The organism is Agrobacterium sp. YIC 4121 (assembly GCF_002008205.1).
GTDB lineage: Bacteria > Pseudomonadota > Alphaproteobacteria > Rhizobiales > Rhizobiaceae > Agrobacterium > Agrobacterium leguminum.
In genome coordinates this window covers 568,902-623,427 of the sequence record NZ_MRDI01000003.1, presented here as the reverse complement: position 1 = coordinate 623,427, position 54,526 = coordinate 568,902, and the positions used below count along the sequence as shown (strand labels likewise).

Sequence of the window (54,526 nt, the reverse complement as noted above, 5' to 3'; positions counted from 1 at the left end):
CCCTCGCAAAGGCGAAGCGGACATCGGCCCGACGAGCCCGTCCTCCCGACTGGCCGATCACTAAATAAGATATTTCTATCACAACTTCTTTACCTGCACCGGCATGATGGCTTAAGGACATTTCATCGCCGGGGGGAGACGGGCGACTGGAATCCGGCGCAGGCGCGCCATCCCAAGCCATATCTCGATCCGTCGCTTCCCTCGCGACCTCTCTATCCGTTTCAGGACCATCCCATGGAAATCTTCACAGCCGCCGGTTTCACGGCATTCTTACAGGTCATCGCAATCGACCTCGTGCTGGCGGGCGACAACGCCATCGTCATCGGCCTTGCCGCCGCCGGTCTGCCCGCCCACCTCCGCCGCAAGGCGATCCTGGTCGGCATCATCGCCGCCACGGTTCTGCGCATCGGCTTTGCCGCCGTCACCGTGCAGCTTCTCGCCATTGTCGGCCTGCAATTGTTCGGCGGCCTGCTGCTCGCCTGGGTGTGCTGGAAGATGTGGACGGAACTGCGTGAGGCCGCAGGCTCCATCGAAGACGAGGTGACGGACGAAGAGGCCGACCTGACGAAGGGTCACAAGACCTTCTTCCAGGCCGCGACCCAGATCGTCATCGCCGATGTTTCCATGTCGCTGGATAATGTCCTTGCCGTCGCCGGCGCCGCGCAGGAACATGTGACGGTGCTCATCATCGGCCTCGTCGTTTCGATTGCGCTCATGGGTCTTGCCGCCAACTTCGTCGCCAAGCTGCTGCACCGCTATCGCTGGATTTCCTATCTCGGCCTGATGGTCATCATCTACGTCGCCCTCAACATGCTGTATCACGGCACGCTCGAGGTTCTGCCCTATCTCCAGCCCTATCTGAGCTGAAACGACCAGCAGAAACGCTTCTCCACAAGGCCCGGAAACGCCAGTTTCCGGGCTTTTTTCATGGCCTGCGCCCATCAGGCCCCCTCACCCTCCTTGCCGTCGCAGGACAGGAAGAATCAATCGCCGCGCTTGCTGCAACATCGGGAGAAGACAGGGAAATCGTGAATTTTCGCCGATGGATTCTGGCAATTGAGGTCAGCCACGGGCAAGCCTACGGAGCTAATTAATAAGTCATAATAATAAAAAGAAAGGTAAAGCTGCCAATGGCTTATGACTGGAGCGGCGGTCGTACCCGCCGCCTTCGCAGGGTGAGGCTCGGTGTTGTCGCCAGCTCTCTTATCCTGCTGGCGCTTCTTGCGTCGCTCGTTCTTGGCTGAACGCGCCGCGCGCGCACTCCCACGCTGACCGGCGGCATGGCAAGGTTTTCAAAAACCGCCCTGCCGCCGCTCCTTTGCGGGAACGAGCAGATGCTCAGGATTTCCTGGCCTCGACGCAATGAACCGGCTTTTTCATCTCCGGATCCGCCATCAGATCGTAAAGATCCGCCTCCTCGCCCTTCGACCACCAGACATAAATGCCGCCCTGATATTTGGCGCCTGACCCGGCAATGACATTTGCGGCAACGGTGACGCCATCCTTCAGCCCAAGCCGCACGAGGCTGATCTCACCGGCATTGAAATAGACGGCCTCCACCTTGTCGGCGGCGCATTGGTAGACGGTCTCCACCTTTTCAACCGTCGTGTCATTCGGGAGCGGAATCACCAGCTCTTCAGCCATGGCGCCGGTAGCGACCGACATGGAGAAAGCTGCAAGGCACGTCGCGGCAACGGATTTTTTTCATGATGACCCTTTCCTGATCTCACCGAACCATAAGGTCACGCCAGCAAAACCGAAATGGGGCGGCCGCCTCTCACCATATCAAATTTTCGGGAATATCGGCCTCGCAGGCATGTGGCGGCTTAATCGCCGCACAGGCCCTGCGGCACTTTCATTCAGGCCGGCAAGCTGTGATAAAACCTATCGAAACAGCCAATAAACGACGCCGAGGATCACCGTCCACATCAGCAGCGATATGGCCAGCACGGTGAGATAGTTTCGAAATCGTCTGGTCATCCGCCCACATTGCCGGCGAGCCGTCGTCGGACAGCCGCAGCCGTTGAATTGCTGGATGCGGATCAAGCCGCAGGGTCAAGTCTTTCTATCAAGAGACTGAATCGCAAGCCATTCGCAGATTTTACCCGCCCGAAAACGGGGTTGCCCCATGCGACACGTTTCCACCCTCCAAGGAATGGACTCATCCGCGATCAGGTCCTGATCGCGGCCAGGAAGGGATATCCGCATCTGCTGGCGAATGACGGGAAGGAAAAAGGGGGGCGAGGAGAAACGATCGCGACCGAATCGACTCGCGCGTTATCCGAAACCCTGCCGGATAACGCGCTAACGCCAGAGGTAATCCGCCCCCGCCTGTCTCAGCTTTTCAGGGCCGTGTTGCACAGGCTCCAGTAGCCGCCGCCCTTCTGGATCCATTTCAGATCGCCGAGCGTGCCGTCATTCTTGTTCTTGTGATAGGAGTCGACACAGGTTTTCAGGCGCGCCTTTGCGGGCGTCTCGCTTGAGTATTTCTTATCGACAGCACTCGGGAAAGCGACGCCCTTCGGGGCCTTTGTCGTCGCTTTTTCGGGTTCTTTTTCGGTGGTGGCCGCGACCTGCTTGTCGTCGGCCGCATCCTCGGCTGCCGCCTCGCTGCCGCAGAACTTGGCGCGATAGTCGTTCCACTTGACGTCCTTGGCCGACCCATCGGCTTTCGCCGCCTGATATTTCACGCTGCACTCCTTCATGGTGAGTGCGGCTGCGGGGGAGACAAACGCCGCCGATGCCAGCAGCGCAAAGGATGAGAGAATGACAACCCTGTTAAACATTGAAGACTCCCGTTTGCATGATTGCCGGCCGACTATCTGACCGGATTTTCCGCTTGTCAACGAGCAGTGCGAAAGGACGGAGAAGCGAAGCAGGCGGGAATGGAACTTGCTCACCGGACACATCATTTTCCCGTTGAAGGCAGCATCGCACCGTCATCATGAAAGCCGCCGCAGGACCGAAAGCATCCCAATATTGCCGCTTCAACCGCCTCCCGCGCCCAGCCTGGAGAATCACGTGTTCGTGTGGCGTCAATCCTTCGCCGGAACGAATTTCCTAAGTTTTCGTTAGCATACCGAACGAATAACGAGGATTTATCGATGTTGAGGATGCCGAAGACCATCTCCGCGCTCGCTCTTGGCGTCGCGATATCTGCCGCTGCTGTCGTGCCCGCCCATGCGTTGAGCCTCATACAGCCGGCCTACGAAACACAGGCGCAGGCGCAGAATTCAAATCAGCGAGGCTACCCGGCGTCTGCCTTTGCGGCAGGCAAAGGCGAAGAAGCCGTGCCTAACGGCTACGCCCTGTCTCAAGCCGAGATCAACCATATAAAATGGTGTGCGGCGCGTTACACATCCTACCACCCCACCGACAACAGCTATATGGCGCCTGCCGGCACGCGGACGCAGTGCCGCTCACCCTATTGATTCGGTGAGGCCCGGGGGAACATCTCCAGCCCGGGCCGTTGCCGACAAGATAAAATTTACCTTAAATTCGACTGATCTGAACCTTTTGCCCGGCGAACCGTTTGAACGCGTGCCAACGGGGAAAACGCGATGTTCTGGAATCTGGAAAAGCTTGAGCAGGAGCGACTTGATCTGATCGAGGTCATCACGGCCCTGCGTCGCGTGGAGCGCCTGTCGAAAACGGATCGCACCTCGATCTTTGAGGAAATCACGGCGCATATGGGAAGGCTGAGTGAACTGGACGCGGAAAAACTGCGGATCCAGTCGGCGCTGGAGCCATCCTGAACACGCGTTCTGCATGGCCGCAGCTCCCAGACGCAGTCAGACCTCATAACAGGGCGCTCAGGAAGAACGCTTCCTACAGGTGGAAAATGCCAGAAGACGGCCGCATGTTTCCGCCGAGGCTAAAGGCACCAACCCGCTTGTGGCTGAGCTTGCGACAACCGACAGTCAGGTCAATCTCCTTGCGTCCTACGATGCGGAATCGGGCCGGATGCGTATCGTGCCGGTCGCAACCGGCAAGACGGACGAAAAATCGTTAGAATTGTGGCTCGTCATGGATGGTTCAAGACACTCTCGCTTGGCGTTTTCCAGCCGGGCACGAACGGCGACCTCGTCATTCCCGCCGACATGCGCGGCACCATAACGGATGGAACGACCTTCGCAATCAGCGTGGAGCCCTTTGGAGGCTCTCCGACCGGTCAGGCAACCGGCCCGTTCATCGCTATCGGCACGGCGCGGCATCTGTGAGTTGTCAAACCGGTTTAGCACCGCCTGAGAGAAGCTTCTGCGCCGCTCTCATTATTGGCAGTGGTAAAAGCAGAAAATCAATCCTGCCGCTTCTCATGCCATGTCATCGTAAAACGCGTTCCCTGCCTCAACTCGGGATGCGTATGGGTCTGCTCGACACGTGCACCGATATTCTGCGCCATCGCCATGATCAGCTTCGTACCGAGGCCTGTGCCACGCGGAGTCGAATTTGACGGCACGCCGACGCCGTCATCCTCCACCAGCAGAACAAACTGTCCATCATCTTCGGAGAGTTTGACGCGAACCGTACCGGTCTGGTCAGGATAAGCATATTTCAGCGCATTGGTCAGAAGCTCGGTTATGATGACACCAAGCGCCACGGCATGATCCGCCTTGAGATCGATTTCGCAAAGCGAAGTCTCGACCGTGACGGAAGAAGAGCCGGGCACCGCCTGGAACAGGTCGCCGATGATGGAGGTTAGATAGGAACTCAGGGAGACCAGCCCGACATTGGCGGTATTATAGAGGCTGCGGTGCACGCCGGCGATGGCCGAAATCCTGCTTTGCGTTTCCAGCAACGCGGTTTCCGCTTCCTGCGATTTCAGGGTGTTTATTTGCAAGCGGATCATGGCCGACACCAGCGATAGGCTGTTCGCGACACGATGGTTCATCTCCTTCACCATCATTTCCGCGTGTTCTTTGGCCTTTACCAGCAAACGATCGGCCTCTTCCTTGGTCTGGCGCAGGCGATGGTTTTCCAATGCCTGCTCGATTGCCGTGAGCAGAAGCGGAAAGAAGTCGTCCCCGACATTCTTGATGACGTAGTCGGCAGCACCCGCCTTGAGCGCGTCTATGGCGATCTGGGCCTCGTTGGACCCCGTCACATAGAGAACAGGAGCCCTTGCCGGTATCGTCTGGATCGCGGCAAGAAATTCCATGCCAGTTGCCGTCTGGAAATAGTGGTCGAGAACGACGACATCGAACTGCCCGTTTTGAAAAAGCTCGAGACCGGAAGCGACCGAGGTGGCGTGAACCACCTCCATACCGTGACGACCAAGAACGCGGCTCGAAAGCCGAGCCAAAGCCGGGTCGTCATCGACGTACAAAACGCGCAAAGCCATCATGCCTTCAAGGTATCTGAATTACGGAAAAGAACAGGCCGAGATTTTTGATGGCGTTGGCAAAGCCCTCATAGTCGACCGGCTTGGTTATATAAACATTCGCGCCAAGATCATAGCATTTCTGAATTTCAGTCTCATCGTCGGTCGTTGTCAAAACCACCACAGGCAAGCGGCGGGTATATTCATTGCTCTTGATCTGCTCGAGAATGTTAAGGCCCGACATATCCGGAAGATTGAGATCGAGCAGGACGAGAAGATAGCGGTCCTTGCTGACAAGCCCATCCCGACTTTCGCCTAATATGAAATCCAGCGCCTTGGCGCCAAGCGTAAAAGGCACGATCTCGTTGTTCACGCCGGCACGCCGCACATTCTTCTCGATCAGCCGGGCATGGCCTTCGTCATCTTCGATCATCACGATCGTTACTTCCTGACCGGTCGCTTTCATTTTTCGCCTTCCTTGGTGACTCGTCTGAGATCGCTCGGCATCAGCAGGATGAATGTACTGCCCTCACCGAGTTTAGACTCGACTTTAATGTCACCTCCTAAATTTCTGATTAGCGAACGAACATGCGCGAGACCAATGCCCTCTCCCGGCTGGTCCTGACTGCCCGCCCGGCGAAAGAGCTCGAAAATCCGTTCAAGATCCTGTTCGCCGATACCGCGCCCGTTGTCGGCGACCTCGATACAAATCGCCCCCCGCCCGGCTGGATAGGCTCGTGCCGTCAGCCTCAGCGGACGGCCAGGCATCTGGTATTTCACCGCATTGTCGAAAAGATTTCCAAGAATCTGATCAAGGGATATTCGATCGGTCACGATCGTCAGCTTCGGCGTATCGACCTCAATCTCACCGCCATTGGCGTTGATCTGGTGACGCACCGTCTCAGACAGCGACGAAAGCAACATTTCGATATCAACCTTTTCCGGCTGTAGCTTTCGCTGGCCGTCGCGGGATATTTTAAGGATGGCGTTGATCAGCTGATCCATTTTGCGGGTAGACGAGCGAATGAAGCCGATAGCCTCTGGAATATCCTCTTCAACAGCCAGCCGCGCCTCACGGATAACATCTTCCGGCAGCGACTCGCCATCTGCGAGAACATAACGGCTCACCGGCTTCAGCGATGTATCGAATTCGGAGAGGAAGCCCATGATATTGACGAGCGGCGCGCGCAGGTCATGCGTTACGATATAGGCGAAGCGCTGAATTTCCTGATTGGCTCGCCGGAGATCGCGCGTTCTTTCCTCTACACGTTCTTCAAGATGACGATTGAGTTCATCGACATCCTCCCGCGACCTTGTCAGGGCGCGGATATAGGTGAAGACAAGGAAGATCGAACCACCCACCACAATGAGGATGGCGAGCGCACCGCCGACCGTCACCCACCGCAGCGTATTGGCAGCCCCCAGCTGATCCGCAACGATGATGCGCAAGCGATCATCTGTGTCCGATTGCAGGTCAGACAGAATACTCCTGATCTCGTTCATGAAGCGTTTGCCGTCATTATTGCGGACGACCTCAACCGCCTCCGTTATTCGGCCCGCACGCTGCAGATCTATGGTCTCGCGGGTCTCGGCCAACTTCGCGTCGATTGCCTGCCTCAGGCCCGAAAGAGACTGCTTGTATTGCTCGTCTTCCGTCAGAAGATCGAAAAGTCTTGACTGGCGTTGAGGCAAGCCACGCAGGGCTTCTTCATAAGGCAGAAGATAATCGCGATTATTGGTCAGCAGATATCCCCTCTGGCCGGTTTCGATGTCCTGCATCGTCGTCAGCACATCCAAAACAGCGGCACGGAAACGTCGGAGTTCCGCTGTTTCCTGGGAATAGCGGTTATTCACCTGCACAAGCCACAACGACATGGAGACCATGCCAATCAAAATCGCAACACCCACGGCAAGCATCAAAAGGCTTCGTTGGGCAAACGGTGAAAAACCAGTCACAGAAACACATTCCCGGTAGGCACGAATTGAGTTTGCAAACTAGAGTACGACGACATCACAGGCGACTGTTTTCTTTTTATTTATGGAAGGAACCAGTTGGGGACTTAGGGGTTTTGCAATGTTGATTGGCGGTGCCAGACTGAGCCCAAATGACGAAAATGCGGTAACAATGAGCTATAGTTTCCAGGGAAAACAAATCCTCGTGTTGGAGGACGACGCGCTTCTGGCGATGGATATGGAGGATTTCCTTTCCGATCTGGGAGTCAATGTCGTCGGGCCGGTTTCGCACATCGGTGCCGCCCTAGAGAAAATAAACGACACCGATCTGGATGGCGCCGTCATCGATCTCAATTTGCGAGGCGAATTGTCCTTACCCGTCATTGAAGAGCTCAAGGCGGCAAACATCCCCTTCGTCATCTGCAGCGGATATGCGGAGATACCCGGGGTCCGCGCGCAGCTCGACGGGCTGACGGTCGTCTCCAAACCCTGCGATTTCGACAATCTGTCGCGTGTTCTGGCGAACGAGTTTTCACTGACCAACTAAGTGCGGGGCCAATCTCGGTCTGATGCCCCACTCGGCTTCTTTTCGTCTGGCGACTTAGTTCAGGGGAAAAATGACCTGATATCGCAAGCCGTCGCGATCATAGCGAATTTCGCTTTCCGCCTGCAATTCGTATTGCACACCCCTTGTTATCAGGGTTGTTCCAAATCCGGTATCCTGCGGCACGGAAACAGGCGGGCCGCCACTTTCCTGCCACCGCAGGTCGATGCAGTCATGGCCGTCTCCGTTCAGAATCTTTCTCCAGACAACCTCGACCTTTCCGTTTGCGCCGGAAAGAGAACCGTATTTCTGGGCATTTGTGGCTAGCTCGTGCAGGATCATCCCCAGCGCCAGCGCCGATTTCGGCGACACCTGTACGTCATCCGGACCGTCGAGCTCGATCCTGCTCGCAAAGGTGTTATGCGGCTCGATCGCCCGCGTCACGACATCCCTCAGATTCGTCTCACCCCAATTACTCTGAAAAAGCAGCGCATGGCTCTCCGCAAGGGCACTCACGCGGGCCACCAGCCGTTCTTGGTAATCCTTGATGGAGGTGCTGCCTTTGGCCGTTCTGCGAATGATTGAAACGACCATCGCCATCGTGTTCTTGACGCGATGGCTGAGCTCACGAACGAGCAGCTCCTTGTGCAGCTCCGCCCGCTTTCGCTCCTGTTTCTCCCGGGCTTCCGCCAGCGCGCGCTCGACAGCGGATGGCAGTCTCACAAGCCGCTGCTTGAGAACATAATCCGTCGCCCCGCGGCGGAATGCATCGATCGCCGCGTCCTCGCCTAAGACACCGGACACGAAAATGAACGGCGTATCGGGTCTTCTCGCCATAACGACATCGAGCGCCGACATGCCATCGAAGTCCGGCAAGGAGAAATCCGCGAGAATGATATCGAACTGCTGTTTTTCCAACGCCTCAATGAACGATGCCTTGCCGACGGCTCTCGTTACCGCAGGTGGCGGCGAAAGGCGTGAAAGCTGTTCTTCGATCAGTTCGGCATCCACAGAACTGTCTTCCAGGAGAAGAAGTCTGCTTGCCTCCATTCGCGACACCGCCTCATCCGCCATTGCGATGTGCACCCGGTGGCGGTTCGTTCAGAAGAGCCCAGAAGACGCCAAGATCCTGTATCGCCTTGAAGAACTGGTTGAATTCCACAGGCTTGACGACAAAAGCGTTCACGCCGAGTTCGTAGCTCCTGACGAGATCCTGTTCTTCTCGCGAAGACGTCAGCATGACGACCGGAATGTGCCGCAAGTGATCGCTGCCCTTGACCGTCTGCAACACCTCAAGCCCATCCACTTTCGGCAGTTTGAGGTCGAGAAGAACTACCGCCGGATCACCAGCCGAGCGGTTATGATAGCTACCGGTTACATTCAGATAGTCGAGTGCCTCGGTGCCATCGCGTGCCACCACCACCTCATTCGCCAATTGGCATTTTTCAAGAGCGGTCAGCGTTAGTTCCAGATCGCGTGGATTGTCTTCCACCAGCAGAATGGGTCTGAGTTCAGGCAATTTTTTCCTCTTCAACTTTCATAACCGGCAATGTGAAGAAGAACGTGGCTCCCTCACCGACAGTTCCCTCGGCACCGACCGAACCGTGATGGCGTTCGACAATTCGTCGCACCAGCGCCAGTCCAATGCCCGTTCCCTCGAAATCCTCTACCCGCTGCAACCTCTGGAACACACCAAAAAGCTTGCTGTAATAGGCCATATCGAAGCCAACACCATTGTCTTCGACCGAATAAGTGACGTCATCCTCGGTTTCAACCGCAGAAATGGTGATGATCGAGACCGGCTCCCGAGACGAATATTTGATGGCATTTTCGATGAGATTGTACCAGACCTGCCGCAGCAGGGTCGCATCCCCGAATATCACCGGTAACTCTCCGATGCGCCACTCTATCTGGCGATCCGCAACGGCGGGCGCCAGAGAGCGACGAACTTCGCTCACCACCTTCTGCATATCCACGGGTTTCAGGGTGAGTTGCGTGCGGCCAAGCTGTGAAAAATTCAGGAGATCATCCACCAGCCTGCCGGCACCCAGCGCCGCCTCTGATATCATCTGCAGATAATGCAGGGATTTCTCGTCCAGAACATTGCTGCGCTCCCGCAGTAACTGCGCAAACCCGACAATATGACGGAACGGGGCACGCAGGTCGTGCGAAACGGAATAGGAAAATGCCTCCAACTCTTTGTTGGTCCGCTGCAATTCCCGTGTCAGATCCGCCATCTCCTCGGCCTTGCGCAGGACAATGCCGATGATCGCGCTGCGAAGCTCCCTCGCCGCCGCAAGCTCGGCCTCCGACCATGGAGAAGACGTATTGCGCAATTGCTCCTTCCAGATTTCAAAGGACTTGCGCGGATGAATGCGCCCGCTCTCCTGCACCGTCTTGTGCGGATCACCGCCCCAGCGCACCGTTTTTATGACTTCCGGCCGAAACCAGATAAGCCAACTGCCGTGCAATTCCGAAACCCGCATCGCAATAATTCCGCTTGCGGCGGCAGCATAGGCCTCAGCGGCAGCGTAATCGCCGGCCAGATTGTCGGTTGCAAAAACATCCACAACGTCCTTCTCTGCGAACCATAAGACAAGCTCTTCAACTTGCTGCCGTGACGGCGTTCTGCCGACAAGCTCATAGTCGTCGCCAAGGACGAGTGCAGCGCCGTCCGCTCCCACCTGTTTCAGCAGGTCGTTTTTTTCGTCGTCACCCGCAAGCAGTCCATCAACCCATTTTTCGGCGGCGGCCATGCCTTTCAAGAGACGCGCCTGAATTTGGCCAAGCTCCACCCGGCGGAATGCATCCTGGGAACTCTGCTCGGCCGCGATCCGCATAGACAGGAGCTGTGCCGCAAAATCACAGGCTTCACGGACGGCAAAGGATGCCGAATGGGGTGTCGCATGGTGGCAGGCGATCAAGCCCCACAGAGTGCCATTAACGATGATAGACACGGACATCGAAGCGGCCGTGCCCATATTGCGCATATATTCGAGATGAACCGGCGACACGCTGCGAAGCTGCGAAAAGCTCATATCCAGCACCGCTCCCGTTTCCGCATTGACCGGCGGTCTGATCGGGACAGGCTTATAATCGACATCGGGAATCATTCGCAGGCGATTGATGGTGTAGAGCTGCCGCGCCTGCGGCGGGATATCGCCCGCCGGAAAGCGAAGTCCGAGATAAGACGGCAAAGTCCCGCTTCCGGCTTCCGCCACGACATGGCCGCTCCAGTCCAGTCCGAAATCATAAATCAAGGTACGATCATAACCGCTGATCGAGGACACCAATTGCGCGGTCCGCGAAAGAGCGTCCTCCAGCGATGGCGCGCTGTTCAGATATTGCGCCAGATTGGTAAGTTCGCCCATCAGCTTTTCAGCCGACTCGCCCTCTCTTGCCTTTTCCACCTCGAGAATAACCAAAGTCCCTGATCGATGCGCCGAAACATCGAGTTTCTTTTCGGCCCACGCATATCGGAAGTTGCTCTCTTCGGAGGAATACCAGACGGAGAGTGCGGAGATGAAAGGCAAGATTTTTTCGGTGACGACGACCCCGATTGGCAGGGCCACACCAATATAATCGGCAAGATTATCGCTCGCCTGCACCAGGGAAAATTCCCGCGCGGACAGAGCCAGAAGGGCCCCATGTTCCTGAATAGCACCGGGAATGTGGATGGGCTCGGCGCCGCAACTATCCAGTTTCGGCGTATTTGAACTCATAACTTTCTCCAGCCGCTCTCTTTGCAAGAACGTTCGACCTGCTCAAAAGATGCCGCCAACCTATTGATTATTGCGAAGATGTAAACGCTCGTTTTGGCAAGAGGTTGAAATGGCGCCCATATGACGTCAATGCGATTCATGGCTGGCAGAACCGTGACGGTGAAAAGCTCGCGTGCCGGACCATCCCACAGAAATAGGCGCTACACGCGCACGGCAAAGCGAAGGGAAGCCAGCAATTGAGGGAATTTATCGATTTTTTCAGGGCTAGCTGGAGCGGGTAGCGGGAATCGAACCCGCGTATTCAGCTTGGAAGGCTGCTGCTCTACCATTGAGCTATACCCGCGGTGGTGATTTCGATCCGTGCAGAATGGTGGAGGGAGTTGGATTTGAACCAACGTAGGCGTAGCCAACGGATTTACAGTCCGTCCCCTTTAACCACTCGGGCATCCCTCCAGCTTTCTGCTAGGATCGAGCGACCAAGCTCTTCAGATTTCGCTGCGGCGAAGCGCCGTTGCGTCGTCTGTGGCGCGTATATGACGGCCTCATTCGTTTCTGTCAACACGCCCTTTCACGAATTTTCGGGAAAAAATTCAAACCTCTTTACGGCCCTGTGGATTATCGCGGGGGCTGGTGCGCGCCTCCCGGCGGAGATATAAGGCGCCATGAGCAAAGACGATCCCAAGAACAAATCCACCCGCGACACGCACTATGCCAACCTGCGCCGCGCCGTGCGCGACGCCAAGCGCGAGCGCGGCGAAATTCCGACCCCGCAGCAGCCAAGGCGCAAGAACCGCGGCGCGGACGACTGGAAGCCGCCGCAGCTTGCGCCCGATCAGGTGCATCTTTACGGCCTGCATACCGTGCGTGCGGCACTCGCCAATCCCGAACGGCAGATCGTCAAGCTCTTCGTCACCCAGAACGCCTTTGCGCGTCTCGATATCGGCGAGGCCGATGCCCAGCCCTTCCCGGTCGAGATGGTTTCGCCTCAGGATATCGACCGTGTGCTCGGTCCCGAGGCCATCCACCAGGGCGTGATGCTGGAAACCCGGCCGCTGCCGGTCAAGCGTCTCGGCGCGCTGAAGGACAGCCCGCTCATTCTCGTGCTCGATCAGGTCACCGATCCGCACAATGTCGGCGCCATCATGCGCTCGGCGGTCGCCTTCAACGCCGGCGCCGTCATTACCACCATGCGCCACAGCCCGACCGAGTCGGGCGTGCTGGCGAAATCGGCTTCCGGTGCGCTGGAGCTCATTCCCTATATCCAGATCACCAATCTGGCCGATGCGCTCGGCGAGTTGCACAAGCTCGGCTTCTTCTCCGTCGGTCTGGATTCGGAAGGCCCCGCCCCCATCGAGCAGACCTTCAGCGGTGAAAAAATCGCTCTGGTGCTGGGCGCCGAAGGCAAGGGCCTGCGCCAAAAAACGCGCGAAACCGTCTCGGCGCTCGCCCGTCTCGATATGCCCGGCGAGATCAAATCGCTCAACGTTTCGAATGCGGCAGCCATCGCCCTTTATGCAACGCAGCAATTTCTGGGCAAAGCGTCGTCCTGACGCTTCGCCTTCCTTGCGAAATCGCAAAGCGCAACGCATGCTGCGCTTTTTCGCAAGGAGCAAATTTCAACATGACCGAGCAGACCATCAAACCGACCGGCGAGCTGACGCTCAGAACGCTTGCCATGCCGGCCGACGCCAATCCGGCCGGCGATATTTTCGGGGGCTGGGTCATGTCGCAGATGGACTTGGCGAGCGGTATCCGTGCAGCAGAGCGTTCCCGCTGTCGCGTCGTCACCGCGGCGGTCAAGGAAATGGCCTTCGAGTTGCCGGTGAAGATCGGCGACACGCTGTCCATCTATACCGACATCGCCCGCGTTGGCCGCACCTCCATCACGCTGACGGTGGAAGCCTGGGCGCAGCGGTCGCGTTATGACAAGCTGGAAAAAGTCACCGCCGGAACCTTCATCATGGTGGCGATGGACGAAAACGGACAACCCACGCCCATTCCGGCAGCGGAATAAGCGCGCTGCGGCGCTGGGCTCCAGCGCCGCTCTCCATTTAAGCGGCACGTATAACAATAAGCAGCATCGGCATCCCACGCCTTGCCGGGATCGTTATTGCCCCTCACTTCCCGTCATTGTGTCGCGGTGACATTTCGCCGCAAATATGACATTCCGATTGCATGGGATTTATTCGCAGGATCATGCAGGACAGAAGTTCGGCTGGCGCCATCGCCATGCTGGCGGTTCTGCTTTTCCTTTTGCAGGGCCTCGCCAACGGCCTGACAAGCGGCAACATGGCGATGGCCGCGCTGGCGGCGGATGAGATCATCTGTTCCAGCCATTTGCCGGAAGGCGGCTCCGGCAAACAGAACCCTGCCGGCAAGATCGCCGACGACTGTTGCGGCACGCTCTGCCGTCTGGCTTCGGCCACGGCCGCCGCTCTTCCGGTTATTCCCGTCGAGCGCGCGGACAATATTCTTCCTGCGGTCGAAGTCACCTTCCTGAACATCGAGGCGGCGTTGCCGCCATCGCCGCCCAATCTGGAATCGCGCCCACGCGCACCCCCCTCCGCTCCGCGACGCTAGAACACTGTCCGGCCTCCCGGAAAATCAATTCTCTTGCGGAGACATCCATGTCCGTTACGACCTCTTTCGAGGGCGAGCGCGCGCCTGCGCATTCCTCGTCCGCAAATCTTTACCGCGCCGTATGGCGCTGGCATTTCTACGCCGGTCTCTTTGTCCTGCCCTTCATGATATCGCTCGCCGTCACCGGTGCGCTGTATCTCTTCCGGGACGAGTTCGATAATCTCATCCATTCAGACCTGAAGCGGATCGAAGTGGTGCAAAATGCGCCGAAAGCGCTGCCTTCCGAGATCGTGAGTGCAGCACTTGCGGCCGTTCCCGGCGCAGCCGTCAAATATACCACCCCCGCCGATCCGGGCGCGTCGGCGGAAATCACCGTCAATACGGCGGATGGAAAGCGGGCCGTCTACGTCAATCCCTACACTGCTGAGGTTGCCGGCTCCCTGCCGGATCGCGGCACCGTCATGTGGACGATCCGCTATCTCCACAGCCTGAAATATTTCGGCACCTATGCCCGCTATCTGATCGAAATCGCTGCCGGCTGGTCCATCCTTCTTGTCGCCACCGGCATCTATCTCTGGTGGCCGCGAAAACAGACCGGCGGTGTCGTGACCGTGCGCGGCACGCCGAAAAAGCGGGTGTTCTGGCGCGATACCCATGCCGTCACCGGCATTTTCGTCGGCTTTTTCATCGTTTTCCTTGCGGTCACCGGCATGCCCTGGTCGGGCGTCTGGGGTGCGAAGATCAATGAATGGGCGAATGGCAGCAACTTCGGATATCCGGCGGGCATTCGCACCGATGTTCCGATGTCGGGCGAACATCTCGACCACGTGGCGAAGACAAGCTGGTCACTGGAGCAGGCGAAAATACCGGAATCCACCCATTCCGCCGAAGACCAGCCAATCGGGATCGACGAGGCGATAGCACATTTCGACGCGCTCGGTCTTGCCGCCGGTTACGCTGTCTCCCTTCCGGGAAAACCGACGGGCGTTTATAGCGGCTCCGTCTATCCCGACGATCTCGCGCAGCAACGGGTCGTCCATCTCGACCAATATAGCGGTAAACCGCTGATCGATATGAGCTACGCCGATTACGGCCCGCTCGGCAAGGCGCTGGAATGGGGCATCAACGTGCATCTGGGCCAGCAATATGGCCTCGCCAACCAGATCGTGCTTCTGGCGGCCTGTATCGGCATTGTGTTGCTTGCCGTATCCGCCGGCATCATGTGGTGGAAACGCCGCCCCAAGGGTTCGCTCGGCGTGCCGCCCCTGCCGCAGGAAAAACGCGTCCTGCACGGTCTACTCGCCATACTCGCCATCGGCGGCATCATTTTCCCGCTGGTGGGCGCGAGCCTGCTGGCCATGCTGGCGCTGGATCTGATCGTACAGTCGCGCCAGAAACGACGCGCGATCTGAAAATGAAAACAGCCGGGCGAAAATCCCGGCTGTTCCCCGTTATCGGCAATGCGACGGCAACGGCCTTCAGAACATCGTATTATTGTTCGCCGCCTTTTCCGGCACCTCCTGGATCACGTCCCAGTGCTCGGTAATCTTGCCATCGGTGACGCGGAAGATATCGACGATGGCCCTACCGCGATCGCCTTCATTTTCCGTTGAATGGATATGCAGATAGACCAGATCGCCATCCGTGGCGCTGCGCACGATCCGCGCTTTCGACTGCGGATTCTCCTTGAAGAAGCCGGTAAAATAATTGACGAACGGCGCCTTGCCGTCCGGCACCATCGGGTTGTGCTGCTTGTAGCCGTCGACGAGGACGGCGGCGCCCTTGTCAACCTCATGCTTGTTGAAGACCGTATCGTAAAACTCGATCACCAGTTTGCGGTTGGCTTCTTCCTGCGCGAAATCCCGCGTTGCGGTTTGCGCCAGAACGGGCGCCGCCATCAAGGCGGGCACGAGGGCGAAAGCGGCGATGGCAAGACGGCGTGTTACGAAATTCATGGGTGTTACCTCTCAATAACCGACGGTGAAACGCTGGCGGGAATGCTGCGGCTTCTCGATTTCATCGACAAGCGCGATGGCATAGTCTTCGAAGGAAATGCGGCTGCCCTCATCGTTGCTGAGGAGATTATCCTTGCCGATGCGGAATTTGCCCGTTCTTTCGCCCGGCACGAACTCGGCGGATGGCGACACGAAGGTCCAGTCGAGCTGCTTTTCCTGTTTCAGCCGGTCCAGGAACTCCGCGCCCTTGGTCGCTTCAGCCTTGTAGGCGGCCGGAAAATCCGGCAGGTCGACCACACGCTGGCCCGGCGCAATTTCAAGGCTGCCGGCGCCGCCGACGACGAGATAGCGCTGAACGCCGGAGGCGCGCACGGCCTCGATCAGCGTTGCCGGATCGCTGGTGGTGAAATGCACCGAACTGATCACGGCATCGTGACCCTTCAGCAGTTCCGAAAGCCCTGCCTGATCGAAAACATCGCCCTTCTTTGCCACCACATTCGGCAGGCTGGCGATCTTTTCGGGATTGCGGGCTATTGCCGTCACCTGATGTCCCCGGTCGGAAAGTTCCTTCAGAATACGGGACCCGGCATTGCCGGAAGCGCCGATGAGCGCGATTTTAGCCATGGCTTCTTTCCTCTTGTCACTATCGTTACCGGTCTAAATTATAGACCGCGAAGAAGAGCTATGGTATCGCAGCCATAGCCGCAAGAAGTCAGCGGCGGCTGATCTGGTCACATGGCGATGACCTGCAAGGGTAACAGGGCAAGGGGTAAGGACATGGCGGATACGCAGACGAAAGAGGTTTTTGCCTTCGACCAGCCCTGCCCCATCCGCGATGTGCTCGACCGTATCGGCGATCAATGGAGCCTTTTGGTTCTGGAAGCCCTGCAGGGCGGCGTGCTGCGCTTCAACGAGCTGAACCGCAGGATCGACGATATTTCCAAGCAGATGTTGTCCCGCACGCTGAAACGGCTGGAAGAAGATGGCTTCATCCGCCGCACGCTTTATGCCGAGGTGCCGCCGCGCGTGGAATATGAGCTGACCAATCTCGGCCGCTCGTTTCTGGTGCCGATGCAATTGCTGGTGCAATGGGCTGACGAGAACCACGTTCGCATCTGCAAGGCCCGCCTGCAATATTCCGAAAACGACAATCGCGGCTGATCCGGAAGCAGGCCGCGTCTAGCCCAGCCGGTAAACCTTGCAGACCAGCCCCGCCGGCTGGCGATAGGTCGTAAATCCCATGGCGTCGTAATAGCTTTGGCCGAGCATGTTGTCCGCACCGATGCTGGCATCGATATTTTTAAGGCCACGCGCCTCCGCCGCCCTGCGCGTTGCCGCGAAGAGGGCGGATCCCACACCTCTTCGTGCCGCCTGCGGGCTGACATGGGTGCCGATGATGCCCCAGCCTTCCGCCACGCCATAGGGATTGTCCGTGCGCGCATAACGCAGCGATTGGAAGCCCAGTATACGCCCGTCATCGTCCTCGGCGACCGAGCATTCGATACGGTCGGCGTGCTGGAGGTAATGCTCCAGCACCGCCGTAATGTCCGTCGGCGCTTTTCGGAGGCCGGCCGAGAATATCTCGTTCTGAACCGCCACCATTCCCGTTGCATCGTCAACTGTCGCAGGCCGTATTTTCATCGATACATCACCTCATATCCGTTGCGACTGGTTCCGGGCCGGCAAGCGCCGGGGTATTTGTTCCTTTTCAGGAGCGGAAAATGAAGGACGCACCGAAAGCGATCAGCGCGAAACCGATCACGTGGTTGATAGTGATGCTTTCCTTAAGCCAGAAGATCGAAAACAGCGCGAAAACCGCGAGCGTGATGACTTCCTGGATGGTCTTGAGCTGCGCGGTCGAATAGACCTCCGAACCGATGCGGTTGGCGGGAACGGCAAGCACATATTCGAAGAAGGCGATGCCCCAGCTGGCGACAATCGCCAGGAAGAGCGCGCTGCCCTTGTGCTTGAGATGGCCATACCAGGCGAAGGTCATGAAAACATTGGAGGCGATGAGCATCAGGACAGGCCAGATATGGGCAGGGCTGATTGAGAACGGCATGATGGGTCCTGGAAAAAAGGGAGGGATGTCATGAAATGCGGCAGGAGAAGGCAGTCAGAAGGAAACCCTCATTCCGCCGTATGGATTTGCTCTAGCGCATCCGCCCGAAAACCGAAATCGATTTCCGAAGGATTTGAACAAAGCTGTCTTCAGCCGCTACGCAACGCATCCGGCCGAATTTTGTTCCGCACGCTTCGTTTCCTTTTTGTACTCATTTTTTCACCGCATCCCCTTCCCTTTATGCGTGACTCCCTCCATATTTCGCCTATGGCCAGATCACCGAAAAACTCCACCTCCTCGCCCTCGGGCTTCGAGGAAGCTCCGCAATCGTCCTTCGAAGGCGCGCCGCTCAGCGGCAGCGTCGCCGATTGGGTGAAGCAGCTCGAGGCGGAAGCGGAGGCTTCCTCCGTGGAAACCCAGCGCGAAATCGCCTCGAAGGCGGGCAAGCACCGCAAGAAGATCGAGATCGAAGCGCGCAAGGAGGCCCAGAAAGCCCCCCCGAAGACGGCCAAGAACACCACGGCCTCCAAGACCGCACGCGGCGTTTCCATCGGCGCATCGAGCGATCCGAAAACCCGCGCCGCCGCCGGTCTCAATCCGGTCGCCGGCATGGACGTATCGCTGGAGGATGCCGCCAACCTCGCGCCCGGCGCCGTCACCGCCACGGTGGACGCGCTGTCGAAACTGATCGAGAGCGGTAATCCGCTGTTCAAAGACGGCAAGCTGTGGACGCCGCACCGGCCCGCCCGCCCGCCGAAATCGGAAGGCGGCGTCGCCATCCGCATGGCCTCGGACTACCAGCCTGCCGGCGACCAGCCGACGGCCATCAACGACCTCGTGGAAGGCATCAACTCCGGCGAACGCAGCCAGGTGCTGCTCGGCGTCACCGGCTCGGGCAAGACCTTCACCATGGCCAAGGTGATCGAGGCGACGCAGCGTCCGGCTGTCATCCTCGCTCCCAACAAGACGCTGGCCGCGCAGCTCTATTCGGAGTTCAAGAACTTCTTTCCCGACAATGCGGTGGAATATTTCGTCTCCTACTACGATTATTACCAGCCGGAAGCCTATGTGCCGCGCTCCGACACCTTCATCGAGAAGGAATCCTCGATCAACGAACAGATCGACCGGATGCGCCACTCCGCCACCCGCTCGCTGCTGGAACGCGACGACTGCATCATCGTCGCCTCGGTCTCCTGTATCTACGGTATCGGTTCGGTCGAGACCTATACGGCCATGACCTTCCAGATGCAGGTGGGTGACCGGTTGGACCAGCGCCAGCTTCTGGCCGACCTCGTGGCCCAGCAATACAAACGCCGCGACATGGATTTCCAGCGCGGCTCGTTCCGCGTGCGCGGCGATACCATCGAAATCTTCCCCGCCCACCTTGAGGATGCCGCCTGGCGCATATCGATGTTCGGCGACGAGATCGATTCCATCACCGAATTCGACCCCTTGACGGGCCAGAAGACCGGTGACCTGCAATCGGTGAAAATTTACGCCAATTCGCACTATGTGACCCCACGCCCGACGCTGAACGGCGCGATCAAGTCGATCAAGGAAGAATTGAAGGGCCGCCTCGCCGAACTGGAAAAGGCCGGGCGTCTGCTGGAAGCCCAGCGGCTGGAGCAGCGTACCCGCTACGATATCGAGATGCTGGAAGCGACCGGCTCCTGCGCCGGCATCGAGAACTATTCGCGTTATCTCACCGGCCGCAATCCCGGCGAGCCGCCGCCGACTTTGTTCGAATATATCCCTGATAATGCCCTGCTGTTCATCGACGAAAGCCACGTCTCCGTCAGCCAGATCGGCGGCATGTATCGCGGCGACTTCAGGCGCAAGGCGACGCTGGCCGAATATGGCTTCCGCCTGCCCTCCTGCATGGACAACCGGCCGCTGCGCTTCGAGGAATGGGACGCAATGCGCCCGCTCACCGTGGCGGTTTCGGCAACCCCCGGCGCATGGGAGATGGAACAGTCCGGCGGCGTCTTCGCCGAACAGGTCATCCGCCCGACCGGCCTCATCGATCCGCCGGTGGAAGTGCGCTCCGCCCGCAGCCAGGTTGACGATGTTCTCGGCGAAATCCGCGAAACCGCCGCCAAGGGTTACCGCACGCTCTGCACCGTGCTGACCAAACGCATGGCCGAAGACCTGACCGAATATCTGCATGAACAGGGCGTCCGCGTCCGTTACATGCACTCGGATATCGACACGCTGGAGCGCATCGAAATCATCCGCGACCTGCGCCTCGGCGCTTTCGACGTTCTCGTCGGTATCAACCTGCTGCGTGAAGGCCTCGACATTCCCGAATGCGGTTTCGTCGCCATCCTCGATGCCGACAAGGAAGGCTTCCTGCGCTCGGAAACCTCGCTGATCCAGACCATCGGCCGTGCCGCCCGTAACGTTGACGGCAAGGTCATCCTTTATGCCGACAACATCACGGGCTCGATGAAGCGGGCGATGGAGGAAACCTCCCGCCGCCGCGAAAAGCAGATGGCCTATAATGCCGAACACGGCATCACGCCGGAATCGGTTAAGGCGAAGATCTCCGACATTCTTGATTCTGTTTATGAGCGCGATCACGTAAGGGCCGATATTTCTGGCGTTTCCGGCAAGGGCTTCGCCGATGGCGGCCATCTCGTCGGCAACAATCTTCAGGCCCATCTCAACGCGCTGGAAAAATCCATGCGCGACGCCGCAGCCGATCTCGACTTCGAAAAGGCCGCCCGCCTGCGCGACGAAATCAAACGCCTCAAGGCCGCCGAACTGGCGACCATGGACGACCCGATGGCCAAGGAAGAGGCCCGCGCCATCGAAGGCGGCGGAAAAAACAACAGACGCAGCCACTTGTCGATCTCCCCACCGGAGGGCGAGACATCCGGCGGGACGGAGACGGGTGCCGCAGCGAACGAAAGCGGCAAATCCCTCTTCGCCAAACCCTCGCTGGATGAAATGGGCCCCGGCTCGGATGCGGGAAAACCGCTGTTCCGCAGGAACACACTGGACGAGATGACAGTGGGCAGGACCGAAAAACCCGTGCGCGGCGCGGTGCCCGACAAGCCCCAGACAGAACCCGGCAAACGGTTCTCACCGTTGCTGGAGGGCCAACCGGAGCGCGCCACGGACGATCCCCGACCGCTGGTTCGTGGCAAGATCGGCGCGGGTTCCTATGAGGACGCCGGCGAGCAGAAGCGCAAGAGCCGAACCAAGGGCAAGACGGGCCGGCCGGGGCGGTGATGCGCCCTAGGCGTTATTCAGCGCCATGCATGGGTATCGCGAAAATATGGCCGGGGCGCGCGCCGTAGTCTTCATTTTGCGCAGGTTTGATGTAAGTCGAGAAATAGGCCGGGCCGGTCGGGAGAACGCCTGGATATAGCCGCGCAATATCTCGATCTCCGTACTCCCCCTGATGCGCGGCCCCTCGGTACGGGAAAGGCGCACCTTCTCCTGCGATGCTGCAAGCCTTGAAACTTCCTCAGGCCTTATTCTCCACGCGCTTGTGGTGAACGCCAAAAGTGGCGACTCGCCAATTTCGAGCGACCTCGTTGAAGTAGCGTCTAAAAGCCAGATCCCCATAAATTATTTATTGCTTATATTCTAAGCAAATATAACCTTCACGAAGGGGAATCATTTGGAAAGAATCGATGTCACTTTTCGCTACCGAGTTTCCGATTAAAGATAGCATTACGGCTGGAGAATTTGTTTCCCAAGTTGTTGCATGGTTGAGAGGGAATAAATTTAGCACGGTCCTCGACAAAGCGAACAATCACGAACTTGATACAAGCTTCGCCCATCTCCGAGGAGAAAATGGAGAGGAGCTCTTACTGCGATCTTTAGAGAATATCGATAACTCTGTCGCACTAGGTTTTCGGCATGACATCAAAGATGACGAAGGCCGCCTTTGGCGAACTGAAGCTGTATTAAAACAAAACTTCCCTTCACCGACCGGAAATTTTATCAGATTTAAGACTCAATGCACAGCCATTGGTCCCACCGCGCGCATAGACACTCCTCGTAAGCCATACTTAATCAGAACGTTGATAAATGATAATTGGCCAACAAATGACGGGGTATTACAGATATCCGACAAGCCAATCTGGCTGACAGACGACGCCAATGGTTTAGACCTCGCAGCAAACACCACTCTCGGCCTGTCCACACATCACCTTCCCGTTATCTACATTTCAGCTAAAGGCACCAGTAAATGGGAGTTTAGTGCGGAAGAAATCGATAAACTTGCCTATGATCTGGGCGGCGTCGCCCACGTGGTGGCAGAACCTTCCCGCAATTTTGCGGTAAAACTGAAAAATATTGTAGACGGCAAAAATGCGTATGGCGGTAGCATCGGGGTAATCGCGCCAAAGCACGGCTTACTCAGAAAAATTTTTTCGTCATCAGAAAACTCGGAGAACGTAAATACACTTTCTGTAGTGCGGAAGATCGCAACTATAGTTAGATCGCAAACTCCAGCCCTGGGATAGGACTGGATTAATCTCCAAGAAGAAAGTTTATATATCCAGAGAATAAAAGAGCGAAACAGGCTAACAAACGCAGAAATAGAAGATTTATACCAGCATGAAATAATTGCAAAGAACGAGAGAATACAAGAACTTGAGAAACAGTTGTCCGAAAGACCATACGATGTTTCCCTAGGGAACATTGAAGAAAACTTATTGTCGCAAAATCTGGTTGAAAGAACTGGTCTGGAAATCTATGAAGGCGAATTTTCTGACCGAGTCAGAGCGGCGATCCGCTCCTGTTTGACGCATGCAGAAGCAGATGGATTGGACAAAAGAAGTATATTTGTTCTCGAATCAATCATAAAAAACACCTTTTTTTCCGACGATTTAGTTGATCTTAAGTCGGAAATAAAAAGAGCTGCTACGGACATGAAGCGCTCTTCCTCGGAGATGCGAGACATACTCCTCCGGCATGGTTACGTTGAGAAAGCAGATAAAAAACACATCCGGCTAGAAGCCAAGTCAGCTTTCATGGGTTTAGATCCTGTCACCCTGTCTAAAACGCCGAGCGACCATCGAGGACCACAAAACACTAAAAGCCAGATAGAAAAAACGCTCGGCATTACAAAACTGGTTGACTAGCTTCAGTCTAAATTATCCATCTGTCATCCTTTCTCACAGCGGAATCTGTCCAGCGCCATCACTTTAGCGGACACGTGCGACATTCAGGACTACCGCCGCCCTGATCAGCGCCGCCAGCGCCTCCTCATCCACGACATCCCCCTCGTGAAAATCAATCGCCCGCCGCATATTGCCCTCAAGGCTCGAATTGAACAGCCCCGCCGGGTCCTCCAGCGAAGCGCCCTTCGCAAATGTCATCTTCACCGCGCTCTTGTAGGTTTCGCCGGTGCAGATGATGCCCGCATGCGACCAGACCGGCACGCCGCGCCATTTCACCTCTTCCACCACCTCCGGATCGGCCTTCCTGATCACCGCGCGAATATGCGCGAGCGTCTCACCGCGCCAGTCGCCGAGCTCCGCGATCTTCCGGTCGATGAAGTCCGATGGTGCGGTCTCCTCTGCATCTTTCGCCACCGTGTTTTTCGCCATGACATCCTCCCGATTTCGACGCACGCCTGATCCTTTTTTTCAGCATAGACGAAATTTTCCTGTCCTCCCATGAGGAACCAAATCCGCCTCCCGCCGTTTCCTCCCCGAACGCAACGTTCAGCATACAAAGGGAAGAAACATCATGAAAATCAAGGTCATCGCTCTCGCTGCCGCAGCAGCGCTCTCCTCTTCCGTGGCTTTTGCCCAGACGGCCACTACTGCCCCTGCTGCCGGCGCGGACGCCACTTTGTCCGGCCCCGGCATTACCATGGGCACCAAGGCCAGCGGCCCGCTGAAGTTCGTCAATGTCCAGAAGACCGACCTCACCGCCTCCCAGCTCGATGGCATGGACATCTATAACGCCCAGGACGAAAACATCGGTGAAATCGAAGATGTCGTCATCGGTGACGGCAAGTCGGTGATCGGCCTGGTGGCCAGCGTCGGCGGCTTCCTCGGCATCGACAAGAGCTATGTGGTGCTCGACCCGGCTTCCGTTGCGGTCCACAACGAGAACGGCACCTGGAAGGCCTATGTCGACACCACCAAGGAAGCGCTTCAGAACGCTCCGAAGCTCGATTACGACAAGCTGGACGACTGATTACCCCTGCAGTCTCCAAGCTTGTCCCCCCGCGCCCTGTCGCGGGGGTTTTCATATGTGGCGACCTATCGGAAAACCCGGCACTCCCCGCCGGAAGGCCCTTGCCTGACGGCGCGGCTCTCGCCTATCTTCGGCGCGCAAATCACCAAGGATCGCTGCGTGCCCGCCAATAGCCTCTTTTCCTTTGCCATCAGCACCGCCATCACGCTCGGCACCCTGCCGCTGTCAGCGCAGGCGGCCGACTGGAAACCGGCCGAGCAGATAAAAACCTATGCCATCAGCGGCAATACGGGCGGTGCGCTTTATCAATCGATCGGCGAGCGCGGTCCGACCGCCGGCGTGCAGGCCATTGCCCACACCACCTTCAAGCTGACATGGCGGCGGGATTACCGTCCGCAGCCGGATGGCGCCTGCGTGCTGGCCACCGCAAGGCCCAATCTCACTATCATCTACACCTGGCCGAAAGCGCCCGCCAATCTGCCGCCCGCAGTCGCCGCCAGCTGGAGGACCTTCATTTCCGGCGTGGAAACCCACGAACGCGTCCATGGTGACCATATTCTCGACATGGTGAAAAAGATCGAGGCCTTCAGCATCGGGCTGAGGGCGGAAAACGATGCCAAATGTCAGAAGGTGCGCGCCGTTCTGCAACAGCGACTGGGTGAGCTTTCCAACGAGCAGCGCCAGCGCGGCCGCGATTTCGACCGGGACGAGCTTTCCCCCGGCGGGCGGGTGCATCAGCTCATCCTCGCCCTCGTCAACGGCCCCTGAACAGCCGCCTATTCCGCCGCCTCGCCTTTCAGCAAGGGCTCGGCCAGCGTCACGCTTTCCAGCTCGTAGGAATAACCTTCGAGCATCGTGTAGGCCTGTTCGATTGCCTCGATCTGGGCTTCGGCATTACGGATGGCTTCGGCGATGGATTGGCTGCGGGCGCGCAGCATCGAACTCAGCACATCGGTTTCCGGCTTGCGGCCAAGACGGTCCATATGTTTGCGAACCCGCGTGCGGTGCCGTTCCAGCTCGAGAATATGGAAACGGCTTTTCAGAATATCGTCGGTCAGCTTGCGGCGCATGGCGGCCACGGGGTCGAAACTGCCAGGTTCGCGTTCGTCCAGAATGAATTCATTCACCAGCGTTTCCAGCATCAGCAGGCCCTTGAGGTCCTTGGCGTCGGCAAGCTGCGGATCGTAACCGGTATCGTCGAATACCTTACGGCGCACCGGATCCTTCAGCAGCTCATAGGCCGTCTGCAGGCGCGCGAATTGCTCGGCATCGCCGCCGCTATCGGGATGCGCGGCCTTGGCCACCTTGCGGTAGGCCGACTTGATCGCCGCCTCGTCGGCATCGCGCTCCACGCCAAGCAAAACATAGGGATCAATCACAAAAACACCTTCAAACGCAAACTGTTACCCGCATGCCCAACACCGCTCCCGTCTGGCACGCGGGCGGATCATAGGCCAATTCCGCCCGGCGCGGCACCCCGCCCCGGCGGTTAAACCGGCAAAGCCCACACAAAGCCTCGCGGCGCGCCGCATCAAAACGGGCGGAAAAGCCCTTGATGCCGAAATTTGTCGGACCCAAGGCGACTATAATGACAGGCAGGACAAAATTGTGGAAAGCGGCGGCAAAACATGCCGCACGGTTTCGCACAGCGCCTGCCGCAGCCGGCGCAAAAACACCGCAGGAAGAAGCGTAACCGGCGCGTTTTCAGGGGGTTATGGTGAAAAGACGTCAACGGGTGTAAGCTTGGCCTTTGGATTAGAAGGGAGGATGATCCGATGCCGCAAACGATTACCCAGACCGTCACGGACTATGTCCATGCCATGGCCTATGCGGATGAGAGCCTGATGCGTGACGTTTTCGACCCGCGCGCCAGCATCGTCGGAACCTTCGAAGGCGAAATCGAATGGCTATCCCTGGAGGACTTTGTCGACCAGATGCGCAAGAGCGAACGCGGCCTTCCCGATCACGATCCCGCTTTTGAAATCATGGGCATCGACAAGGAAGGCGACAGCGCTTCGGTGAAGCTGACGACCCGTTTCGACGGTATGGATTTTTACGAATATCTGTCCCTGCTGGAACGCGACGGCAACTGGTCTATCGTGCACAAGCTCTATCACATAAAGCCGTAGGCGATCATCGAAACCGCCACCCCGCATTGTGCGCTTGCGCGTTCCACTCGCAGGCCCGTCTCGCGGTCCGGTTATTTTGCCGCTGAAGGAGCTAGAACAGGTCGCTGTAGATCGCCGTTATCCAGAGCGCGTTAAAGAAGAGCCAGATAACACCGAGCCACATGATTTTGCGGCTGCTATCGGTTCTCATCGCCACAATCGCGATAAGCAGACCGCCGACTATCCTTGCCAGATACCATGGCCCGAGCTGTTCGAAATGTTCCCTGCCCTTGATGTAGGTGTCCACCAGATCGAAGACGAACGAGGCGGCAAACAGGGCAAAGAACGCATGTCGCCTGCGCACGAAAAAACTTTCCCGCTCGGACAGTTCCTGAATGTGATCGGGATAAAGCAGCGTCGACATCAAAAAGAACAGCGACGTGTAGACCAGAACGAAAATGTAAATCCAGAAATTCCAGTTGTGGATCAGCCGCAGGGCAAATTCCCACCACCAGAAATGGACAGCTCCCAGAAGCAGGGCAATCGACCAGACGATCTGCGCATGCATACGGTCGGTTTTCTGCGGCTCCTGCAACCTTCTGGAAAGTCCGGACAACACCCTGGTAATGGCCAGGCCGAGGATGAGGCTTACCAATATCCGCAAATGACCATATGCATCCATTGAAAGCGCCCGCTGTTGCTCAACTTATCTGCCGAACAATATGCTTAAACCTTGGGGCTTTACAACTCTGGCGGATGCCCCGCCCTTCCCGATCTCGCCTTCTAGTGGGCTAAACCGGCTTCCCGATGCGAGAGTTTCCCGGGCTGGCAGGCCGAAGCCGGTCACTCCAGTTTCATCAGGGCTCAACCACCGGCAGCGGCAAACGCAAAGCGTCACCCGTCACACGGTTCATTCAACCAAATAGATTTCAGGATTAAGCGATTGATTTTACTGGTGCCCCCGGCAGGGTTCGAACCCGCGACCCCCTGATTACAAATCAGGTGCTCTACCAACTGAGCTACAAGGGCAAGCCAGTGCCTTGCCAACTATCAGATTCTGACTTGGTGTAAAGTAAAAACTAACGCCGTGGCATCGACAGACCGCTTTTCCACACCGTCGCCGGCCGGACTGTCCGCATGATCGCAATTGTAGCAGAAGGCCCGGAAAATAAGCGAAGTATTTACGCAGCACCACTAGAATGGCGATGAAACATAACCATTCCAGTGAGAACAACGCATCATATGCGCGCGAGCATACAGAAAATCCAGCTGACGGGCACGATCATCATCGCCGTAAGCTCCATCCTGCTGGCAACCCTTGCCGCGCTGCCCAGCGTCTATAATTATCTGCGCTATCGCACCAATGCCGCGCAGCTCAGCCGCTTTGAAACCGCTCTCCAGTCCGCATGGCTGGTGTCGGCCGAGCGAGGCCCCGCCAATAATCTGATGGGTGCATCCGTGCCGGATGCAAGGCTGACCGAAGGGCTTGCCGCCGCGCGCAAGGCAACGGACGACAAGCTGTCGGAGCTGGAGAAATCCTTCGCCAACGATATCAGAACACAGCCTGAACTGGCGAAGTCGCTTGCTGATACCCGCCAGAAGCTCGAGCAATCGCGAGAGCTGGTCGATCAGGTTGCCGCGCTCCCCCCTGACGCGCGTAACCACGGCGCGATGTCCAATGCGATTGCATCGATGTTCAAGGCGGCGGATAGCGTCAATCTGCTGCGCGGCAGGGCCGCACGCGCCATCATCAAGGTGACGCCCGACGTGGCGATCGACATCGCCATGACGGGCACGGCGGGCGTGATGCGCGACCGTATCGGTCGCCTCGGTTCCTATGTCATCATGAGTCTCAAGGCGAACAGGCAGGAAAAGCTCGGTTATCGCGCCAAGTTCGATACCGAGATGCAGAGCCTGCTGTCGCTGAAAGCGTCGCTGACCAATTATACCGCCGCCTATCTCTCGACGCCGCGACTGGACGGCGCATTGCGCGATCTTGAAACCCAATATTTCGGTCAGGCTTTACGTTACGCGCAGAACACGATCGTGATGGCGGTGCCATCCGCCCAGCCAAGCGCACTTGAGTTCTCCAGAAACTATATTGCCGGCATGCGGTCGTCCGACACCCTGCGCGACCTTATTCTGTCCGAAACGCGCGCGCGGATCGAAAAGAAAAAACAGGAGGCCCTGATCTATGGCGGCACCTCGCTCTTTCTCGCCGGCATCGCTGTGCTGGTGCTGTTGCGGCTGACATCGGTTTACAAAACCGCGCTGTTCCGTCCCATGCAATCCGTCCAGACGCAGATCGCCGCCATCGCCGGCGGTGATCTTTCCGAGGGCAATCATGAGGACAGGGTTGCGCCGGAAGTGAAGAAGATGTTCGAGGAACTGGATTTCCTGCGCGAACAGCTTCGCCAGAAGGGCGAAATGGAAAACCAGCAGCGTGCGCTGGCCGAGCAGCTGCGCACCCTTTCCGAAACCGATGCGCTGACGGGCGTCTTCAACCGCCGTGCACTCGAAAAGGCGGTTCGCTCCATATTGACGGGCGAGGAGCAATGTCAGTCGCTCGGCGTGATGATTGTCGATATCGACCATTTCAAATCGATCAACGACCGTTACGGCCATGCCATGGGTGACATCGCGCTTCAGAAGACCGCGGGCCTGTTGCGCAGCGCATTGCGCAAGCACGACATTCTCGCCCGATATGGCGGTGAGGAATTCGTCGTCGTGCTGCAGGATGTCAGCCATGCCACGGCGACGGCCACGGCCGACCGCCTTCGCCGCCTGATCGAAGCCCAGACCATCGATGAGCAAAGCGGCCTGTCGCTGACGGCAAGTTTCGGCGTGGTCTGGCAGGAAGCGCGTGCGATCAATAGCTGGGATGAGTTGATCGCCATCGCCGACGACCGGCTTTACGAAGCCAAGCGTGCGGGCCGCAACCGGGTCTGGGCAACCTATTTCCCAAAGGTCGCGAACGGCTAAGAACATCGCCGGCGGCGGGTTTTGCTTCGACTAGATCAAATCCAGCGTCATGACCACGGGGCAATGATCGGAAGCCTTCGGACGATCCCAGCCGGTGCGGGGATAACGTTCGACCTCCTGTCCCGGCGGGAATATCGTCCGGAAAGGTTGCCCATTGCGAATGATTTCGGGAACATGCGTGGCGTTCATCTCCGCCAGACGCGGGGACAGCCAGATATAGTCGAGCTGGCACAGATGCTGCTCCTGCGGCCCGCGTGAATGGTAGAGCGTCCAGCGATCCATGACATCACGGCGCATCATCGGATTGACCACGAAACCATCGGCCGAGAGGATATCGAGCGCGCTGCGCTCCTCCTCGACCGGCGTGAAGCTGTAGCCGCTGCGCCTGTCGCCGGAAATCGCGACACGCTCCTGATAATCGTTCAGATCGCCGCAGATCGCGAAATTCTTGTGGCGCGTATTGCCCACGCCCCAGCGATTTTCGATGATACGGCGCACGGCCATTGCCTCCGCCTCGCGGATCGGCATGGTGGCGATGCGGGCGTCGACGGCATCGCGGGCATTGGTCATGGATTTGAAATGCGTGACGTAAAGCGTCAGCGGCTTGCCGCCGATTCTCAGATCGATTTCCAGGCAATCCCGTTTGAAAATCTTGTCGTCGATCTGGTTTGTGGCGGCAAGCGCGGGATTGAAGAGATCGAGATTGCGATAGGTCAGCGCCGCATGGCTCTTGATGTCGACCACCTCGATCCTGTCGCCGTCCCGCGTCTCCTCGCGCATGACGACGGCGACATCGATGCCGCGGCTGTCATTGCCCTCGACCAGATATTTCTGCAGGTAGCCATTGCCGACCATGCGATAGAGATAGCCATATTCGAACGCCTGCAGCGCGGCCATGTTGTCCACTTCCTGCAGGCAGAGAATATCGGCATCCGCATCGGCGATGGCGAGTGCCGAAAGCTGGCGCGTGTCGTCGGTGGAAGAGACCATCCGCGCGCTTTCCAGCGCCTGATAGGTCGCCTCGTCGCGAATATCGAAAAGCTGGATCGCCCTGTCTCGCCGCGTCTGGTTGCGAAAGCCGGTGAAATCGAAACGGGTGAGGAGATTTTCGATATTGAAGGTGGCAAGCCGAAGCGACATGAATCAATCCTATTGCTACAGGGAAAGCTTAGCCGGTGTCGCTCCGCCTCGCCAGTAGCCAGGACCACGTCCTTCACCCGCCCTCATTCCTGTGCTTGTCACAGGAATCTGGCCAGCCCAAGTCATTGGGCTGAAAGGGCTCTTTTCACCGCGCAGACGCGCGTCGGCTGGATCCCTGTGACAAGCACAGGGATGAGGGAAGTAGAATTATCGCACTAAAGCCGCCACGCCGCGCGAATGACCACCGGCAGACGGTCTCCGACTGCAACCGCTTCGCGCGAATAGGCCCTGAGCGCCTGCCCATCCGGCAGGTCGAGACGTAGGGCATAACGCTCGCCCTCGTAGAGAACCGAGGTGACGGTGCAGGCGATGCCCTCTGCATCCCGCACCACATCCTGTGGCCGCACAAGAATATCCGCGTGCGGCGATTGCCCGCCGCTCTCCATCGCTGCCCTAAGCACCGACCAGTCGAGATCGCGCGAAGTCCCTTCGGGCGCCGGCAAGGTCACGATCGCCCCCTGCCCCACCAGCGAGCCGACCAGCCTGCCTTCGGGCCGCGCATAAAGCTCCGCCGGTGGCGCGACCTGCAACAGCCTGCCCTGCGACATCACGGCGACATCGGTTGCCAGCGCCATGGCTTCCGCCTGATCGTGGGTGACATAGATCATCGTCGCACCGGAGCGGATGTGGAACTCGCGGAATGTCTCCTCCATCTCCTGCCTGAGATGCCGGTCGAGATTGGCGAGCGGCTCATCGAGCAGCACCACGTCAGGCTCGGTAACGAGGCAGCGCGCGAGCGCCACGCGCTGCCGCTGGCCACCGGACAATTCGGCGGGACGGCGATCGGCGAAGCTCTCGAGGCGGACGGCGGCAAGCGCCTGACGCACCTTGTCGCGATATTTCTCACCTGAAATACCGCGCACCTTCAAGGGATAACCGGCATTGTCGGCAACCGACATATGCGGCCACAGCGCATAGGACTGGAACACCATCGCCATGTTGCGCCGCTCCGGCGGCACCATGCTGCCGGCATCGGCCAGCACCCGCTCGCCGAGCAGGATGGAACCGTCGGTCGGCTGTTCGAAACCGGCGATCATGCGAAGCACCGTCGTTTTGCCGCAGCCGGAAGGCCCGAGAAGAGCGAGAAAACCGCCGTCACGCACCGTCAGCGACACATCGTCCACGGCTGGTTTCGAACCGGCACCAAAACTCTTCGACAGGCGGTTGAGGATCAGTTTCGCCAAGGGACCACTCCTTTCGGCAGATGGCGCCCCAGAATTTCCAGCAGAGCCATGAGGAAAATCACCATGATGACGACAAGCACCGAAAGTGCCGAGGCAAGATCGAAGCTGCCGCTGTCATCGAGGTTGTAGATGAGCACGCCGAGCGTCTGGGTGCCGGCCGACCACAGCAGCGCCGAGACTGTCAGCTCGTTGCAGGCGATCAGGAAAACGAGGATGACCGATGCCCCCGCCGCAGGCCCGACCAGCGGCAGGATGATATCCTTCAGCCGCCGCCAGAAACCGGCGCCGGAGAGCCTTGCTGCCTCTTCCAGCGACGGATCGAATTGCAGGAAGGCGCTGACCATGGGTTTCAGGCTGACGGCGAAGAAGGAGGAGAAATAGGCGAGCAGAATGATCCAGATCGTGCCGTAAAGCGTGATGCCGACAAGCGGGATGGGGGCCGCGAAAAGCAGCACGAAGGAGACGGAAATCACCACCCCCGGCAACGCATAGGGAATATCCACCAGCGCCGAAAGCAGGAACATGAAACGGCTCTTGCCGCGCACCAGAAAATAGGCCGTCAGCACCGTCACCGCCAGCAAGCAAAGCGAGGTGGCGGTCGCCAGAAACAACGAGTTGCGGAAGGCGGTACGCGTCACGCTCTGGCGGTAAAGCAATTCCTCATAGGCATGCAGCGTCGCTGTCTTGAGGCTGAGCGGCACGCCATAGGCAGGCGCAAGCGAGCTTGCCACCAGTGCCGTCAGCGGCGCCACCAGCATGAAGAACAGCACGAGCCACAGGGCAAGCTCCGCCGGCACCCGCCACAGCCCAAGCCGGAATGTCGCCGCCTTGCCGGAAAGACCGATGATGCGATAGTCCCTGCCCTTCATCGCCCGTTCCTGAAGCGCAAGCCCGGCGACGGAGATGATTGCGATCATGGTGGAGAGGATGGCAATATCGCCGAATGTGCTGGTGCCGAAACTGGCAAAACGGCTGTAGATCAGCGTCGGCAGGGTAAAGATCGAGGCGGGGATGCCGAGGATCGCCGGAATGCCGAAATTGCCCACACTGGAGACGAAGGAAATTGCCGCCCCGGCGATCAATCCCGGCGTCGACAGCGGCAGGATGATATCGAACAGCACCCGGCGCGGCGAAGCGCCGGAGAGCTTCGCAGCCTCGATGCCGTCCTGCGGCAAAGCGAGCAGACCGGCCCGCAGCGACAGATAGACGAGCGGCGCGTGCTGCACACCGAGCAGCAGCGCGATACCCGCTATCGAATAAAGCGGCTGCGGCGATCCCATCGGCGGCGCAAGGCCAATAGCCTTCAACAGCGTGCTCGAAGGACCAGTCATGCCGATCCACGACAGCACCGTCACCTGCGGCGGTATCATCATCGGCAGCATGAACAGGAAGCTCAGGATCGACTTGCCGCGAATGTCGCAAAGCGTCAGCGCAAGTGCGAAAGCGCCGCCGATCAAAAGCGAAATCAGCATGCCGAAAAACGAGGTGGAGAGCGTGTTCAGCGCCGAATCCCAAAGGGCAGGATCGGCGAGAAGCCGCCATATGTCACCATTAAGTGACGAGATGACGCCGGTATAGGCGAGCCGCCCGAGCGGCAGGGCGCTGAGCGCAAAAACAACGCTGACCACAAAAGGAAACAGCCAGCGCGGCTGGCTGCTTCCATAGGCATTGGAACGGGTCATTCCGCTATATCAGCCCTTGGAGCCGAAAATATCGGAGAAAGTCTTCAGGTCCTGCTCGGAGTTCTTCAGCGCATCGGCAGCGTTGAGCGGCAGAACCTTGATCTTGTCGCGGGCCGGGAAACCTTCGGGCATGCCGGCATCGGCACGAACCGGGATGTAACCGAGCTTGACGAAGCCCTGCTGGCCCTTTTCCGACAGCACGTAATCGACGAACTTCTTCGCCGCCTCCTCGTGCTTCGTGCCCTTGATGATCGCAACCGGCTCGGTGACGGCCGAAACGCCCTCTTCCGGAAAAACGAACTCAACCGGCGCGCCCTTGGCCTTTTCGCGGATCGGCATGTAATCGACGACCACGCCATAGGCCTTTTCGCCCGACGCGACAGACTTCAGAACCGCACCGTTGCCGCCGCCGGCAATGGCTTCATTGGTCTTCAGCTGCTTGTAATAATCCCAGCCGAGGCCGTTTGCGGCGGCAAGCGTCTGAGCATGGATCAGCGCCGCACCCGATGTCAGTGGGCTTGGCATGGTGACCAGACCCTTGGCTTCCGCTTTGGCCAGATCCTTCCAGCTCGTCGGCTTCATTGCGGCGGCAGTGTTATACATGATGCCGGTGGTGATGAGCTTGGTGGAGTAATAGAAGCCGTCCGCATCGTAGAGCGAGGCATCGATGTTCTTGGCTTCCGCGGACTTGTGGGCGAGAAGCTGGCCAGCCTGCTTCATGCGCTCCAGCGTCACGGTGTCGGCGATCAGCAGCACGTCGGCAACCGGATTGCCGGCATTGATCTCGGCCATCAGCTTGGCCATGATCTTCGGCGTTCCGTCACGCACCCATTCCACCTCGAGACCGGGATTGGCGGCCCTGAAACCATCAACGGTCGCCTGCGCGTCCTCGTTGGGCTGGCTGGTGTAAAGCACCAGATCGGCAGCATTGGCGGCGGTGGCGATGAAGCCGAGCGACACGATGGCGGTGAAAGCGGAGAGCAGAGTTTTCATGGGTCCAGTCCCTGTTGTTTGGTGGGACCGCTAAAACATGATTGCATAACATGTATGTGACAGGCAGGATTTTTGGGGTGTGATCGCTCCAACGTTGAGAGCAACGGGGCGGAAGAACGCAAGTTCTCTTAGAGGCTGGGGCTACCCCCCTCTGCCCTGCCGGGCATCTCCCCCTCAAGGGGGGAGATCGGCAAGAGGCGCTGACAGCACTTCATTTTCAACTTTTGCGACAGGCGATACCTTAGCCGCGAGTCGATCTCCCCCCTTGAGGGGGAGATGTCCGGCAGGACAGAGGGGGTGAAGCCACAACCTCCGTCGCTGCCGAGAACCGCCGCCCTCAAATCGCCGGCAGCGCCTCACCCGTTTCCGCCTGCGCCGTCGCGATCAACCGGCCAAGCCGCTTCATGCCTTCCTCGATCATCGCCTCATTGGCGCAGGAGAAGCTGATGCGCAGCGTATTCGTGCCGGAGCCATCCGCGAAGAAGGCACGGCCGGGAACGAAAGCGACCTTTTCCGTGGCGATGGATTTCGCCAGCAACGCCGCACCGTCCATGCCTTCCGGCAACGTCACCCAGATGAACATGCCGCCTTCCGGCTTCGTCCAGCGCGTACCCTTCGGCATGTATCTGTCGAGTGCGGCCAGCATCGCGTCGCGGCGGGCGCTATAGGCTGCCTTGATCTTGGCAACCTGCTTGTCGAAACCGCGCGAGGCGACACGTTCGATGGCGATCTGGTTAATGGTGGAGGAATGCAGGTCGGCGGCCTGCTTCATCAGCACCAGCTTGCGAATAACCGGTGCGGAAGCGACGATGTAACCGACGCGAAGGCCCGGTGCGAGCGTCTTCGAAAAGCTGCCGCAATAGATGGTGCGGGTGTTCTCGATGCCGCCCGAGCGGGCGATGTCGAGCGCCATGATCGGCGGAACAGCCTCGCCATCATAACGCAGCGACTGATAGGCGGCGTCTTCGATGACGGCGATATCGAGTCCATCGGCCAGCGCCAGAACTTTTTCACGGCCGGCCAGATCGACGGTTTCGCCGGTCGGGTTGGAGAAATCGGCCGAGAGATAAGCGAACTTCACCGCACCGCCGAGCTTGGCGGCATTCTCACGGTAGGTCTCGGGCGTGCGGTTGCCGCCGGGATTAAGCTGGTCGTAATTCGGCTCATAGGCGTTGAAAGCGGAAAGCGCGCCGAGATAGGTCGGCCATGTCACCAGCGCCGTATCCTTCGGCGACAGGAACAGCTTGCCGAGATAATCGAGACCCTGCTGCGAACCGGAAACGATGAAGACATTGTCGGCGGTGCAGTCGATGCCGATCTCGGCCATTTCGCCGGCCAGCCATTCGCGCAGCGGCTTGTAACCTTCGCTCACCGAATATTGCAGCGCCGAGTTGACCTGCGAACCCGAAAAAATTTCCGCATAAGCCTGCTGGAACTCCTCTGCGGGGAAAAGAGCCGGGTCCGGAATACCGCCGGCAAAGGAGATGATATCGGGCTGCTCGAGCAGCTTCAGCAACTCACGGATTTCGGACGCTTTCATGCGCGAAGAGCGCGTGGCGAAAATTTGTTCCCAATTGAGCATGGGTACGTTTCCTCTTGTGTCGTTTTTATGCGTGCATCTTTACAGAAATGTCGATACGTCAGCAATACTGACTTATCAGTTTTTCGAATTATTTCTGCCTCCCCGCACCTTGCCCGCAACCGACCTGCCTTAAGACCCGATTTTGCGGACAAAGCCAAATACACCCTTGCGCAAAGCTTCACAATCACACCTTTGCGATTGACGCGGCATGGTTTTCCGGCTGGATTGCGCGCGCGCCGCAACACGGCGAAAGCATCATGGGAGTTTGACGACATGCTGAAAAATATCGACCCGGCGCTGAATGCCGATGTCCTGCACGCACTGCGCGCCATGGGTCACGGCGATACGCTGGTGATCTCCGACACCAACTTCCCCTCCGATTCGGTTGCCCGCCACACGACCGTCGGCAAGGTGCTGCATATCGACAACGTCTCCGCAGCCCGCGCCATGAAGGCGATCCTGTCCGTCCTGCCGCTCGACACGCCGCTGCAGCCTTCCGTCGGCCGCATGGAAGTGATGGGCGCGCCGGATCAGCTGGAGCCGGTACAGGTGGAAGTGCAGAAGGAAATCGACGCGGCGGAGGAAAAATCCGCGCCCATGTATGGCATCGAGCGCTTCGCCTTCTACGAGCAGGCAAAAAAAGCCTATTGCGTCATCACCACGGGCGAAACCCGGTTTTATGGCTGCTTCCTTCTGACGAAGGGTGTCATTCCGCCGACGACGTAAGGCCAAGAACGGGAAAATTGTGCCGGCCGCCCACCTTCATGACAATTTCAAGTTGTTATGGCAAAAACTTCCACTAGGCTTGAAAAACCAACCGGAGGTGTGCGGATCATGACCCAATATGTCCTGGCGTTCTGGAATGTCGAAAACCTGTTTGCGCCGGAGGGCTATCCGGCGCGCGAGCCGTGGATTGCCGAGCGGCTGAAGAACGATCTGAAAGGCTGGACCGAGGACCTGTTCAAAACCAAGGTCAAACAGCTCGGTCTGATCATAAGCCAGATCGGCGGCGCGGGACCGGATCTGCTCGGTGTCTGCGAAGTCGAGAACCGTTTCGTTCTGGAGACGCTGGCGGAACATCTGAACGACCTCATGCCCGCGCGCTCCTACCGGGTCGTGCATGCCGATTCCAGCAAGGACCAGCGCGGTATCGATACCGCCTTCATCTATGACAGCAAAAAGCTGCTGATCAACGAGAACGAGATTTTCAGCCATTTCGTGATGCGCCGCACCGGCACGCGCGACATTACCCAGTGCACCTTCATCACCAAGGGCGGCCGCCAGCTTATCGCGCTCTCCAATCACTGGCCGTCGCGCTCTGGCGGCGCGGTGGAAAGCGCCGGTTTTCGCATGACGGCCGGTGAAACGCTGGGCTACTGGCACCAGCGCATCAGGGAAGAAAAAGGCAACGACATCGCCGTCATCGCCTTCGGCGACTTCAACGACGATCCTTCCGATGCCTCGCTGCGCTACCACGCCAATTCCACCCGCGAGCGGGACGATGTCGAAAACTCGCAATCGGCCATGTTCTACAATCTCACCTGGAATTACCTGCGCCAGCCGGTGGTCGATTCCGTCGGCGCGGCAAGAACCATCTATGGCACGCTCTATTTCAACGGCGATGCCAATATCTTTGATCAGATCCTCGTTTCCAGATCGCTTCTGACCGGTAGCAGCGGCTTCAAGGCGCGCGAGGAGACAGCAAAAATCGAAGCCATTCCCGCCATGGTCAGCCACAGCAAGAATGAGGGGCCGATCCGCTTCGGCCTGTCGAAAGGCGATGCGGTCAAAAACGTCAATCTCGGTGGGTTCTCCGATCACTTCCCTGTTTCGGTGGTTATCGAGGAAGACGATACAATCGTTTGATAGCACATCGAAAACAAAAAGGCCGGAGCTTTCGCTCCGGCCTCCATATTTTCCCAACAAGCAATGAAGCTTAGTTGACGGCCTTGTCGACCAGCTTGTTCTTGCCGATCCAGGGCATCATGCCGCGCAGCTTGGCGCCGACTTCTTCGATCTGGTGTGCGTCGTTGTTGCGACGGATACCCTTGAAGCGTGCGCCGCCGGCCTTCCATTCCTGCATCCACTCGGAGGTGAACTTGCCGGTCTGGATGTCGTGCAGAACGCGCTTCATTTCAGCCTTGGTGTCGGCGGTGATGATGCGCGGACCGGTGACGTATTCGCCCCACTCGGCCGTATTGGAGATCGAGTAGTTCATGTTGGCGATGCCGCCTTCATAGATCAGGTCGACGATCAGCTTCACTTCGTGCAGGCACTCGAAATAGGCCATTTCCGGTGCGTAACCGGCTTCGACCAGCGTTTCGAAACCGGCGCGGATCAGTTCAACGAGACCGCCGCACAGAACGACCTGTTCGCCGAAGAGGTCGGTTTCGCACTCTTCCTTGAAGTTGGTTTCGATGATGCCCGAACGGCCGCCGCCAACGCCGCAGGCGTAGGAGAGAGCGAGTTCAAGCGCATTGCCGGAAGCGTTCTGGTGAACGGCAACGAGGCAGGGAACGCCGCCGCCCTTCTGGTATTCGCCGCGAACCGTGTGGCCGGGGCCCTTCGGCGCGATCATGACGACGTCGAGCGATGCCTTCGGCTCGATGAGGCCGAAGTGAACGTTGAGGCCGTGCGCGAAAGCGATTGCTGCGCCATCACGAATGTTGCCGGCGATGTCGGCCTTGTAGATGTCGGCCTGGAGCTCGTCCGGCGTCGCCATCATCAGCAGGTCGCCCCACTTGGCGGCTTCGGCAACGGTCATGACCTTGAAGCCGTCGGCTTCGGCCTTCTTGACGGTCGGCGAACCGGCCTTCAGGGCGATGACGACGTTCTTGGCGCCGGAATCCTTGAGGTTCAGCGCATGGGCGCGGCCCTGGGAGCCGTAACCGACGATGACGACATTCTTGGACTTGATGAGATTGAGATCGGCATCACGATCATAATAAACGCGCATTTTATGGTCCTTCCCTAATGCTTGTCTCTCAGTTGTCTGAACCGGAATCTCAGGCGGGTTTGCCGCTGAGTTCCGAATGTACCTTTTCCGTGCCGTAGAGGGTCAGAAAGGCGACCACCGCCTTCTTCGCCCGGGCGGAAAAATCCTTGTCCGGCGCCTCGCCCAGCAGCATGCGCACATGCAGATCCGAGACGATAAGGCCGTAAAAACTGCGATATGCCTCTTCGGCATCATCGAAACGCAGATAGCCGGAACGGCGACCTGCCTCGATCAGCCCACGGGCGCGGCGGTCGATCTGGCGACGGCCGCGTTCCAGCAGCAGATCGCCGAGCTTCGAGCCGTCGCGGCTCGCCTGGCCTATCGCCAGACGGTTGAGCGCCAGCGACACATCGCCCGCCAGCACATCCAGCAGATCATGCGCGAAAACCTCGAGGTGATCGGCAAGCTGCGGTGCGGAGACGCGGTCACCTGCCTTTTCGAAGGTGCGGACCTTGCTCTGCTGAAAGGTGATCATCGCCGCCAGCAGGCCGTCCCGGTCGCCGAACCACTTGTACAGGCTTTCCTTGGAACAGTTGGCGGCACGCGCCAGCCCCGATGTGGTGAGCGCTTTCTCGCCGCCCTCGACCAATAGACGCAATGCCTGGTCCAGAACGGCGTTCTGGCGCGGCGAAAACTCCTGCGCTGTGATCGGGTCGGAAGCCAAGTCTTTTCCACTCCAGGGGCTCGATTAATGTACCGTACGGTACGGTTCGAGCGCCATTTAAGCGGAGGCTGCGTTGGGGTCAAGCGGATTCTTCAGGGGAGGATGAGAATTGACGCGGTGCGGCGGAGTATCACGGCAAGCTTGAGGTGAACCTCTAGGAGGTTTTGCGTTGGTAGCGGACCGAAGGTGCGTGGAGCCTTACCCCCCTCTGTCCTGCCGGACATCTCCCCCTCAAGGGGGGGGAGATCGGCAAGGGTCCCTTTTGTCGCTTCATTCCAAGCTTCGAGATGGGCGAGACCTTGCCGCAGATCGATCTCCCCCCTTGAGGGGGAGATGCCCGGCAGGGCAGAGGGGGGTAACGCCGCGCTCCTCAGGCAATGGAAAACCTTCCCAAGACCCAATCTACCCAGCCGCACTGATCTCCCGCGAGGCATCGATATCTCGCGACGGCGACAATCCGTAGAAACGGCTATATTCACGACTGAACTGCGACGGGCTCTGATAACCGACACGGTGGCCGGCGGTGCCCGCATCCAGCCGCTCCAGCAGCATCAGCCGCCGCGCCTCATGCAGCCGCAGTTGTTTCTGGTACTGAACCGGCGTCATGGCCGTGATCGTCTTGAAATGATGGTGGAAGGACGAGACACTCATGCCGATATGATCGGCAAGGTCCTCGATACGCAGCTGGCGTGCGAAATTCTCGCGCAGCCAGGCGATGGCGCGGGCGATGCGGTTGCCATGGCTGCCGGCCGCGATGATGTTCATAAGCTGCCCGCCCGCCGGTCCGGTCAGAATGCGATAGAGGATTTCCTGCTCGATCAGCGGCGCCATGGCGGCAATGTCTGCCGGACGGTCGAGCAGGCGCAACAGGCGGATAGCCGCATCGAGAAGTTCCGGCGTGGCGGTATTGACGACGATGCCGCGCTGCGCATTCGCCGGCTCCGCAGGCGGATCGATAGGTACACGCCGCATGAGATCGAGCAGCTTTTCGCTGTCGATAGCAAGCGAAATGCAGAAATGCGGCACCTCCCTGCTCGCCTCCACCACCCGCCATGCAACCGGCAGATCAAGCGAGGTCAGGAGATAATCCCCCGCCCCATAATTGATGGTGTCCGTCCCCAGTTGCACGCATTTCGCGCCCTGGATAACCATCGCGAGACAGGGGCGATAGCTGCCGTGGCATGGGGCGCTCGGTGTCGTGCGCCGGCTGATGCCGAGGGAGTCGATTGCCGTCTGCACCTCGCCGTCCTGGGTAGCATGCCGCGCGGCAATGGAGGCGATCTCCTGATAGACATTGAACGGCAAGGACATAGGGGAAATCCCGTAACTGAAGGAAGAGATGCGTCGGATGCCTTTTATCTAGAAAGCCGCGCGGCCCGCGCAAAGAGTGCGCCACCATATTTTTGCAGGATCGTGCAAAAAGCTCGGAGGATCGCTCTAACGCCGCCCCGCGCTTCCATTGCATATTCCGTCGTCCCCAACTCCCGAAAGGATATTCAGATGGCTATTGCTAGAGGTTACGCTGCGACAGATGCGTCGAAGCCGCTTACCCCGTTCACCTTCGAACGCCGCGAGCCGAATGATGACGACGTCGTCATCGATATCAAATATGCCGGCATCTGCCATTCCGACATTCATACCGTCCGCAACGAATGGAAGAACGCCGTCTACCCGATCGTTCCCGGCCATGAAATCGCCGGCGTCGTGAAAGCCGTCGGCTCCAAGGTCACGAAGTTCAAGGTCGGAGACCATGTCGGCGTCGGCTGCTTCGTCGATTCCTGCGTCGGCTGCGCCACCCGCGATCTCGACAATGAACAGTACATGCCGGGTCTCGTGCAGACCTATAACTCCGTCGAACGCGACGGCAAGACCGCCACGCAGGGCGGATATTCCGACCATATCGTCGTGCGGGAAGATTACGTCCTCTCCATTCCGGAAAACCTGCCGCTCGACGCTTCCGCTCCCTTGCTCTGCGCTGGTATCACGCTTTATTCGCCGCTTCAGCACTGGAATGCCGGCCCGGGCAAGAAGGTGGCTATCGTCGGCATGGGCGGTCTTGGCCATATGGGCGTGAAGATCGGTTCAGCCATGGGCGCGGATATCACCGTGCTTTCGCAGACACTCTCCAAGAAGGAAGACGGCCTTAAGCTTGGCGCGAAGGAATATTATGCCACCAGCGATGCCTCGACCTTCGAAAAGCTCGCCGGCACCTTCGACCTGATCCTCTGCACCGTTTCGGCGGAAATCGACTGGAATGCCTATCTCGGCCTGCTGAAGGTCAACGGCACCATGGTGCTTCTCGGTGTGCCTGAACATGCGATCCCCGTGCACGCCTTCTCGGTCATCCCCGGCCGCCGTTCTCTGGCTGGCTCTATGATCGGCTCTATCAAGGAAACCCAGGAGATGCTGGATTTCTGCGGCAAGCACGACATCGTGTCCGAAATCGAAAAGATCGACATCAAGGACGTCAACGAGGCTTATGAGCGCGTGCTGAAGAGCGACGTACGTTACCGCTTCGTCATCGACATGGCGTCGCTCGACGCTTGATGCGTCCGGAAACGGCGAAACAGGGAACGGCGGGAAGCAATGCTTCCCGCCGTTTCTTTGTCGCTTGCCTCACGCCTCGTCCTTCAGCGTCTCTTTCTGGGTAATCAGCCGCGCGCTGTGCTGGCCGCTCAGGTAAATCCACAGCCAGCTCCACGCCACGGCCAGCCGCGAACGCGTTCCGATCAGGAAGTAGATATGGGCAAGCCCCCATATCCACCACGCCAGCACGCCCTTGAGCTTGAACCTGCCGAAATCGATCACCGCCGCGCGTTTGCCGATGGTCGCCAGATTGCCTTGATGGCTGTAGCGGAACGGCGATGGTGACGGCTGGCCGGCCAGCCGCGCCTTGATGACCTTCGCGACATAGGCGCCCTGCTGCTTTGCCGCGGGCGCAATACCCGGCACCGGCTTGCCGTTTTCCTGATTGACGGCGGCCGTATCGCCGATGACGAAGATATTCGGGTCGTCTTCCAGATTGAGATGAGGTCCGACGATGGCCCGTCCTGCCCGGTCGGCGGCGGCGTTGAGCCATTTCGCGGCGGGCGACGCCTGCACGCCGGCAGCCCAGACCACAGTGCGGCAGGGGTAATAGGTCTCGCCCACCGTCACGCCCTCATCGCTGCACGCCGTAACCGGCGTGCCGAGCAGAACCTCGACGCCAAGTTTTTCGAGGGCTTCCTTCGCATAGGCCGAAAGATCCTCCGTGAAGACTGGCAGAACGCGAGGGCCGGCCTCGACGAGCAGCACCCGGGTTTTTCTGGTATCCACATTGCGGAATTCTGCCGGCAGCGCCTTGTGCGCCAACTCGGCAATCATGCCTGCCATTTCCACGCCCGTCGGGCCTGCGCCGATGATGACGAAGGTCAGCAGCGCCCGCCGTTCTTCTTCACTGGTGGCGAGTTCGGCGCGCTCGAAAGCCAGAAGCAGGCGGCGGCGAATTGTCGTTGCATCTTCGAGCGTCTTGAGACCGGGGGCGGAACGTTCCCACTCGTCGCGGCCGAAATAGGCGTGGCGGGCGCCAGTGGCCAGCACCAGCGTATCGAAGCCGATGACCTGACCCGAACTTAGATGCACGGTCCGCGCCGCCCGGTCTATGCCATTCACCTCCGCAAGCAGGGTCGTGACCTCCTTGCGGTCGCGGTAGAGATGGCGGATCGGCCAGGCGATTTCGGATGTCGCGAGAGCCGTCGTCGCAACCTGATAAAGCAATGGCTGGAACAGGTGGTGATTGCGACGATCGATCAATGTGATGCGGACAGGGGCCCCCTCCAGCCCATGTACCAGTTGCAAACCGCCGAAGCCTCCACCCACGACGACAACATGATGTTCTTGCATATGTCTTCTGCCTTCAAAAGCTCGCGCACGGAGCATGCGCAGCCAAAGCATAGGCGAAAAAATTGACTTTGGTTATGAAATAGCCTGACCGCAGGCGTGACAAAAACGCCGGACTGTTTCAGCCATGCCATATTCCAGCGCATCCGCCGTCAGCCCATGGCCGATGGAAACCTCGGCCAGATAAGGGATACGTTTCATTAGCTTGGGCAGGTTTGCGACGGTGAGGTCATGGCCGGCATTGACGGCAAGTCCAAGCGCTCTGGCATGATCCGCCGTCTGCCCGAGCTTTTCGAGAAGCGCCTCACCCTTTTGCGGATCGTCAAAACAGCCGCCATAGGGGCCGGTGTAAAGTTCGATACGCGCCGCCCCCGTTTCAGCGGCCAGTTCCACCGGCTCGCGCTCCCCATCGCCATCGGCAAAAAGCGAGACTCGCATGCCGCCGGCCTTCAGGCGTCCCACCACGTCTTTCAGGAAAACGCCGTGCTTGCGGAAATCCCAGCCATGGTCGGAGGTCGCCTGCGACGGATCGTCAGGTACCAGCGTCACCTGCTCCGGTTGGGTCTTTTCGCAAAGAACGAGGAAATCCTCGGTCGGATAACCTTCGATGTTGAATTCCGCGCCGGGAAAACTGTCGTCGATCAGCGCGCGCAGGACGGGCAGGTCCGAAAAGCGGATATGGCGCTGATCCGGCCGCGGGTGTACAGTCAGCCCGCTTGCCCCCGCCGCCAGTGCAATATGCCCGAAATGCGCGACATCCGGCCATGGAAGATCGCGGCGGTTGCGTAACATGGCAATTGCGTTCAGATTGACAGAAAGTTTTGCGGGCATGGCATCGGGGCTCCGGTTCGGAATTGACATCCTGTTTCACGCAGGTTGAGGCCAATCGCAAGAAGGCCGGCGAATTTTTTATTATTGCGGGAACGAAAACAGGCAATACACGTTACGGTTCTGATGTAGCGTTTGGTATGAGGTCTTGATCGGAAAATATGTCCGTCTTGGGGGAACAAGCAACGGACACCTTTAAAAAGGCAGGCACACTGTCAAAGAGCGCGAAGGGGGAGACAATGCAGGATGGCCGTATGCCGTTCGAAAGTCACGGCGACGAGGACAAACCCAATCTAAGGATCAGCAGCTTTCTACCCGATATAAGCCTGCCCTCCTCCCTGCCCGCGGAACCCGTGCCCATCGCCGACATGGCCAATATCTTCGGGGTGACCCACCGGACGCTGCATTTTTACGAAGAAAAGGCGCTGCTGACCTCGAAGCGCATCGGCCAGATGCGGGTCTATACCCACCGCAACGTCCAGCGCATGGCCGTCATCAACGTCTGCCGCGAAGTGGGCATTTCCGTCGCCGCCATTACCGAGATCATGGAAAAATTCGTCCGTTCGCTCTCGCAGAGCGAGGCGGACGATATATTCCACGCCGCGCTGCGGCAGCGGAAGCGGGAATTGACAGCCGAGCTTTCCACCCTTCAGCGCCAGGCCCAGCAGATCGAGGAACTGCTGGTCGCCGACACGGATGCGGACGGCACGGATGGCGCGGAACGGGCACCGGCAAAGGACATCGCCCTCACCGACACGGAACGAAAATGTCTGGAACTGATGGCGGAGGGTTACGCCCCGGTGAGGCTCGCCCGCGCCCTTGGTCTTTCCGGCAGCGATCTCAATGTTCTCGAGGCGAAGATCATCGGCAAGTTCAATGCCAGCAACCGCTTTCAGGCGGTCGCCAAGGCGGTTCTGCTCGGCGTCATCCGTGCATAGTCACGATCAACGAACGATGGTCAGTGTCTCCGCCGCACGGGTAATGGCGGTGTAAAGCCACCTCTCGCGCGAGTCCCGGAAAGCATAGCTCTCGTCGAAGAGAACCACGTTGTTCCACTGCGAACCCTGCGCCTTGTGCACGGTCAGCGCATAGCCGAAATCGAACTCGTCATAACGCTTGCGCGTGGACCACGGAATTTCCGTTTCCACATCCTCGAAAGCCGCCTTCAGCAATTTGATCTTGGCAGCACCACGATCCATATCGTCGTCTTCGGGCCGGATCATCAGGTTGATGCCGGGCTTCACCGTCTCGCGCGATGAACTCATCACCTGCCAGAGCGAGCCGTTGAGCAGCCCCTTGGCCGGATCGTTCCGGAGGCAGACCAGCTTGTCGCCGGATTGCGGGTAATCGGCGGTAAAACCCTTCAGCTCGCGAAGCCGCTGATTGTAACGGCGGCGGGTGCGGTTGGTACCGACCAGCACCTGATCGGCATCGAGAACCAGCGACTGCGTCACCTCGGATTTGGAGATCACCTGCGCGGTCCCGTAATCGCCGCGCATGATCTCCCGGCCCTCCCGCACATCCATGGCAAGATGGATGATGGGATTGTCCTTGGCCTGGCGATGGATTTCCGACAGCAGATAATCCGGCTCCTGCTCGGTAAAGAAGCCGCCGCCCGAAACCGGCGGCAACTGGCCGGGATCGCCAAGCACGAGGATCGGCGTGCCGAAGCTCATCAGGTCCTTGCCGAGCTGCTCATCCACCATCGAACATTCATCGATGATGATGAGCGCCGCCTTGGCGAGCGGGCTCTGGCGGTTGATGGAGAACATCGGCGCAATCGAAGTTTTGCCGGTTTCCTCGTCTTCCACCGTTTCTTCGCCGCGCGGGCGATAGATCAGCGAATGGATGGTGCGGGCATTGGTCGCCCCGCGCGAGCGCAGCACCTGCGCCGCCTTGCCGGTGAAGGCCGCAAACAGCACCTCGCCATCGACATTTTCCGCGAAATGCTTGGCAAGCGTCGTCTTGCCCGTTCCGGCATAACCGAACAGCCGGAAAACCGGCGTCCGGCCTTCCTTCAGCCAGCGGGAAACAGCCTTCAGCGCTTCGTCCTGTTGCGGTGAAAATAACATGCGCCCTCATCGCAGGATTCGAGCGTGGTGCGCAACAGAAAAAGAACGAAAGATGAATCGCCGTGTGAGAATGCGGCAATAAAACACGGCTGGTTTTTAAGCCGTGGTCGCTATCATCCCTCGTATGAAGATATTGATTCTCGGCGCAACAGGTTTCATCGGTTCGGAGGTTCTCAAAAGCCTGCACCTCCGCGGGCATGCCGTGACGGGGCTGGCGCGTTCAGTCACCCGCGCCCGCGACAAATGGCCTTTCGCCAACTGGATCTCAGCCGATCTTTCCAGGATGACGCACGCGACAGACTGTTTATCGCTCGTCCATGACCATGACGCCATTGTCAATTGCGCGGGCGCGCTGCAGGACGGCCTGTCGGATGACCTTGCCGCGACGCAGGAAAAGGCGATGCTGGCGCTTTATGAAGCAGCGGCGCAGGCGGGCGGCAGACGGATAATCCAGATATCGGCCCGCACGGCGGGGGCCGCATCCCGCCTGCCCTTCCTCGCCACCAAACGCCGCGCCGATGAGGCGCTCGCCGCAAGCGGTATGCCTCACGTCATTCTGCGCCCCGCGCTGGTGGTTGGGCGAAACGCGCACGGCGGCACGGCACTTGTGCGTGCGCTTGCAGGCTTTCCCTTCGTGGTGCCCCTCGTCAATGGACAGATCGCCGTCCGAACGGTCGCGGTGGAGGATGTGGCAACCGTGGTATGCGCGGCGATCGACGGCGAAATCCCGGCGGGCAGCGATCTCGAACTCGCCGCGAAGGAAACGCTGACATTGCAGGACGTGGTCGCCAGACACCGGCAATGGCTGGGCCTGCCCCGTGCTCCGATCATAAATCTTCCCGCCGCCTTCATGCTCCCCGTCGGCCTTGTGGCGGATGCCGCAGGCAAACTCGGCTGGCGGTCGCCGCTGCGTTCGACCGCCATGACGGTCATGTCGGAAGGCATCGTAACGGAGAGTGAAGCTGGACCGGCGATGGCGTCACTCAAGACCCTGGAACAGACGCTGGCCGCCCACCCTTCCGGTGTGCAGGACCTGTGGTTTGCCAGATTATATCTGCTGAAACCCCTGATCGTTCTCTGCCTGTCTTTATTCTGGCTGCTGTCCGGCCTCATACCGCTGCTGAATATCACTGGAGCAGCAGCGCATTTCCTGCCCTTTATGCCGCACACGCCGGCTGTCATTCTCGCGCTCGCCACCTGCCTCATCGATATAGGCCTCGGCATCGCCGTCCTGCTGCGGCCGCTCGCCAGAAAGGCGCTCGTCGCCATGCTGCTGGTCAGCGCCGCTTATCTGGCCGGCGGCAGCCTGCTCGAACCGACCCTTTGGCTCGATCCGCTCGGTCCTCTGGTCAAGGTTCTGCCTTCCATCGCCCTGACGCTCGTTGCCCTCGCCACCCTGGATGAACGCTGATGACGCTTGAGGAACTGCTGCGGCTTGCCCATGTCATCGGCGCGACGGTGCTGTTCGGCACTGGCGCGGGCATTGCCTTTTTCATGGTGATGGCACGGCGGACGGCCAGCCCGGCGCTGATCGCTCATGTCGCAGGCACTGTCGTCATCGCCGACACGGTATTTACCGCCACCGCCGCGATCATCCAGCCGGTCACCGGATATTTTCTTGCGCGCATCATCGGCTGGCCGCTGACCGAAGGCTGGATCGCGCTTTCGCTCGCCCTTTATGTCTTCACCGGTATTTTCTGGCTGCCGGTGGTGTGGATACAGATCAGGCTGCGCGATATCGCCCGCGACTGCGCCGCCACCGGACAGGCCCTGCCCGCGCAATGGTTCCGCCTTTACCGCATCTGGTTCGCCTGCGGTTTTCCCGCCTTTTTCGCGGTTCTCGGCATTATCTGGCTCATGCTCAACAAGCCGGATATTCCCCTGTTCGGCTGAAGCGGCTCAATTGACCGCCTGTCGCTCGACAAGCTGCGCCAGCTGCTCCGCAACCGTATTCCATCCGTCGAAGAAGCCCATCTCCGCGTGCCTGTCGCGATCCTCTGGGTTGTTGTGCATGGCATAGGCCACATATTCCATGCCGTCGGGGTGATCGCGAAATGTCATCACGGCGGTGAGGAACGGCTGGGCGGAGGGGCGAAAACCCGCCGTCAGCGCATCGGTGAAAACCAGGCGCTGCTCATGATCCACCGCCAGAAAACATCCTTTGACATGCGGACCGAAAGCCGTGCCGTCCTCGCTGTAGCGCGTTTCGAAAGCGCCGCCGGGATGGAGCTCCATGCGGTCGACCCGGCATTGGCCGGGATGCGGCACCCACCATTGTTCGAGGCTGGCCTTGTCCGTCCAGGCATTCCAGACGAGCCGGCGCGGCGCCCTGATGATGCGGGAAATCTTCAGGTCGAGATCGGGATTGAAAGTCTCGGTCATTGGTCATTCTCCCCTTTGCTGGACATCCTGTCCTGTTGCGCCATGACGAATTGTTCGAGCCGGTCGGTGCGGCCTTCCCAGATGGCGCGTTGTTGCGACAACCAGCCATCGAGCATGGAGAACCTTTGTTTCTCCAGCGAGCAGAACCGGACACGCCCCTGCTTGCGCGTCACGATCAGCCCCGCCTCTTCCAGCTGGCGGATATGTTTCATGAAGGATGGCAGGGCCATGTCGAAGGGCTCGGCAAGCGTTCCGATGCTCGCCTCCCCGCCGCCCAGCCGCAGGATCACCGCCCGGCGGGTCGGATCGGCAAGAGACTGGAAGATATCGTTGAGCGCGTCTGAATAGTTTTCCATAAGGCTAACTATCACATCGAAATAGTTAGCTCAATGGATAAGTTTAAAAATCGCGAAAATTCGTTGCCCCAGGGAATAATCCGTCGGGTTGCGGTGTCTCTTGATGTGCTGGCGGCACAGGCCGCCCGAACCAAGGAGGATATGTCCATGAAGATCCGCTTTATCGTTCCCGCCCTCGTTCTGGCTTTTGCCGGAACGGCCTATGCCGCCCCTATGGTCGAAACCGTCAAGACCGCCAAGGGCGATGTGCTGGCGGGCGAAAAAGGCATGACGCTCTACACTTTCAAGAACGACAAGAAGGGCGTATCCAATTGTTATGACAAATGCGCGGTGAACTGGCCGCCGTTTTTCGCAGCCGCAAGCGACAAGGCCGAGGGTGCCTATTCCCTCGTGAAGCGCAAGGACGGCAAGATGCAATGGGCGAAGGATGGCATGCCGCTTTATTACTGGGTCAAGGACACGAAAAAAGGCGACGCCACCGGCGACGGTATGAACGGTGTATGGGATGCCGCAAAACCCTGAGGGCATGACGGATGAAAAGCGGGGGAACCATTCCCCCGCAGCCGGCAGCTTCGAAACGGAGATGCTGGCGCTGATGCCCATGCTGCGCCGTTATTCCCGCAGCCTTTCCCGTTCAGATGCCGATGGCGAGGACCTCTTGCAGGACTGCGTGGAAAAGGCGCTGGCCAATAAAAGGCAATGGCGCGGAACGGGTTTGAAATCATGGGCTTACACGATAATGACGAATCTTTATCGTAACCGCCACCGCGCCGAGAAACGCCACCCGTCCGAGAGCCTGGACGGCCATGAGAGCATCGCCGGCGCGGAGACGCTCTCCGACACGCTGGAGAACGACCGGCTGCACGGCGCACTCGCCCTTCTTTCGCCGGACATGCGCGCCGTGCTGATGCTGGTGACGGTGGAAGGCTACAGCTATCAGGAGGCGGCCGAGACATTGGCGATCCCGCTCGGCACTGTCATGTCCAGACTGTCCCGCGCCCGCGAAACCCTTCGCCAGCATCTGGCGGCGGATAATATCATACCCCTGCGGAGACCAAGATGAAACGGCTAGAGGCCATAACCGAAGACGATTTGCACGCCTATGTCGACGGACTTCTTTCCGACGATGACCGCGCGGCTGTCGAGGTCTGGCTGACGGAAAGGCCGGAAGAGCAGGCCCGTGTGGAGGAATGGAGAAATCAGGCCGATATTCTGCGCAATGCCTTCGCCTCCTATGCCGCCGCGCATCCGCATGACGCATCGATGCTCAGCCCGCAAACGAGGGACCGGGCATGGCGTGCAAAACCGGTTCTCCTGCAAACAGCAGTCGCCCTTTTGATCTTCGTGGCGGGTGCCGCGGCGGGCAGGCTTCTGCCGCCGTCTTTTTCCACGCCGCAGGACGTGACACTGGCGTCGCTGACGACGGATATTCCCGCACAGGCGAAATCCGCCTATCTCATCTATGCGAGCGAGGTGCGCCATCCCGTCGAAGTCGGCGCGGGAGAACAGCAGCATCTCGCCACATGGCTCGGCAAGCGGCTCGGTTACCCCTTCACCATCCCCGATCTCTCAAAGATCGGATACGACCTCGTCGGCGGGCGTCTTATCCCCGTCAGCGGCAAACCGGGCGCGATGCTGATGTATCAGGACAAGACAGGCCGTCGGGTGACTGTGCTGATCGGCCACAACGAGGAAAACCGCACCACCAGCTTCCGCATGGCCAGCGCCGATGGCATCGAGACCTTCTACTGGATCGACAATGAACTGGGTTACGCCGTGTCCGCCGAGCTGACGCGCGACGAGGTGCAGGCAATCGCCGAGGAATGCTACCGGCAGTTCCCGACGTGAAGACCGTTATTTCAGCATCGGCCAGAGGCTGATGACGAGAAGTACGGCCATGGTGATATTGAACCATTTGAGCCGGACCGGCACCGCCAGCCATTCCCGTAATGCCGAGCCGAAACCCGCCCAGGTGGAAACGCTAGGAAGATTGACCGCGGCGAAGGCCACGCCAACGAGAAGGACGGTGAGGAAATATTGCCGCTCATCCGTATAGGTCGCCATCGCCGTCACCGCCATCACCCACGCCTTGGGATTGACCCACTGAAAAGCGGCCGCGGCAAGGAAACTCATCGGCTCCGATGTTGCCGAACCCTCACTCAGGCTGCGGGAGGTGCCGATCTTCCACGCAATCCAGACGAGATAGAGCCCGCCTGCGAATTTCAGCCCGGTGTAAAGCACGGGCACCGCATGCAGCAACGCGCCGAGACCGAAGCCGACCCCGATCAGCAGCGACAGGAAGCCCGCCCCGATGCCCAGCATATGCGGGATGGTGCGGCGGAAACCGAAATTCACGCCCGAGGCAAAAAGCATCATATTGTTCGGGCCGGGCGTGATGGATGTGGTGAAGGCAAACAGCACCAGCGCAACAAGGGTTTCGACAGTCATGATTTCTCCTTGAGCCGAAATCCTATCCGTCGGACCAACATCAGGCCACCCCGCCGCATCGATGGCGGAGGTCAATTTTTTTGATGGATCGATCCTCTCCATGCCGGCTTTGAGAAGTCGGAACAAAGTTCTATTGTCCGATCATCAACCGCTGGAGCGAACCCATGTATGACGATATTCCTTCCGTCACCCTGCCCTCCGGAAAAGAGGTTCCGGCCCTTGGCCTCGGTACCTGGAACATGGGGGAGACGAGATCATCCGCGCCGCAGGAGGTCGAAAGCATCCGCAAGGCGATCGATCTCGGCATGACGTTGATCGACACGGCGGAAATGTATGCGGATGGCAGATCGGAAGAGGTGGTCGGCGCGGCCATCGCCGGCCGTCGACAGGACGTGTTTCTGGTCAGCAAGGTCTACCCCTGGAACGCCAGCGAAAGAGGCACGACGGAGGCCTGCGAGCGCAGCCTTGCAAGGCTCGGCACCGACCATATCGACCTCTATCTGCTGCACTGGCGCGGTGAGCACCCGCTTGCAGAAACCGTGGCGGCTTTCGAAAGGCTGAAGAGCGACGGCAAGATCGGCGACTGGGGGGTCTCCAATTTCGACACCGACGACATGGAGGAGCTTTTCGCGGTTCCAGGCGGCAAGAACTGCGCGGCCAATCAGGTGCTCTACAATCTGTCCCGGCGTGGGCCGGAGTTTTCGCTGCTGCCCTGGTGCCAGGAGCGCGGCGTGCCGCTGATGGCCTATTCCCCCATCGAGCAGGGCCGCATCTTGAAAAACCACGAACTCATCCGCATCGCCAAGGCCTATCAGGCGACACCGGCGCAACTGGCGCTCGCCTTTCTTCTGGAGAGGGACGGTGTCATCGCCATCCCGAAATCCGCCAGCGTTTCCCGTGTCGAGGAAAATCGCGGCGCGACCGATCTTGAGATAACCGAGGAAGACTGGGCGGCGCTGGATGCCGTCTTCCCGCCGCCAACGCGCAAGACATCGCTGGAAATGCTTTGATATAACAGTGGCTTAAGACACTGTCCGGAATCTCTCTAACAGGCCGTTGAATCGGAATGTGAGCAAAGCAATTGTGCCAGCGCCACGGCAGGCGGCACTTGAAAAACGGCGCGGAAAACCGCGCCGTTGTGTCCAGAAAAGTACCGCCCCGTTACGGTATGCGCCGCTCATATTCTTCTTTCAGTCCCAGCCATGTATCCCAGAACGGCCCCGGCTCCTTCTCCTGAAGACGGGCGGCGAGAATGTCGAGATGCACATGCCAGCCAGCGCTGACGTCAAGCCTCGTCCTCCTGTCGGCCAGCCGGCGATGAACCAGCGTCAGCAGCACATCCTTGCCAAGAGCCTGAAGCTCGATCGACACCTCGCCACCTTCGCCCCAACTGAAGACGAGACGGTGCGGTGGGACCACGGTAATGATGCGGGAAGCCATACGGTCTTCTTCGGAAAAGCCCTCCGGGCGCCGGCCCGGCGGATCGGAAAGCTCATCGTTGCGCCAGACGAGTTCGAACGGTGCATCGGGCGCTAGCCGCATTTCGCCGGAAGCCAGCCAGCGACGGCGAAGCTCGCTTTGTGTGAGATAGGCCCATACCCGCTCGACCGGCCCCGGCAGCAGCCGTTCGATCTTAAGGGTCGTCGGTTCGACAAGACGGCCATAGGCGTCAGGCATTGCAATATCAGCCATTGTCATTTCCTCCATCTGCAGGGATTTTTCCCTGATCATCCTCCCTGAGCATCTGCTCAAGAATATCGAGGCGGCTGCCCCAGAACTGTCTGTAGAAATCGAGCCATTCATGCGCCTCTGCCAACGGTTCCGGCGCAAGGCGGCAGACATGGATGCGCCCCCTCACCTCGCGGCGGATAAGCCCCGCGTTCTCCAGCGCCTTGATATGTTTCGAGGCGGCGGCGAGCGATATGTCGAACGGCCGGGCCAACTGGCTCACCGTTCGCTCACCAAGGGAAAGATCGCGCAGCATCGTGCGCCGCGTGGCGTCGCCGAGGGCATGAAAGACAGTGTCGAGATGTGAAGCGGATAATTCAACCATGTTGTTGAATATAGACTGACGGTCCAGAAAGTCAACCATATGGTTGAATATATGCCGATCCGGGCGAAACCATAAAAAAACCCGCGGCGAACCGCGGGCTTATATTCCAGCATATGCTGCGGATATGGAGGTTACATCCCCTGCGGGCCGCGATTCATCGCCGCGATACCGGTGCGGCAAATCTCGATCAGGCCGAGCGGCTTGATGATCGCCACGAACTGGTCAATCTTCGACGACTTGCCGGTGATCTCGAAGATGAAATGCTCCACCGTCGCATCCACCACCTTGGCCTGAAACGCATCGGCAAGGCGCAGCGTCTCAGCACGGTCCTCGCCGGAACCGGCGACCTTGATAAGCGCCACTTCGCGCTCGATAGGCCGCTCCTGCCCCAGTTCGCGGGCGCGAACGGTGAGATCGAGAACCCGGTGCACCGGCACGATGCGCTCAAGCTGCGCCTTGATCTGCTCCAGCACGATGGGCGTGCCGCGCGTGACGATGGTGATGCGCGACAGATGCGCCTCATGTTCCGTTTCCGAAACCGTCAGGCTCTCGATGTTGTAGCCGCGGCCGGAAAACAGGCCGATGACCCGGGCGAGAACGCCCGGCTCGTTGCTGACGAGAACCGACAGCGTGTGATTTTCAACGGCGGCCGTTTCCTTCTGGATGAAATAGGCCGAGCCGGTGGGTTGTAGGTGTGCGTTCATGTCCTTTTCCTCTCCCGGCTCAGACTAGCTGACGGCCCTTGGCGTCAATGGCGTTGGCAACCGCTTCATCCGTCGCCTCATCCGGCAACAGCATCTCGTTATGAGCCTTACCA

59 protein-coding genes, 3 tRNA genes and 1 pseudogene (1 of these 63 running past the window's edge) are annotated in these 54,526 nt (G+C 58.9%); 27 read left to right on the top strand and 36 right to left on the bottom strand.

What is annotated here, in order from left to right:
• The first annotated feature begins 234 nt into the window (after positions 1–234).
• Positions 235–867 carry a TerC family protein gene (locus BTE54_RS07300; protein ID WP_003522456.1) on the top strand — a complete coding sequence of 211 codons (633 nt, stop codon included), beginning with the start codon at positions 235–237 and terminating at the stop codon, positions 865–867.
• Between the two features lie 471 nt (positions 868–1,338).
• On the opposite strand, the gene BTE54_RS07285 is transcribed toward BTE54_RS07300, so the two are convergent.
• A complete protein-coding gene (locus BTE54_RS07285) occupies positions 1,339–1,665 on the bottom strand; it encodes an MliC family protein (protein WP_078051908.1) in 327 nt (108 codons plus the stop codon).
• Between the two features lie 671 nt (positions 1,666–2,336).
• Complete coding sequence (locus BTE54_RS07275) at positions 2,337–2,786, bottom strand: hypothetical protein (protein ID WP_065655883.1); 450 nt, start codon at positions 2,784–2,786, stop codon at positions 2,337–2,339.
• Positions 2,787–3,104: 318 nt separating this feature from the next.
• Between BTE54_RS07275 and BTE54_RS07270 the strand changes: the two genes are divergently transcribed.
• The 3 genes and pseudogenes from BTE54_RS07270 to BTE54_RS07260 form a co-directional block, all read left to right on the top strand.
• Positions 3,105–3,431: a BA14K family protein gene (locus BTE54_RS07270; RefSeq protein ID WP_078051907.1), complete on the top strand. Its 327-nt coding sequence runs from the start codon at positions 3,105–3,107 to the stop codon at positions 3,429–3,431.
• Positions 3,432–3,560: 129 nt separating this feature from the next.
• Complete coding sequence (locus BTE54_RS07265; protein WP_035263387.1) at positions 3,561–3,755, top strand: hypothetical protein; 195 nt, start codon at positions 3,561–3,563, stop codon at positions 3,753–3,755.
• 121 nt (positions 3,756–3,876) lie between these two features.
• Positions 3,877–4,220, top strand: a pseudogene (locus tag BTE54_RS07260) (anti-sigma factor); the annotation flags it as partial.
• 77 nt (positions 4,221–4,297) lie between these two features.
• Here BTE54_RS07260 and BTE54_RS07255 read toward each other — a convergent pair.
• The 3 genes from BTE54_RS07255 to BTE54_RS07245 are packed head-to-tail and all read right to left on the bottom strand — an operon-like array spanning position 4,298 to position 7,237.
• Positions 4,298–5,344: a response regulator gene (locus tag BTE54_RS07255; protein ID WP_078051906.1), complete on the bottom strand. Its 1,047-nt coding sequence runs from the start codon at positions 5,342–5,344 to the stop codon at positions 4,298–4,300.
• A 4-nt stretch (positions 5,345–5,348) separates the two neighbouring features.
• Positions 5,349–5,786, bottom strand: coding sequence for a response regulator (locus BTE54_RS07250; protein ID WP_006316407.1), 438 nt, complete (start codon positions 5,784–5,786; stop codon positions 5,349–5,351).
• Positions 5,783–7,237, bottom strand: coding sequence for a CHASE3 domain-containing protein (locus BTE54_RS07245; RefSeq protein WP_078051905.1), 1,455 nt, complete (start codon positions 7,235–7,237; stop codon positions 5,783–5,785). Before BTE54_RS07245 ends, BTE54_RS07250 begins: the two co-directional genes overlap by 4 nt.
• A gap of 208 nt (positions 7,238–7,445) precedes the next feature.
• Here BTE54_RS07245 and BTE54_RS07240 point away from each other — a divergent pair, with 208 nt between their 5' ends.
• Positions 7,446–7,820 carry a response regulator gene (locus tag BTE54_RS07240; protein WP_065655879.1) on the top strand — a complete coding sequence of 125 codons (375 nt, stop codon included), beginning with the start codon at positions 7,446–7,448 and terminating at the stop codon, positions 7,818–7,820.
• Between the two features lie 54 nt (positions 7,821–7,874).
• On the opposite strand, the gene BTE54_RS07235 is transcribed toward BTE54_RS07240, so the two are convergent.
• The 5 genes from BTE54_RS07235 to BTE54_RS07215 form a co-directional block, all read right to left on the bottom strand.
• Positions 7,875–8,867: an HWE histidine kinase domain-containing protein gene (locus BTE54_RS07235; RefSeq protein WP_078051967.1), complete on the bottom strand. Its 993-nt coding sequence runs from the start codon at positions 8,865–8,867 to the stop codon at positions 7,875–7,877.
• 13 nt (positions 8,868–8,880) lie between these two features.
• Positions 8,881–9,336: a response regulator gene (locus BTE54_RS07230; protein WP_065655878.1), complete on the bottom strand. Its 456-nt coding sequence runs from the start codon at positions 9,334–9,336 to the stop codon at positions 8,881–8,883.
• A complete protein-coding gene (locus tag BTE54_RS07225) occupies positions 9,329–11,539 on the bottom strand; it encodes an ATP-binding protein (protein WP_078051904.1) in 2,211 nt (736 codons plus the stop codon). Before BTE54_RS07225 ends, BTE54_RS07230 begins: the two co-directional genes overlap by 8 nt.
• A gap of 269 nt (positions 11,540–11,808) precedes the next feature.
• Positions 11,809–11,882 (bottom strand) — tRNA-Gly (locus BTE54_RS07220).
• A 25-nt stretch (positions 11,883–11,907) separates the two neighbouring features.
• Positions 11,908–11,992, bottom strand: a tRNA-Tyr gene (locus BTE54_RS07215).
• Between the two features lie 209 nt (positions 11,993–12,201).
• On the opposite strand from BTE54_RS07215, the gene BTE54_RS07210 reads away from it, so the two are divergent.
• The 4 genes from BTE54_RS07210 (at position 12,202) to BTE54_RS07195 (ending at position 15,531) form a co-directional block, all read left to right on the top strand.
• Positions 12,202–13,089 (top strand): RNA methyltransferase, encoded by an 888-nt coding sequence (locus BTE54_RS07210; protein WP_078051903.1) that lies wholly within the window; start codon positions 12,202–12,204, stop codon positions 13,087–13,089.
• A gap of 71 nt (positions 13,090–13,160) precedes the next feature.
• Positions 13,161–13,553, top strand: a complete 393-nt coding sequence (locus tag BTE54_RS07205; protein WP_063949081.1) for an acyl-CoA thioesterase — start codon at positions 13,161–13,163, stop codon at positions 13,551–13,553.
• 161 nt (positions 13,554–13,714) lie between these two features.
• Positions 13,715–14,119 (top strand): DUF2946 family protein, encoded by a 405-nt coding sequence (locus BTE54_RS07200; RefSeq protein ID WP_078051902.1) that lies wholly within the window; start codon positions 13,715–13,717, stop codon positions 14,117–14,119.
• A 47-nt stretch (positions 14,120–14,166) separates the two neighbouring features.
• A complete protein-coding gene (locus BTE54_RS07195; RefSeq protein ID WP_078051901.1) occupies positions 14,167–15,531 on the top strand; it encodes a PepSY domain-containing protein in 1,365 nt (454 codons plus the stop codon).
• A 66-nt stretch (positions 15,532–15,597) separates the two neighbouring features.
• Here the strand turns inward: BTE54_RS07195 and BTE54_RS07190 are convergent, their stop codons facing one another.
• Both BTE54_RS07190 and BTE54_RS07185 read right to left on the bottom strand, forming a co-directional pair.
• Positions 15,598–16,074: a nuclear transport factor 2 family protein gene (locus BTE54_RS07190; RefSeq protein ID WP_078051900.1), complete on the bottom strand. Its 477-nt coding sequence runs from the start codon at positions 16,072–16,074 to the stop codon at positions 15,598–15,600.
• Positions 16,075–16,086: 12 nt separating this feature from the next.
• Positions 16,087–16,698, bottom strand: coding sequence for an NAD(P)-dependent oxidoreductase (locus BTE54_RS07185; RefSeq protein WP_078051899.1), 612 nt, complete (start codon positions 16,696–16,698; stop codon positions 16,087–16,089).
• Between the two features lie 153 nt (positions 16,699–16,851).
• On the opposite strand from BTE54_RS07185, the gene BTE54_RS07180 reads away from it, so the two are divergent.
• A complete protein-coding gene (locus tag BTE54_RS07180; RefSeq protein WP_065655871.1) occupies positions 16,852–17,235 on the top strand; it encodes a helix-turn-helix domain-containing protein in 384 nt (127 codons plus the stop codon).
• Between the two features lie 18 nt (positions 17,236–17,253).
• On the opposite strand, the gene BTE54_RS07175 is transcribed toward BTE54_RS07180, so the two are convergent.
• Together BTE54_RS07175 and BTE54_RS07170 are read right to left on the bottom strand one after the other, a co-directional pair.
• Entirely contained in the window at positions 17,254–17,676 is a 423-nt protein-coding gene (locus BTE54_RS07175; protein ID WP_078051898.1) for a GNAT family N-acetyltransferase, read from the bottom strand.
• A gap of 106 nt (positions 17,677–17,782) precedes the next feature.
• Entirely contained in the window at positions 17,783–18,136 is a 354-nt protein-coding gene (locus BTE54_RS07170) for a DMT family protein (RefSeq protein WP_003507620.1), read from the bottom strand.
• A 267-nt stretch (positions 18,137–18,403) separates the two neighbouring features.
• Between BTE54_RS07170 and uvrB the strand changes: the two genes are divergently transcribed.
• The 3 genes from uvrB (at position 18,404) to BTE54_RS07150 (ending at position 23,235) form a co-directional block, all read left to right on the top strand.
• A complete protein-coding gene (uvrB, locus tag BTE54_RS07165) occupies positions 18,404–21,370 on the top strand; it encodes an excinuclease ABC subunit UvrB (RefSeq protein WP_078051897.1) in 2,967 nt (988 codons plus the stop codon).
• Positions 21,371–21,777: 407 nt separating this feature from the next.
• On the top strand, positions 21,778–22,614 hold the full coding sequence (locus BTE54_RS07155) for a hypothetical protein (RefSeq protein ID WP_078051896.1): 837 nt from the start codon (positions 21,778–21,780) through the stop codon (positions 22,612–22,614).
• 141 nt (positions 22,615–22,755) lie between these two features.
• Positions 22,756–23,235, top strand: a complete 480-nt coding sequence (locus BTE54_RS07150; protein ID WP_078051895.1) for a hypothetical protein — start codon at positions 22,756–22,758, stop codon at positions 23,233–23,235.
• 63 nt (positions 23,236–23,298) lie between these two features.
• Here BTE54_RS07150 and BTE54_RS07145 read toward each other — a convergent pair whose 3' ends face one another.
• Positions 23,299–23,703 (bottom strand): DUF1801 domain-containing protein, encoded by a 405-nt coding sequence (locus BTE54_RS07145; RefSeq protein ID WP_078051894.1) that lies wholly within the window; start codon positions 23,701–23,703, stop codon positions 23,299–23,301.
• Positions 23,704–23,845: 142 nt separating this feature from the next.
• On the opposite strand from BTE54_RS07145, the gene BTE54_RS07140 reads away from it, so the two are divergent.
• Positions 23,846–24,301 carry a PRC-barrel domain-containing protein gene (locus BTE54_RS07140; protein WP_078051893.1) on the top strand — a complete coding sequence of 152 codons (456 nt, stop codon included), beginning with the start codon at positions 23,846–23,848 and terminating at the stop codon, positions 24,299–24,301.
• Between the two features lie 159 nt (positions 24,302–24,460).
• Positions 24,461–25,069, top strand: a complete 609-nt coding sequence (locus BTE54_RS07135) for a DUF922 domain-containing Zn-dependent protease (protein ID WP_078051966.1) — start codon at positions 24,461–24,463, stop codon at positions 25,067–25,069.
• Between the two features lie 8 nt (positions 25,070–25,077).
• Here the strand turns inward: BTE54_RS07135 and BTE54_RS07130 are convergent, their stop codons facing one another.
• Positions 25,078–25,680: a J domain-containing protein gene (locus BTE54_RS07130; protein WP_003522436.1), complete on the bottom strand. Its 603-nt coding sequence runs from the start codon at positions 25,678–25,680 to the stop codon at positions 25,078–25,080.
• Between the two features lie 396 nt (positions 25,681–26,076).
• Between BTE54_RS07130 and BTE54_RS07125 the strand changes: the two genes are divergently transcribed.
• A complete protein-coding gene (locus BTE54_RS07125; protein ID WP_003522435.1) occupies positions 26,077–26,430 on the top strand; it encodes a nuclear transport factor 2 family protein in 354 nt (117 codons plus the stop codon).
• 91 nt (positions 26,431–26,521) lie between these two features.
• On the opposite strand, the gene BTE54_RS07120 is transcribed toward BTE54_RS07125, so the two are convergent.
• Positions 26,522–27,091 carry a hypothetical protein gene (locus tag BTE54_RS07120; protein ID WP_065655864.1) on the bottom strand — a complete coding sequence of 190 codons (570 nt, stop codon included), beginning with the start codon at positions 27,089–27,091 and terminating at the stop codon, positions 26,522–26,524.
• 271 nt (positions 27,092–27,362) lie between these two features.
• A tRNA-Thr gene (locus tag BTE54_RS07115) sits at positions 27,363–27,438 on the bottom strand.
• A 213-nt stretch (positions 27,439–27,651) separates the two neighbouring features.
• On the opposite strand from BTE54_RS07115, the gene BTE54_RS07110 reads away from it, so the two are divergent.
• Positions 27,652–29,391: a GGDEF domain-containing protein gene (locus BTE54_RS07110; protein WP_078051892.1), complete on the top strand. Its 1,740-nt coding sequence runs from the start codon at positions 27,652–27,654 to the stop codon at positions 29,389–29,391.
• A 30-nt stretch (positions 29,392–29,421) separates the two neighbouring features.
• On the opposite strand, the gene BTE54_RS07105 is transcribed toward BTE54_RS07110, so the two are convergent.
• The 5 genes from BTE54_RS07105 to BTE54_RS07080 all read right to left on the bottom strand — a co-directional run bounded on the left by BTE54_RS07105 (position 29,422) and on the right by BTE54_RS07080 (position 36,032).
• Entirely contained in the window at positions 29,422–30,531 is a 1,110-nt protein-coding gene (locus BTE54_RS07105; protein ID WP_121490413.1) for an endonuclease/exonuclease/phosphatase family protein, read from the bottom strand.
• Between the two features lie 215 nt (positions 30,532–30,746).
• Positions 30,747–31,775 (bottom strand): ABC transporter ATP-binding protein, encoded by a 1,029-nt coding sequence (locus BTE54_RS07100; RefSeq protein WP_078051891.1) that lies wholly within the window; start codon positions 31,773–31,775, stop codon positions 30,747–30,749.
• On the bottom strand, positions 31,763–33,457 hold the full coding sequence (locus BTE54_RS07095; RefSeq protein ID WP_078051890.1) for an iron ABC transporter permease: 1,695 nt from the start codon (positions 33,455–33,457) through the stop codon (positions 31,763–31,765). Before BTE54_RS07095 ends, BTE54_RS07100 begins: the two co-directional genes overlap by 13 nt.
• Positions 33,458–33,466: 9 nt before the next feature.
• Complete coding sequence (locus BTE54_RS07090; RefSeq protein ID WP_078051889.1) at positions 33,467–34,450, bottom strand: ABC transporter substrate-binding protein; 984 nt, start codon at positions 34,448–34,450, stop codon at positions 33,467–33,469.
• A gap of 337 nt (positions 34,451–34,787) precedes the next feature.
• Positions 34,788–36,032, bottom strand: a complete 1,245-nt coding sequence (locus tag BTE54_RS07080) for a PLP-dependent aminotransferase family protein (protein ID WP_078051887.1) — start codon at positions 36,030–36,032, stop codon at positions 34,788–34,790.
• 273 nt (positions 36,033–36,305) lie between these two features.
• On the opposite strand from BTE54_RS07080, the gene BTE54_RS07075 reads away from it, so the two are divergent.
• Both BTE54_RS07075 and BTE54_RS07070 read left to right on the top strand, forming a co-directional pair.
• Entirely contained in the window at positions 36,306–36,758 is a 453-nt protein-coding gene (locus tag BTE54_RS07075; RefSeq protein ID WP_078051886.1) for an RbsD/FucU family protein, read from the top strand.
• 108 nt (positions 36,759–36,866) lie between these two features.
• A complete protein-coding gene (locus BTE54_RS07070) occupies positions 36,867–37,898 on the top strand; it encodes an endonuclease/exonuclease/phosphatase family protein (RefSeq protein WP_078051885.1) in 1,032 nt (343 codons plus the stop codon).
• Positions 37,899–37,968: 70 nt separating this feature from the next.
• On the opposite strand, the gene ilvC is transcribed toward BTE54_RS07070, so the two are convergent.
• The 3 genes from ilvC to BTE54_RS07050 form a co-directional block, all read right to left on the bottom strand.
• Positions 37,969–38,988: a ketol-acid reductoisomerase gene (ilvC, locus tag BTE54_RS07065; RefSeq protein ID WP_046798127.1), complete on the bottom strand. Its 1,020-nt coding sequence runs from the start codon at positions 38,986–38,988 to the stop codon at positions 37,969–37,971.
• A gap of 49 nt (positions 38,989–39,037) precedes the next feature.
• Entirely contained in the window at positions 39,038–39,691 is a 654-nt protein-coding gene (locus tag BTE54_RS07060) for a TetR/AcrR family transcriptional regulator (RefSeq protein ID WP_003507581.1), read from the bottom strand.
• A 402-nt stretch (positions 39,692–40,093) separates the two neighbouring features.
• Complete coding sequence (locus tag BTE54_RS07050; RefSeq protein ID WP_065655857.1) at positions 40,094–41,002, bottom strand: AraC family transcriptional regulator; 909 nt, start codon at positions 41,000–41,002, stop codon at positions 40,094–40,096.
• A gap of 189 nt (positions 41,003–41,191) precedes the next feature.
• On the opposite strand from BTE54_RS07050, the gene BTE54_RS07045 reads away from it, so the two are divergent.
• A complete protein-coding gene (locus tag BTE54_RS07045; RefSeq protein ID WP_065655856.1) occupies positions 41,192–42,238 on the top strand; it encodes an NAD(P)-dependent alcohol dehydrogenase in 1,047 nt (348 codons plus the stop codon).
• A 69-nt stretch (positions 42,239–42,307) separates the two neighbouring features.
• Here the strand turns inward: BTE54_RS07045 and BTE54_RS07040 are convergent, their stop codons facing one another.
• Both BTE54_RS07040 and BTE54_RS07035 read right to left on the bottom strand, forming a co-directional pair.
• Positions 42,308–43,573, bottom strand: a complete 1,266-nt coding sequence (locus BTE54_RS07040) for an NAD(P)/FAD-dependent oxidoreductase (RefSeq protein WP_078051883.1) — start codon at positions 43,571–43,573, stop codon at positions 42,308–42,310.
• A gap of 72 nt (positions 43,574–43,645) precedes the next feature.
• Entirely contained in the window at positions 43,646–44,401 is a 756-nt protein-coding gene (locus tag BTE54_RS07035) for a pyridoxine 5'-phosphate synthase (RefSeq protein ID WP_059756769.1), read from the bottom strand.
• Positions 44,402–44,637: 236 nt separating this feature from the next.
• Between BTE54_RS07035 and BTE54_RS07030 the strand changes: the two genes are divergently transcribed.
• Complete coding sequence (locus tag BTE54_RS07030) at positions 44,638–45,336, top strand: MerR family transcriptional regulator (RefSeq protein ID WP_065655854.1); 699 nt, start codon at positions 44,638–44,640, stop codon at positions 45,334–45,336.
• Between the two features lie 6 nt (positions 45,337–45,342).
• On the opposite strand, the gene BTE54_RS07025 is transcribed toward BTE54_RS07030, so the two are convergent.
• A complete protein-coding gene (locus tag BTE54_RS07025) occupies positions 45,343–46,470 on the bottom strand; it encodes an ATP-dependent RecD-like DNA helicase (RefSeq protein ID WP_059756749.1) in 1,128 nt (375 codons plus the stop codon).
• Positions 46,471–46,594: 124 nt separating this feature from the next.
• Here BTE54_RS07025 and BTE54_RS07020 point away from each other — a divergent pair, with 124 nt between their 5' ends.
• Together BTE54_RS07020 and BTE54_RS07015 are read left to right on the top strand one after the other, a co-directional pair.
• Entirely contained in the window at positions 46,595–47,881 is a 1,287-nt protein-coding gene (locus BTE54_RS07020) for an SDR family oxidoreductase (protein ID WP_078051964.1), read from the top strand.
• Entirely contained in the window at positions 47,881–48,363 is a 483-nt protein-coding gene (locus BTE54_RS07015; protein ID WP_065655853.1) for a DUF2269 domain-containing protein, read from the top strand. Before BTE54_RS07020 ends, BTE54_RS07015 begins: the two co-directional genes overlap by 1 nt.
• Positions 48,364–48,369: 6 nt before the next feature.
• Here BTE54_RS07015 and BTE54_RS07010 read toward each other — a convergent pair whose 3' ends face one another.
• Both BTE54_RS07010 and BTE54_RS07005 read right to left on the bottom strand, forming a co-directional pair.
• A complete protein-coding gene (locus tag BTE54_RS07010; protein WP_078051882.1) occupies positions 48,370–48,852 on the bottom strand; it encodes an SRPBCC family protein in 483 nt (160 codons plus the stop codon).
• On the bottom strand, positions 48,849–49,208 hold the full coding sequence (locus BTE54_RS07005; RefSeq protein ID WP_198939095.1) for a metalloregulator ArsR/SmtB family transcription factor: 360 nt from the start codon (positions 49,206–49,208) through the stop codon (positions 48,849–48,851). The genes BTE54_RS07010 and BTE54_RS07005 overlap by 4 nt, the downstream gene beginning before the upstream one ends.
• A gap of 147 nt (positions 49,209–49,355) precedes the next feature.
• Between BTE54_RS07005 and BTE54_RS07000 the strand changes: the two genes are divergently transcribed.
• The 3 genes from BTE54_RS07000 to BTE54_RS06990 are packed head-to-tail and all read left to right on the top strand — an operon-like array spanning position 49,356 to position 51,056.
• Complete coding sequence (locus BTE54_RS07000) at positions 49,356–49,730, top strand: hypothetical protein (RefSeq protein ID WP_223215537.1); 375 nt, start codon at positions 49,356–49,358, stop codon at positions 49,728–49,730.
• Positions 49,714–50,271, top strand: coding sequence for an RNA polymerase sigma factor (locus tag BTE54_RS06995; RefSeq protein WP_198939093.1), 558 nt, complete (start codon positions 49,714–49,716; stop codon positions 50,269–50,271). Before BTE54_RS07000 ends, BTE54_RS06995 begins: the two co-directional genes overlap by 17 nt.
• Positions 50,268–51,056 (top strand): anti-sigma factor, encoded by a 789-nt coding sequence (locus tag BTE54_RS06990; protein ID WP_078051879.1) that lies wholly within the window; start codon positions 50,268–50,270, stop codon positions 51,054–51,056. The genes BTE54_RS06995 and BTE54_RS06990 overlap by 4 nt, the downstream gene beginning before the upstream one ends.
• A 6-nt stretch (positions 51,057–51,062) precedes the next feature.
• Here the strand turns inward: BTE54_RS06990 and BTE54_RS06985 are convergent, their stop codons facing one another.
• A complete protein-coding gene (locus BTE54_RS06985; protein ID WP_078051878.1) occupies positions 51,063–51,656 on the bottom strand; it encodes a LysE family translocator in 594 nt (197 codons plus the stop codon).
• 164 nt (positions 51,657–51,820) lie between these two features.
• Between BTE54_RS06985 and BTE54_RS06980 the strand changes: the two genes are divergently transcribed.
• The gene (locus tag BTE54_RS06980; RefSeq protein WP_078051877.1) at positions 51,821–52,666 is read left to right on the top strand and encodes an aldo/keto reductase; all 846 of its coding nucleotides are present in this window, start codon (positions 51,821–51,823) and stop codon (positions 52,664–52,666) included.
• A gap of 151 nt (positions 52,667–52,817) precedes the next feature.
• Here BTE54_RS06980 and BTE54_RS06975 read toward each other — a convergent pair whose 3' ends face one another.
• From BTE54_RS06975 to BTE54_RS06960, 4 genes are all read right to left on the bottom strand, one after another.
• Entirely contained in the window at positions 52,818–53,348 is a 531-nt protein-coding gene (locus BTE54_RS06975) for an SRPBCC family protein (protein ID WP_078051876.1), read from the bottom strand.
• Complete coding sequence (locus tag BTE54_RS06970) at positions 53,341–53,709, bottom strand: metalloregulator ArsR/SmtB family transcription factor (protein WP_031233868.1); 369 nt, start codon at positions 53,707–53,709, stop codon at positions 53,341–53,343. Before BTE54_RS06970 ends, BTE54_RS06975 begins: the two co-directional genes overlap by 8 nt.
• Before the next feature lie 131 nt (positions 53,710–53,840).
• Positions 53,841–54,413: an acetolactate synthase small subunit gene (ilvN, locus tag BTE54_RS06965; protein WP_003522378.1), complete on the bottom strand. Its 573-nt coding sequence runs from the start codon at positions 54,411–54,413 to the stop codon at positions 53,841–53,843.
• 19 nt (positions 54,414–54,432) lie between these two features.
• A protein-coding gene (locus BTE54_RS06960; protein ID WP_035239227.1) for an acetolactate synthase 3 large subunit crosses the window boundary here: on the bottom strand, positions 54,433–54,526 show its 3' portion. It continues 1,700 nt past the right edge of the window; the window shows 94 of its 1,794 coding nt (coding positions 1,701–1,794); its start codon lies beyond the right edge, outside the window — the gene reads right to left on this strand; the stop codon is at positions 54,433–54,435.

Excerpts from the sequence above, each read along its gene's own strand:
- BTE54_RS07025 (WP_059756749.1), bottom strand. The coding sequence starts at position 46,470 with ATGTTATTTTCACCGCAACAGGACGAAGCGCTGAAGGCTGTTTCCCGC.
- BTE54_RS06970 (WP_031233868.1), bottom strand. The coding sequence starts at position 53,709 with ATGGTTGAATTATCCGCTTCACATCTCGACACTGTCTTTCATGCCCTC.
- BTE54_RS07250 (WP_006316407.1), bottom strand. The coding sequence starts at position 5,786 with ATGAAAGCGACCGGTCAGGAAGTAACGATCGTGATGATCGAAGATGAC.
- BTE54_RS07005 (WP_198939095.1), bottom strand. The coding sequence starts at position 49,208 with ATGGAAAACTATTCAGACGCGCTCAACGATATCTTCCAGTCTCTTGCC.
- BTE54_RS07175 (WP_078051898.1), bottom strand. The coding sequence starts at position 17,676 with ATGGTGGCGGTTCAGAACGAGATATTCTCGGCCGGCCTCCGAAAAGCG.
- BTE54_RS07010 (WP_078051882.1), bottom strand. The coding sequence starts at position 48,852 with ATGACCGAGACTTTCAATCCCGATCTCGACCTGAAGATTTCCCGCATC.
- BTE54_RS07110 (WP_078051892.1), top strand. The coding sequence starts at position 27,652 with ATGCGCGCGAGCATACAGAAAATCCAGCTGACGGGCACGATCATCATC.
- BTE54_RS06985 (WP_078051878.1), bottom strand. The coding sequence starts at position 51,656 with ATGACTGTCGAAACCCTTGTTGCGCTGGTGCTGTTTGCCTTCACCACA.
- BTE54_RS07185 (WP_078051899.1), bottom strand. The coding sequence starts at position 16,698 with ATGGCTAAAATCGCGCTCATCGGCGCTTCCGGCAATGCCGGGTCCCGT.
- BTE54_RS07090 (WP_078051889.1), bottom strand. The coding sequence starts at position 34,450 with ATGAAAACTCTGCTCTCCGCTTTCACCGCCATCGTGTCGCTCGGCTTC.
- BTE54_RS07210 (WP_078051903.1), top strand. The coding sequence starts at position 12,202 with ATGAGCAAAGACGATCCCAAGAACAAATCCACCCGCGACACGCACTAT.
- uvrB (WP_078051897.1), top strand. The coding sequence starts at position 18,404 with ATGGCCAGATCACCGAAAAACTCCACCTCCTCGCCCTCGGGCTTCGAG.
- BTE54_RS07120 (WP_065655864.1), bottom strand. The coding sequence starts at position 27,091 with ATGGATGCATATGGTCATTTGCGGATATTGGTAAGCCTCATCCTCGGC.
- BTE54_RS07225 (WP_078051904.1), bottom strand. The coding sequence starts at position 11,539 with ATGAGTTCAAATACGCCGAAACTGGATAGTTGCGGCGCCGAGCCCATC.
- BTE54_RS07190 (WP_078051900.1), bottom strand. The coding sequence starts at position 16,074 with ATGAATTTCGTAACACGCCGTCTTGCCATCGCCGCTTTCGCCCTCGTG.
- BTE54_RS07275 (WP_065655883.1), bottom strand. The coding sequence starts at position 2,786 with ATGTTTAACAGGGTTGTCATTCTCTCATCCTTTGCGCTGCTGGCATCG.
- BTE54_RS07140 (WP_078051893.1), top strand. The coding sequence starts at position 23,846 with ATGAAAATCAAGGTCATCGCTCTCGCTGCCGCAGCAGCGCTCTCCTCT.
- BTE54_RS06995 (WP_198939093.1), top strand. The coding sequence starts at position 49,714 with ATGCCGCAAAACCCTGAGGGCATGACGGATGAAAAGCGGGGGAACCAT.
- BTE54_RS07145 (WP_078051894.1), bottom strand. The coding sequence starts at position 23,703 with ATGGCGAAAAACACGGTGGCGAAAGATGCAGAGGAGACCGCACCATCG.
- BTE54_RS07270 (WP_078051907.1), top strand. The coding sequence starts at position 3,105 with ATGTTGAGGATGCCGAAGACCATCTCCGCGCTCGCTCTTGGCGTCGCG.
- BTE54_RS06990 (WP_078051879.1), top strand. The coding sequence starts at position 50,268 with ATGAAACGGCTAGAGGCCATAACCGAAGACGATTTGCACGCCTATGTC.
- ilvC (WP_046798127.1), bottom strand. The coding sequence starts at position 38,988 with ATGCGCGTTTATTATGATCGTGATGCCGATCTCAATCTCATCAAGTCC.
- BTE54_RS07155 (WP_078051896.1), top strand. The coding sequence starts at position 21,778 with ATGTCACTTTTCGCTACCGAGTTTCCGATTAAAGATAGCATTACGGCT.
- BTE54_RS06980 (WP_078051877.1), top strand. The coding sequence starts at position 51,821 with ATGTATGACGATATTCCTTCCGTCACCCTGCCCTCCGGAAAAGAGGTT.
- BTE54_RS07070 (WP_078051885.1), top strand. The coding sequence starts at position 36,867 with ATGACCCAATATGTCCTGGCGTTCTGGAATGTCGAAAACCTGTTTGCG.
- BTE54_RS07105 (WP_121490413.1), bottom strand. The coding sequence starts at position 30,531 with ATGTCGCTTCGGCTTGCCACCTTCAATATCGAAAATCTCCTCACCCGT.
- BTE54_RS07045 (WP_065655856.1), top strand. The coding sequence starts at position 41,192 with ATGGCTATTGCTAGAGGTTACGCTGCGACAGATGCGTCGAAGCCGCTT.
- BTE54_RS07075 (WP_078051886.1), top strand. The coding sequence starts at position 36,306 with ATGCTGAAAAATATCGACCCGGCGCTGAATGCCGATGTCCTGCACGCA.
- BTE54_RS07020 (WP_078051964.1), top strand. The coding sequence starts at position 46,595 with ATGAAGATATTGATTCTCGGCGCAACAGGTTTCATCGGTTCGGAGGTT.
- BTE54_RS07205 (WP_063949081.1), top strand. The coding sequence starts at position 13,161 with ATGACCGAGCAGACCATCAAACCGACCGGCGAGCTGACGCTCAGAACG.
- BTE54_RS07265 (WP_035263387.1), top strand. The coding sequence starts at position 3,561 with ATGTTCTGGAATCTGGAAAAGCTTGAGCAGGAGCGACTTGATCTGATC.
- BTE54_RS07095 (WP_078051890.1), bottom strand. The coding sequence starts at position 33,457 with ATGACCCGTTCCAATGCCTATGGAAGCAGCCAGCCGCGCTGGCTGTTT.
- BTE54_RS07255 (WP_078051906.1), bottom strand. The coding sequence starts at position 5,344 with ATGATGGCTTTGCGCGTTTTGTACGTCGATGACGACCCGGCTTTGGCT.
- BTE54_RS07285 (WP_078051908.1), bottom strand. The coding sequence starts at position 1,665 with ATGTCGGTCGCTACCGGCGCCATGGCTGAAGAGCTGGTGATTCCGCTC.
- BTE54_RS07235 (WP_078051967.1), bottom strand. The coding sequence starts at position 8,867 with ATGGAGGCAAGCAGACTTCTTCTCCTGGAAGACAGTTCTGTGGATGCC.
- BTE54_RS07245 (WP_078051905.1), bottom strand. The coding sequence starts at position 7,237 with ATGCTTGCCGTGGGTGTTGCGATTTTGATTGGCATGGTCTCCATGTCG.
- BTE54_RS07170 (WP_003507620.1), bottom strand. The coding sequence starts at position 18,136 with ATGCCGTTCTCAATCAGCCCTGCCCATATCTGGCCTGTCCTGATGCTC.
- BTE54_RS07035 (WP_059756769.1), bottom strand. The coding sequence starts at position 44,401 with ATGCCCGCAAAACTTTCTGTCAATCTGAACGCAATTGCCATGTTACGC.
- BTE54_RS07195 (WP_078051901.1), top strand. The coding sequence starts at position 14,167 with ATGTCCGTTACGACCTCTTTCGAGGGCGAGCGCGCGCCTGCGCATTCC.
- BTE54_RS07015 (WP_065655853.1), top strand. The coding sequence starts at position 47,881 with ATGACGCTTGAGGAACTGCTGCGGCTTGCCCATGTCATCGGCGCGACG.
- BTE54_RS06975 (WP_078051876.1), bottom strand. The coding sequence starts at position 53,348 with ATGGCTGATATTGCAATGCCTGACGCCTATGGCCGTCTTGTCGAACCG.
- BTE54_RS07180 (WP_065655871.1), top strand. The coding sequence starts at position 16,852 with ATGGCGGATACGCAGACGAAAGAGGTTTTTGCCTTCGACCAGCCCTGC.
- ilvN (WP_003522378.1), bottom strand. The coding sequence starts at position 54,413 with ATGAACGCACACCTACAACCCACCGGCTCGGCCTATTTCATCCAGAAG.
- BTE54_RS07050 (WP_065655857.1), bottom strand. The coding sequence starts at position 41,002 with ATGTCCTTGCCGTTCAATGTCTATCAGGAGATCGCCTCCATTGCCGCG.
- BTE54_RS07200 (WP_078051902.1), top strand. The coding sequence starts at position 13,715 with ATGGGATTTATTCGCAGGATCATGCAGGACAGAAGTTCGGCTGGCGCC.
- BTE54_RS07080 (WP_078051887.1), bottom strand. The coding sequence starts at position 36,032 with ATGCTCAATTGGGAACAAATTTTCGCCACGCGCTCTTCGCGCATGAAA.
- BTE54_RS07240 (WP_065655879.1), top strand. The coding sequence starts at position 7,446 with ATGAGCTATAGTTTCCAGGGAAAACAAATCCTCGTGTTGGAGGACGAC.
- BTE54_RS07040 (WP_078051883.1), bottom strand. The coding sequence starts at position 43,573 with ATGCAAGAACATCATGTTGTCGTCGTGGGTGGAGGCTTCGGCGGTTTG.
- BTE54_RS07300 (WP_003522456.1), top strand. The coding sequence starts at position 235 with ATGGAAATCTTCACAGCCGCCGGTTTCACGGCATTCTTACAGGTCATC.
- BTE54_RS07000 (WP_223215537.1), top strand. The coding sequence starts at position 49,356 with ATGAAGATCCGCTTTATCGTTCCCGCCCTCGTTCTGGCTTTTGCCGGA.
- BTE54_RS07125 (WP_003522435.1), top strand. The coding sequence starts at position 26,077 with ATGCCGCAAACGATTACCCAGACCGTCACGGACTATGTCCATGCCATG.
- BTE54_RS07030 (WP_065655854.1), top strand. The coding sequence starts at position 44,638 with ATGCAGGATGGCCGTATGCCGTTCGAAAGTCACGGCGACGAGGACAAA.